We start from the raw sequence: 54,530 nt of genomic DNA, 5'->3' as shown, positions 1-54,530 counted from the left end.
CAGGCCAGTAACAGCAGGAACGGCAACGCGCCGAAGAAGTGGGCACGGTGCTCCGTCAGCAAAAAGTACGCGGCAACAGCACCGAACACGATCAGACCGATTCCGTATCTTGAACGCCAGAATGGCGGTGGGGTCATCTGACCGGGTTGTTGACCCTGACTGCTTTCGTGTTCCATCTGAATCTCCAGAGGTTGAACTGCCTACACTTGCCTCATTGATCGGCTTTCACGCTTGCACCCGAAAGTTGATCATCATCCCGGCATCCGCGTGTTCCAGGTTGTGGCAATGAAACACATAGGTCTGGTCGCCGGGAAAGTCGTGGGTAAAGTTGATCGCCACCCGCACCGTTTCGCCAGGCCAGACCAGCACGGTGTCCTTCCAGCCGAGGTCGCTCACCGTACGGCCTTTGCCGAAACGCGCCGTGGCCGCAAGTTGGGGCGGGCTGCCGATCCGTTCCAGTACCTGGAACGAAAAACCGTGGATGTGCATCGGGTGCGGTATGCCCAGCGTCGGGTTGCTGATGTTCCAGATTTCCACCGCGCCGCGTTTGACGTCGAACGCAATCTCATCCATTTTGAAGGTGCGTCCGTTGATCAGAAAACGCATTTGCCCCATCGACAGTTCGATCTTGCGCTGCGCGGCGCCCTCAGTGGGAATCGGCTTGACCTGGGACAGCGTGGTCGGCAGCTTGGCGACGACGCGTTCCCCGGCCGTGACCGACAGCTTCAACACGTTGAACTCATGGCCCAGCGGCAGCCGTGACGAGCTCATGCCGGCCATCATCCGTCCCATGCCCATGCCGCCCATGCCCGGCATGCCTCCAGCGGAACCTTCATTCTCCATGGCATCGAACGTCAGACTCTTGAGGAAGATGTCCTCACCGACCTGCGCCTGCCCGGCGTCGAGCAGCACATCGAGGCGCTCCCCCGGTGCGAGAAAGGCCTCGCTCACCGTTTCCGGCCGCTCGATCAGGCCACCGTCGGTGCCGATCACGGTGAAATCCAGCGGCGTGCTGCCCTTGACAAAGGCAAGCCGGTAGATACGCGCGTTCGAGCCGTTGAGCAGCCGCAGGCGGTAGGTGCGCGGCGTGACGGCCTGCACTGCATTGGGCGTCAGGTTGGCCAGCACGATGTCACCGAGCCAGCCCATCATGGCTTCATGCACACCCGGCTGGTACAAGAGCTTGCCCTGCGCGTCGAACTGCTTGTCCTGGATGACCAGGGGCAGGTCAGTGACGCCCAGCTGCAGATCAAATGCCTTGTTGACTCTGCGCTGGTCGTCGTCATCCACCAGGAAGAAGCTTGCCAGACCGTAATAGGCCTGCTTGGCGGTCAGGTTGTGCGCGTGCGTGTGATACCAGTATGTGCCGCCGCGATCCCGTACCGTGAAGTCATAGTCGTAACGGCCACCCGGCGCTATGACGCTGGCCGGATGACCGTCCATGGCGGCGGGCACATGCAGGCCGTGCCAGTGAATGATGGTCGATTCCGCCAGCCCGTTCTCCAAACTGGCCGTGAAGCGCGCGCCGCTCTCGATGCGCAGAATCGGATTCTGGTAGGCCTTGCCCGCCTGTTCGGTTTGGTACAGGAGGAACGGTGATTCGCGGCCGGGCAGGAGAGGAAAGCTGGCCGCAGTGGCGCGGATTTTCAGGGGCCCGGCGAGATCCAGCACGCCAAACGGCCCCTCGCCTACTGGAATGAACAGCTTTTGCTGAAAATTCTCAGCGGCCACCGGGTCGAACGGGTAGTGGCGAAACGGCCCGCCTGCCAGCGCGGTGGAGCGTCCCGATCCGTAATACATCCAGGCGGCGCCGCCGGCAGCGGCCACGGCCGCCACACCGGCAAATTGGAACAACTGTCGTCTTCGCATCATGCGCTTCCCGTTACCGTGCTGGCGCGGCAGGCATCCGCTCCATCATCATTTTCATCATGGTCTGCATCATCGCCATGCGTTTTTCCATCATCGCGTGGCGGGCGCTCATGTCACCCCCCATGCCGCCCATGCCGGGGCTGGCCATGCCCTCCATCATCTTCATGCCGTCCTGCATGGATTTCATGTGGTCGGCCATCAACTTACTGCGCTCTTCGGGGGTTTTGGCAGCCATCATTTTTTCCTGCATGGCCTGCATCGCTTTTGTCTGCGTGTCCATATGTGCCAGGTGGTCAGGCTGGGCCGCGCGTGGCGCGGCGGCCATGGCCATTGGCATCGACGGGGCGGTGTTGCAGGCAACCAGGGTAGTGGCAGCGGTCAGGGCAAGGGCGAGAGGGATAAATCGAAAAGTGGTCATGAAAGACTCCTGGTGGGTTGGTGAAAAAGAAAGAGGACGCATTCTGGCGGCGTCACGGCGCAGACGTCATGACACCCGTTGCCGACTGTGGCCCGGCACATTGGCCTGTAGGGGTGAAAAAAGAGAGGGCGGGGATCGGGAAAGTCCGCGCCAGGTTCAACGGGCGGCTAAAGCGCCAGCCGCGAATAACGCAGCCTGATAGGCCGCTCGGGGGCCAATGGCCGCACCCTGTCCAACTGACGAAACGCCGGAACCACAGGGGTTGCCGCCGTCCAGAGAACCGAAACCAGCGGCGCTGGGCCGGGGTCTGTATGCGCAGCCGTCAAATCCTGCTTCGGCAGGGACTGCGCAATATCCTCACACGCCTTCAGGCATGGGGCTCTGGAACTGTTTGGGTTTTCGTCGTGGCCGACGACGGCCCCGGCATGGCCAGCCGAGATCGCGGGCGTTGCCGCTGAGCCAGCGTGACTGGTCGCCGTCGGATGCCCATGGGTGCCGCGCGCTTCGAGCAGACAGGCATTGGCGACACCGGAAGCCAGTGCGAACACCCACACCAGCAACACCATGAAAGCGGTGTTGCGTTTGGCAAAGGTGCTGGAAAGAAGTTTCATGGGAACATGATTAAAGAGTGATTCATCCTATTCGGCGCCCCGAGGGGGTCTGTTGATCTTTGTCAAGTGGACGCGGTATGCAGAGCCCTTCGAGGCACATGGGTGCGAAAGCGCGCTTTCATGTTTCGATATTTTCGGGTTGCAGTACCAGACATCGTAGCGTCTGGTCCACCCACACCATGTGCCGGACGATGGCGGTCTCCCGAGCGGTCGCCGAGTCCACAGTAGCAATTTCATACTGCAATCACCGCAGCGCGAAATGGTTGGAGATTACCATTTTACGGGGTAGGCTACAACCTACATGTCCGTCTCGGGGGTAAATCAACCAGTACCCTGCACGGTAGAGCGATCAGCCTGTGCCGCAACAAGCCGACGCACGGCCTGCTTGCTGAATGGGCGGGCAAGGCACGCTTCCGTATGAGCAGAACACACAGCAGTCCCCACGCTTCGGCCGCAACAGCGCATGACACTGCCCGCACTCGTAAAACCATTGGCACGCCTCTGTCGGCATCTGTTCAGCCTTTTGGTGAGCGCAGGCCGGGCAGGTCAGGGTCGAGCCCAAAACCACCAAACTCATTTACCCGTGCCAATCACGCTGGAGGGATAACCCGCGTTGGCGGTGGCCTGAGTAAGCACGGTGGCGCTGGTTTTAGCATTGTCAAACACCACCCTCGCCTGACGTTTTTCGTAGCTGACCTCGGCCTTCTCAACGCCGGGTGTTTTACTCAGCGCCACCTTGACTGTGATGGGGCAGGCAGAACAGGTCATGCCGGGCACCGACAAAGTCACTGTTTGAGGTGTACCCCAAACCGGATTTACCGAAGCGGCCAGAAAAACGGATAGGGCCATCAGATGTTTCATGAACAACTCCTTTAATAGAACAAGGGCAAGACATACGGGAAAGCAAGCGCAAGCAGTACCAAAATCACTACCAGCCAAAAGCATGCTTTGTAGGTTGCACGCACCTGGGGCAAAGCGCACATCTCGCCCGCTGCGCACTGCTGCAAGGGGCGGTATATACGCCGTCCGGCAACATACAAAGCCACCCCTGCCACTGCGACAAACACCGGGCGGTAAGGTTCAAGCGCGGCGAGATTGCCGATCCAGGCTCCGCTGAAACCAAGCAACAGAAGCACCAGCGGCCCAAAGCAGCAGGCCGAAGCGAGAAAAGCCGCCATGCCACCTGCGATCAAGGCCGTGGGAGCCATTGGCTGCTGCGAAGGCGGCGAGTTGGTAGGCAAACTGGGTTTCATGAGCGTAAGATTACTTCCGTAGTCAAGTACGGAGTCAAGCCCATGAAACACAGTGTGCCCACCCTGACGATTGGCGCATTTGCCACCTCAGCCGGCGTCAATGTCGAAACCATCCGTTTCTACCAACGCAAGGGACTGCTCGACGAACCGGAGCGTCCGTATGGGAGTATCCGGCGCTACGGCGATGCCGAGGTCCAGCGTGTGAAATTCGTAAAATCTGCGCAGCGCCTGGGCTTCAGTCTGGACGAAATCGCCGAGCTTCTAAAACTCGAAGACGGCACCCAATGCCGGGAGGCGCAGGGACTGGCTGAGCGAAAGTTGCGGGACGTGCATCTAAAACTGGGCGACCTGCGCCGCATTGAGACGGCGCTGGACACATTGGTCAAAAGATGCCACGCCGCACGAGGAACTGTGTCCTGCCCGTTGATTTCCTCGCTTCAGGCGCGTTGACTGGTGGTGGCATTGGACGCCAGCAGCTATGCTGATGCCCACCACAACGCCGTCTATTCGGTGGTCGAGCAATCTTTGCGCCTGAACGTACACGGGCATGACCTTCGCTTCTTGCATGGCGCGCATGGAGAAAGCGTTCAATAAACTTCCCGGCGAGGTGTCACCTGAAGTCGACCTGGCAAGCAAACGGCAGGAGGCAATCGTCAGGAACTTTCCTCACGCGGACTGCTCAATAGGCTTAAACTCCAAGTCTGTTGCTTGGATACCTGCAGCTACCGCCCACCTCCCTCACCCCATGACCCAGAACCGCCGCCAACGCTTTGTCACCGTGGTTTTTGCACTGATGAGCCTGCTATTCATGCAACTGGCGATGGCCACCCATGTCTGTCCGGGCGCGATGGCTGCCGGGGCGGAGGCGCAGCAGCCCGACATGACGGCAAGTTCCGGCATGCCTTGCGCCGAGTCGATGACACTCACGATGGACGACGAGCAACCCAGTCTCTGCGCTGCCCATTGCAAGTCTGACCCGCAGACCTCCGATAAGTTCCAGTTGCCCGGCCTCACATCGTTGGCCGCGATGACCAGCGACTACCCGCTGGCCCGCGTGAGATCGCCGCCCGCAGGCGTTTGCCTACAGGCGCCACTGCTGGCACGCATCAGCACGCAATCGGTCGCGGTCCGCCACTGCTGCTTCCGCCTTTAAATTCTCCCGCTCCCTGTTTTCTGTCCGGGCACACATTGTGCCCGGACAGTGGTCATGTTGTCTGGAGGTTTCATGTTTGCCTGTTTCATGTTTTTCGGGCTCGCTCCATCAGGGACCTCATGGTCGGCAAACCGACGTGTTTGCAGCGCGCCCGCGCAGATTGAGCTCGACGAACGGCTGAGAGCCTGATCAACCGCCAGCCGATGCGGGTACGCTGAATCGGCGCAGACGCCGCGCCCCTGATCGGGCGATCCCTTCTTGGAGGGGTGTGAGGAGGGGCAACCCTCCGATGCGATGCTTCACACCAAATTCTTGCCTTAAAAAAGGAAATCATATGCAATCCGTTTTACGCATCTGCGCTGTCGCAATGACCTTGACGCTGGGTGCGCCGATTGTTGTGTGGGCTAGCCAACAAGTCGTGGGAGGCAGCGTGGAAAGCCTTCTCGACTATGCAAAGGAGAGTAATCCCGAATTCGCGAGCATGCGCCATGAAGCCGACGCTGCTGGCGAGCGGATCGGGCCAGCCGGTGCATTGCCCGATCCCAAGCTGCGCGTGGAATTGATGGACATCACCCGAGCGGGCGAACAAAGCCCGACCTTGTCGCCAAGTCGGGTAGGCAGCACCGTCTATACATTGATGCAAGACGTGCCCTGGTTCGGCAAGCGCGATCTCAAGCGCGACATCGCCGCGCTGGAGGCCGACGGTGCGAAAGGACGCGCGGCGGGAACCTGGGCGGAACTGTCGTCACGCATCAAATCCGGCTACGCGCAGTTTTACTACGTGCACCAGAACGAGCGCCTGACGAGGGAAGTCCTCGATCTCCTGTCGCGCCTGGAGAAGGTGGCGCAAGTCCGCTACGCCGGCGGTCTTGCTGTGCAATCGGATGCGATCCGCGCGCAGGTGGAGCAGACCAACCTCAGAAACGAACTGATTGCGCTGGAAAATGAAAAACGCATGACCCAGGCACGTTTGAACATGCTGCTGGCGCGGCCCGCCGATGCAGCGCTGGCGGCACCGGAACGCCTGCGCGCCTTGCCGGAGCCGGTCAATCTCGACCATGCGGCGCTGCAAGATCGGGTACGCGGACGCAATCCGCAGCTCTTCGCGGAAGATGCGCGCCTCAAGGCAGCCGAGAAAAACCGCGAGCTGACCTACAAGAACCGTTACCCCGATTTCACCTTTGGCATCGCCCCCGTCCAGTACAGAAGATCGGTCAGGGAATGGGGAGTGATGGTGGAAATCAACATCCCTTTGCAACAGTCGTCGCGTCGCGCGCAGGAACGCGAAGCGGAGGCCATGCTGTCGGCGGCCCGATCACGCAAGGACGCTACTGCCAACCAGGTGCTCGCAGAGTTGACGGAGAACCTGTCTGGTCTCGATGCCGCACGACGCACCGAAGCCGCCATCACCAACAGCCTGCTGCCGCAGACCGAACTGACGTTGAAGGCGGCGTTGGCGAGTTATGAAAACGGCAAGGTGGATTTCGCCACCTTGCTCGACGCCCAGCGGCAGATCCGCCTGGCAAAGCAGAACCAGATCAAGGCTCAGGCCGAAGCACAGACTCGGCTGGCAGCTATCGAAAGACTCTTGGGAGAAGAACTATGAGGCAAAGCACCAAGCTCACACTCGGCCTGATCGTTGTCGCCGTATTGGCGGCTGGCGGCGGCTATTGGGCGGGCAATCGCGGCACGGGCGGCAGCCATGATGCTGTGGCCAATGTCGGCGAGTCCGGCAACAGCGCGAAGCAAGAACGCAAGGTCCTCTATTACCGCAATCCGATGGGCCTGCCCGACCAGTCGCCGGTACCGAAGAAGGACCCGATGGGCATGGCTTACCTCCCGGTCTACGAGGGCGAAGCGGATGCCGATCCGGCGTCCGCCAACCAGATCAAAATCAGCACCGACAAAGTTCAAAAGCTCGGCGTCAGAACCGAAGCGGCGAGCATGAAAGCGATCAATAAAATCGTCCGCGCCGCCGGTCGCATCGAGCCGGATGAACGCCGCATTTACGTCATTTCGCCCAAGTTCGAAGGCTACGTGGAACGCCTGCACGTCAGCGCAACGGGTCAGGCAGTGGGCAAGGGGCAACCACTTTTTGAGGTTTACAGCCCGGAACTGGTGTCGGCGCAGCGCGAATACGCCATTGCGGCCCAGGGCGTGCAGTCGCTCCAAGGCGCTGAGGGCGAGGCCCAGTCCGGCATGAAACAGTTGGCTGATTCGGCCCTGATGCGGCTGAAAAATTGGGATATTTCGGAAGAGCAGGTCAAGGCGCTTGCAAAATCCGGCGAGGCCCGGCGCACCATGACTTTTCGCTCACCCGTGTCCGGCCTCGTGACGGAGAAAAAAGCCGTGCAGGGTATGCGCTTCATGCCCGGAGAAATTCTCTACCAGATCACCGACCTGTCTTCCGTGTGGGCATTGGCTGACGTGTTTGAACAGGACCTTAGCCTGGTCAAATCCGGCGCCAAGGCGAAGGTCAAGATCAACGCCTATCCTGAGAAGATTTTTGAAGGAACCATCGCCTACGTTTATCCGACCCTGAAGGCCGAAACGCGGACGGTTCAGGTGCGCGTCGAGCTGGCCAATCCCGGTCAATTGCTCAAGCCCGGCATGTTCGCCCAGGTCGAACTGGCCGCGCCAATCCGGAAAAACACCGTCACAGTGCCGCTGTCTGCGGTCATCGACAGCGGTGTCCGCCGCATTGTGCTGGTGCAGATCAAAGAGGGACGGTTCGAGCCGCGTGAAGTCAAACTTGGCGCGCGCAGCGATGACTATGTCGAGGTACTGGATGGCATCAGGGATGGCGAGCTGGTGGTGGTTGCCGCTAACTTCCTGATTGATGCTGAAAGCAACCTGAAAGCCGTGATCGGCAGCTTCGGTAGCGCGGCTCCCGTCGGCAGTGCCAGTCCCAAGGCCAGCGAGCCGGCGGCGGCTCACCCCGGCGGCGGGGCTGCGGCAGGTCATAAAGGCGAAGGCAAGGTCGATGGCGTGGACGCGAAGGCCGGGACGGTGAGCATTGCGCACGGGCCGATTGCCAGCCTCAAGTGGCCAGCCATGACGATGGGGTTCAAGGTCGCCAACAGCACGCTGCTCAAGGATGTGACGCCGGGTACGGCGGTCGCGTTTGAGTTTGTTGAGCGCCAGCCGGGCGAATGGGTGATTACCGGCATCCAACCAGCCGCAGCTGGCAAGGCCAGCGCCGGGGCGCCACCAGCCGCTCCTCCTTCCCGTCAATAACAGAAAAACGCGATGCTTAACAAGATCATCGACTGGTCGGGTCGGAACATTTTTCTGGTCCTGCTCGCTACGCTGTTCGTCACCCTCGGCGGCATCTATGCCGTCGTGAAAACGCCGATTGACGCCCTGCCCGACCTGTCGGACGTGCAGGTGATCGTGTACACCGAATACCCCGGCCAGGCGCCGCAGGTGGTCGAAGACCAGGTGACGTATCCGCTGACTACCGCCATGCTGTCGGTGCCCAAGTCGAAGGTGGTGCGCGGTTTCTCCTTTTTCGGCGCGTCCTTCGTCTACATTATTTTTGAGGACGGCACCGATATTTACTGGGCCCGCTCGCGGGTGCTGGAATACCTGAACTTTGCGTCGGGCCGCATGCCCAAAGGCGTATCGCCGCAAATCGGTCCGGATGCGACCGGCGTAGGCTGGGTCTACCAATACGTGGTGGTGGCCAAAGACAGGACGCTGGCCGAGCTGCGCACGCTACAGGACTGGTATTTGCGTTATCAGCTGACCAAGGCGCGCGGTGTGGCCGAAGTTGCCTCCATCGGCGGCTTTGTACAAACCTACCAGGTGACGGTTGACCCGGTCAAGCTGCGCGCGTTTGGCATCCCGCTGAACAAAGTTTCGCAGGTGATACGTGAGTCAAACCGCGATGTCGGCGGTCGGGTGATCGAAATGGCCGAGACCGAGTACATGGTGCGCGGCAAGGGCTACCTGCGCGGCAAGGGCGACATTGAAAACCTGGTCGTAAAAAGCGAAGGTGGCACGCCTGTGTTGGTGCGCGACATTGCGCGAGTGGAGCTAGCCCCGGACGAACGGCGCGGCATGACCGAGCTCAATGGCGAAGGTGAAGTGGTGTCGGGGATTGCCATGGCCCGCTATGGCGAAAATGCGCTCGAAGTCATTCACAACCTGAAGCTGAAAATCACCGAGATCAGCGCCGGTTTGCCGGAAGGCGTCAGCATTCAGGCGGTGTACGACCGCTCTGACCTGATCCACAGCGCCATCAAAACCCTGAAGGTCACGCTGCTCGAAGAAAGCCTGATTGTGGCGCTGGTCTGCTTCGTGTTTTTGCTGCACGCGCGCAGCGCGATGGTGGCTATTTTGATGCTGCCGGTGGCGATTTTGATGGCCTTCATCGCCATGCGCCTGTTGGGTATGAGCTCGAACCTGATGAGCCTGGGCGGCATTGCGATTGCCATCGGCGCGATGATCGATGCGGCGATCGTCATGATCGAAAATGCCCACAAACACCTGGAGCGCCTGAAAAAAGAGCATTCGAACCAAGAGCGGGTTGAAGCCATTTTGGACGCCTGCAAGGAAGTCGGCCCGCCCCTGTTCTTCTCGCTGTTAATCATCACCGTCTCGTTCTTGCCGGTGTTCACGCTGGAATCGCAGGAAGGGCGCCTGTTCGCGCCGCTGGCTTATACCAAAACCTTTGCCATGGCGAGCGCGGCGCTGCTGTCACTGACACTGGTGCCGGTGTTGATGATTTTGTTCATTCGCGGCAAGGTGATGGCCGAAGCGAAGAACCCGGTGAACCGTTTCCTGATGTGGGTCTACCGACCGATCATCGAGGGCGTGATGCGCTGGAAAAAGCTCACCATCGTTGCAGCAATGATTGCCTTGGCCGTCTCGTTTTATCCGGCATCAAAGCTTGGTAGCGAGTTCATGCCAACCCTCAATGAAGGCACCTTGCTCTTCATGCCGTCCAGCCTGCCGGGTATGTCCATCACCAAGGCGGCGGAACTGATGCAGACCCAGAACAAGATCATCAAGAGTTTCCCGGAAGTGGTGTCGGTCTGGGGCAAGGCAGGCCGCGCCAATACCGCGACCGACCCGGCCCCGACCGAGATGTTCGAGACCGTCATCAACCTGAAACCGGAATCCGAATGGCGGCCGGGCATGAGCACCGACAAGCTGATCGGTGAGATGGACAAGGCGCTGCAATTCCCGGGTGTGTCCAACGCCTGGACCATGCCAATCAAGGCGCGCATCGACATGCTGTCGACCGGTATCCGCACGCCGATCGGCATCAAAGTGTTCGGGAAAGACCTGCAGGAAATGGAGAAGCTTGCCAAGCAGATCGAGGCGGTTGTCAAAACGGTGCCGGGCACCACGTCGGCGTTTGCCGAGCGCATCACCGGTGGCTTTTACCTGAACATCGAACCGGACCGGGCCCAACTGGCCCGCTACGGCCTGGCGGTGGGCGAAGTGCAGGACGTGATTGGCACGGCACTGGGCGGCGAGATGGTCACGACGACCGTGGAGGGACGCGAGCGCTTTGGCGTGACGGTGCGCTATCCGCGCGAATTGCGCAGCGACCCGGAGCTGATTGCGCGCGAAGTGCTGGTGCCGACCATGGACGGCGCCATGATCCCGCTGGGCCAGTTGGCAAAAATCGAAGTGGCCAAAGGCGCACCCGGCATTCGCACCGAAAACGCCTTGCTTTCGGCCTACATCTATGTGGATATCCGCGACCGCGACATCGGCGGCTATGTGGCTGATGCGCGCAAAGCGGTCACTGAGCAGGTCAAGTTTCCGCCCGGCTACTACGCCACCTGGAGCGGTCAGTTCGAGTACATGGAGCGCGCCATCGAGAAGATGAAGGTGGTGGTGCCCATCACGCTGCTGATTATTTTTCTGCTGCTGTACCTGAACTTCCGGCGCCTGACCGAAACCCTGATCGTCATGCTGTCGGTGCCGTTTGCGCTGGTCGGGGGTGTCTGGCTGATGTGGCTTCTGGGCTACAACCTGTCGGTGGCGGTGGCCGTTGGCTTCATTGCGCTGGCCGGCGTGGCGGCATCGACCGGGGTGGTCATGCTGATTTACCTGGACCACGCCTGGGAAGCCGTCAAAGCCAAATGCCGCGCCTCCGGCGCCACGCCGAACGCCGCCGACCTGTACGCGGCGGTGATGGAAGGCGCGGTCGAGCGCGTGCGGCCGAAGATGATGACGGTGGTCGCGATCATGGCCGGCCTGCTGCCCATCATGTGGGGCACCGGCACCGGTTCCGAGGTCATGAGCCGGATTGCCGCGCCGATGGTGGGCGGCATGATTTCCTCGACCGTGCTGACGCTGGCGGTGATTCCGGCGCTGTATGCGCTCGTCAAGCAATGGCGCCTCAACAAGGGGTTGGAGGTGTGATCAAGTCGAGCCTCGTTCGTGATGGCTTTTTTGTATCGAGGCTTTCGATGAACAGAACTGTTCCGCCTCATGCAAGGTAGACGAACGTGCTAGGAGCCTGGGCGGCAGAAGGAACGTCGGCTGCAAAGCGGCCGCGACGGTCCATTTTTCACCGGCTTTTTGCCCCATAGCTACGGCTATGAGGCTGCAAACCCGGCAAAAATTGTCCTCGCCGGGGCCACTTTTCGCTTCGACGCCTTCTGCCGCCCAGACTTCTAGGAAGTGATGCAACGCATCGCGGCACCCATGGTGGGCGGCATGATCGCCGCACTGCTGCTGTCGATGTTTGTGATTCCTGCAGCCTACCTGCTGATACGCCAAAAATACCTGCGCTCAGGTCTGGGGGCGTAACTGTTTTGCTATTTATTCAGGAGCTGGTGGCGCCCGTCCCCATTGGGCTAGAGGCATTTTTTATGTAACTTTTCCGGTGACGCTGCCTCCTAGCCGCATGGTATGGTTTCGCCATGAGCAAAACTATACGCTACACCCTGCTGTCACTGCGCGATCTGTGGGCGTCTGCAGGGCCTTTCATCGTGCTGACCATCACGCTGCTGGTGCTGGCCTACTGGTGGCTGGACCCGAACCCGCCCAAACGCGTCACGTTGGCCACCGGCCCGGCGCAAAGCGCCTACGAGGAGTTTGGCAAACGCTACGCCAAAATCCTGGCCGGCGACGGCATCGAAGTCGTGCTGCTGCCCTCGCAAGGCTCGGCCCACAACCTGCAACTGTTGCGCGAAGGCAAGGCCGACCTCGGTTTTGTGCAGGGTGGCACCAGTGAACAGCGGCCCGAGGATGAGGAGAATCTCGAATCACTGGGCAGCCTGTTTGTCGAGCCGGTCTGGCTGTTCTACCGCGAAGATGCGGCAAAGAAACTCCCCGCCACTCCCGCGCTGCGCGCTAACCCTGATGAGGGCGCCGCCGCACCTGCCCGATTGAATTCATTGACGCAATTGGAAGGCTGGCGCGTCAACGCCGGAACGGCCGGAAGCGGCATTCCCAACCTGATGAACAAACTGCTGGCCAGCAACAAGGTCGATCCCCTCAGCCTGACGATTTCGGAGCTTGAGCAAACACCGGCCACCGTCGCCTTTCTCGAAGGCAGGCTCGATGCCATCGTGTTTGCCTCGGCACCTGAATCACTGATGGTGCAGATGCTGCTGCAGACACCTGGCATTGCGCTGATGGATTTTCCGCAAAGCGAAGCCTACTCACGCCGTTTTGCTTTTCTGAGCCCGGTGCTGCTGCCGCGCGGCGTGGTCGATCTGGCGGCCAACATTCCGGCGCGAGACGTGCGGCTGGTGGCCCCCACCACCGCGCTGCTCAGCCGGCAGGGCACCCACCCCGCCCTGCTGCAGTTGTTTGTGCAGGCCGGCAACCAGATCCATGGCGCCGCCGGTTGGTTCAAGCGCGCCCGCGAATATCCCAACCTGCTGAACAACGAACTGCCAATTTCGGCCGAAGCCGAACGCAGCATCAAGAACGACAAACCCTTTTTGCAGCGCTACCTGCCCTTCTGGGTCGCCAACCTGGTCGAACGCATGTGGCTGGTGATGGGCATCATCATCGCAATCATGCTGCCGTTGTCGCGCATCGTGCCGCCGCTGTATGAGTTTCGCGTGCGCTCGCGCATCTTCAGGTGGTACGGCCAACTGCGCGACATTGAAAACCGGGCGGAAGGAACACAGGACACTGGCCCTTTGCTCGACGAGTTGAATCAGTTGGAGAGCCGGGCTGAAAAAATCGCGGTGCCTCTGTCCTATACCGACGAACTTTATGCGCTGCGCAACAACATTCATCTGGTGCGGAAAAAGCTGCAGAGGCTGTAGCTAAAGCCCCAGTTCCTTCCAGCCAGCGTGGCCGAGCTGTTCCATGGTCTTGATATTTTCATCGAAGATCGCGTCGGCATCCGGAAACGCCTCAACCGCACGCTCCACACTGTCCTCGCGCAGCAAATGCAAAATGGCGAAAGGCGCGCGGTTGGTGTAATTGCCGATGTCGTCGGGCTCGGAGCCTTCGAATTGGAACTTCGGGTGAAAGCTGGCGAGCTGGATCACGCCTTCCAGCCCATGCTCATCGACCACACCTTCGGCGATTTCCAGAAAATCGTTGAAGTCCAGGAAGTCGTCAAACAGCGTCGGATGAATCAGCAGCGTGGTGTCGATCTCTTCGACCGGCGTGGCCACCAGCAGGTCGAGTTCCCTGTCCAGTTCTTCCAGCAAATCATCGGCATGGCGCGCCTGGCTCACCACCAAACGCACCTGGTTCTTGACATACACCGCTTTTGCAAACGGGCACAGGTTCAGGCCGATGACGGCTTTTTCGAGCCAGTGCCGAGTTCTGGCAAGTACAACTTCGTCGGTCATGTGTGGCATTTGAGTCTCTAAGAAATTTTTCACAAGGAGATCAAGGAGGTAATTCACAGAAAGGAAAAACAAGAATTTTTGTGTCTTCCTCATTGACCTCGTCAACCTCCCTGATCTCTTTGTAAATTCCCTTGTGACTGCGAAGGTTTAATGCAATGCCTTGAACCGCATGCGTTTGGGCTTGGCCCCCTCTTCACCCAGACGTTTTTTCTTGTCGGCTTCGTATTCCTGGTAGTTGCCGTTGAAGAAAGTCCACTGGCTGTCGCCTTCGGCCGCAAGAATATGCGTGGCAATCCGGTCCAGGAACCAGCGGTCATGGCTGATCACCATGATGGAGCCGGCAAACTCCAGCAAGGCGTCTTCCAGCGAGCGCAAGGTTTCCACGTCCAAGTCGTTGGACGGCTCGTCAAGCATCAACACATTGCCGCCGGCGATCAGGGTTTTGGCCAGATGCAGGCGTCCGCGCTCGCCGCCCGACAACATGCCCACCCGTTTTTGCTGGTCAGCACCGTTGAAGTTGAAACGGCCTGCATAGGCGCGGCTGGGCATGGTGAACTTGCCCACGGTCAACATGTCGAGCCCGCCAGAGATGTCTTCCCACACGGTTTTTTCGTTGGCCAGGTCATCGCGGTGCTGGTCCACAAACGCCATGCGCACCGTCTTGCCAATGACGACTTCACCGCTGTCGGGCTTCTCCTTGCCGGCGATCAGTTTGAACAGCGTTGATTTACCGGCGCCGTTGGGCCCAATGATGCCGACGATGGCGCCGGCCGGTACCTTGAAGCTCAGGTTGTCGATCAGCAGGCGGTCGCCAAAAGACTTGCTGACGCCCTTGAACTCGATGACCTCATTGCCCAGGCGCTCGGCCACGGGGATGAAAATCTCGTTGGTTTCGTTGCGCTGCTGGTATTCAAAGTCCGACAGTTCCTCAAAACGCGCCAGCCGCGACTTGCTTTTGGCCTGGCGTGCTTTCGGGTTCTGGCGTGACCATTCCAGCTCTTTCTTCAGCGCCTTGGCACGGGCTTCCTCACCCTTTTGCTCCTGCGCCAGGCGTTCGCCCTTTTGCTCCAGCCAGGTGCTGTAGTTGCCTTTCCACGGGATGCCGCGGCCGCGGTCCAGCTCCAGAATCCACTCGGCCGCGTTGTCCAGGAAGTAGCGGTCATGGGTGATGGCCACAACGGTGCCGGGGTAGCGCTGCAAAAACTGCTCCAGCCAGTCCACCGATTCGGCGTCAAGGTGGTTGGTCGGCTCGTCGAGCAGCAGCATGTCGGGCTTGGACAGCAGCAGGCTGCACAGCGCGACGCGGCGTTTTTCACCGCCCGACAAGACCCCGATCACGGCGTCCCAGGGCGGCAGGCGCAGCGCGTCGGCAGCAATCTCAAGCTGGTGTTCGGAGTCGGTGCCTGAGGTCGCGATGATGGCTTCCAGACGGGCCTGCTCGGCCGCCAGCGCGTCAAAGTCGGCATCGGGTTCACCATAGGCGGTGTACACGGCTTCGAGTTGCGCCTTGGCGGCAAACACCGCGCCCATGCCGGCCTCGACGCTTTCGCGCACCGTGTGCGTGGGGTCGAGCTTGGGCTCCTGCGGCAGGTAGCCGATGTTCAGGTTCGGCATCGGGGTGGCTTCACCCTCGATTTCCTTGTCCAGGCCGGCCATGATCTTGAGCAAGGTGGACTTGCCGGAGCCGTTGGTGCCCAGCACGCCGATCTTGGCGCCGGGGAAAAAGCTGAGCGACACGTCCTTCAGGATCTGGCGCTTGGGCGGCACGATTTTGCCGACCTTGTTCATGGTAAAGACGTACTGGGCCATCAGGATTCAACTTCTAAAAAGAGGGAAAACAAAAAAAGGAGGCGTAAGCGCAAGCCAGCCCGTGATTTTCGTGGATTTTTTGCGGCAATCCTTCGATTATCGTTCCGTGCGACAATACCCAGGTTGCTGGCTCCAGTTGCCTGCAACATTCGGGCACACCTCAGTGACAGTTTCGGCAACGATACGCGGTGTTTTTGGCCCAACCCCCTGACCCCATCTGCCTTTGACTGGCGGGATGCCCACAAGCTCCCACAGGCCGATCTTGAGCACTCCTGCAGTGCAAAAAAATGACTTTTGAAAATCTGAACTTGGCCCCGGCCATTCTTAAAGCCGTGCTTGAGCAAGGCTATGACACACCCACCCCCATCCAGGCCCAGGCCATTCCTGCCGTTCTGGCAGGTATTGATCTGCTGGGCGGCGCGCAGACCGGCACCGGCAAAACAGCAGCCTTTGTGCTGCCCATGCTGCAGCGCCTGTCGAGCGAGCCCTCCCTGAAAAACAAACGCGGCGTCAATGCCGTGCGCTGCCTGATCATGACCCCGACGCGCGAACTCGCCGCCCAGGTCGAGGAAAGCGTGCGCGTTTACGGCAAATACCTGGAGCTCAGCTCCATGGTCATGTTCGGCGGCGTCGGCATGGGCGCGCAAATCGAAAAACTGCGCCGCGGCGTCGATATTCTGGTGGCCACCCCGGGCCGCCTGCTGGACCACGCAGGCCAGGGCACGCTGGACCTGAGCCAGGTGCAAATCCTGGTGCTCGACGAAGCCGACCGCATGCTGGACATGGGCTTTATCCATGACATCAAGAAGGTGCTGGCGCTGGTGCCCAAGCAGAAGCAGTCACTGCTGTTCAGCGCGACTTTCAGCGACGAAATTCGCGAGCTGGCCAACGGCCTGCTGAAAAACCCGCAAAGCATCCAGGTGACACCGCGCAACACCACGGTACAGCGCATCACGCAGACGATTCACCCGGTCGGTCGCGGCAAGAAAAAAGCCCTGCTGACCCACATCATCAATGCGCACAACTGGAGCCAGGTGCTGGTGTTCACCCGCACCAAGTTTGGCGCCAACAATGTGGCCGAACACCTGACGAAAAACGGCATTCCGGCGATGGCCTTGCATGGCAACAAGAGCCAGACCGCCCGCACCCAGGCACTGGCCGACTTCAAGAGCGGCAGCATACGCGCGCTGGTGGCCACCGACATCGCCGCACGCGGCATCGACATCGACGAGCTGCCACACGTTGTCAACTATGAAATCCCCAACGTCAGCGAAGACTACGTCCACCGCATCGGCCGCACCGGCCGCGCCGGCAACAGCGGCGAGGCCGTGAGCCTGGTCTGCCTGGACGAAGAAGGCTTCATGCAGGACATCGAGCGCTTCACCAAACAGAATATTGAAGTGGTACTTGTGTCCGGCTTTGAAGCCGAGCCCGGCGAAAAAGCCGAGCCGCTGGCCATGGGCCGCCAGACCATCTGGGGCGGTATTGGCAAGCCGCCAAGCCGTGACGTGATGCAGGCCGCCGCCAAGGCCGCCCGCAGCGAGATGATGACGCGTATCCGCGAGACCAAGCCGCAAGGTGGCCGTGGCGCCGGCAATGCAGGTGCTGGCAACGGCGGCGGCAATGGCGGCGGCCGGGGCCGCAACGGTGGTGGCGGCAATGGTGGCCGCAGCCAGCCCCCGGGTGGGCACGGCGGCCAGCCGCGCCAGAATTCGGGTTATGCCCAAGGCCACCAGCAGGCGCGCAACCCCAGCGCCCAGCCCCCACGTCAGCACAACCAGGAGCGCGACGATGATGCCCAACCCGCCAGCCACGTCTCTTCCGGCTTCCCCTCTTCCGGCCAGCCCACTGGCGGCAACCGCGGCAACTACCGTGGCGGTGGACGCCCCGCAGGCGGCGGCGGGGGCGGCGGACGCTCGGGTGGCGCTGGTGGCCGGGGCAACGGGTCTGGTCGGTCGGGAAATTCTGGCTCGTTTACTGGCCGATAAAAGGTATTCGGCGGTCCACTGTGTGGGCCGTCGCCCACCTGGGATAACGCATCCCAAACTGGTGAACCACCTCGTGGAAGGCTTCGCCGCATTCCAAGCGCCCGCAGTGGACGAGGTGTTCATCGCGCTGGGCACCACCCTCAAGGTCGCGGGCAGCCAGCAGGCGTTCCGCGCTGTCGATTTCGATGCTGTGCTGGCCATGACCAAATCGGCCCGCGCCGCCGGGGCACGCAGGCTGGGCATTGTCAGCGCCATGGGTGCCGACGCCAAATCCAGCGTCTTTTACAACCGCATCAAAGGCGAGATGGAGGCTGCCGTGAGCCGGCTGGGCTATGACAGCATGGTACTCGCCCGCCCCTCACTGCTGAGCGGCGACCGCAGCGCCCTGGGGCAAGCCAGGCGCTCCGCCGAAAAATTTGCGGCGACAACCATGCGGCTGCTCAGGCCCCTGACGCCCGCCAACTACCGCGCCATTGAGGCCGCAGATGTGGCCGCTGCGCTGGTAAGCACCCTGCAGAACACCCCTTCGGGCCAGAAGGTGCTGCTTTCGGGCGAGATGCAGCCTCGCTGATACTTTCAAGCCTTTTTGGCCTTCAGCCCATAGTCAGTGGGCGTCAGCAGCTATAAATTCAATAGCAGTCACCCTTGCAAAAACAGCGTGACCAGCGGCTCCGGGCCGACCTGACGGCTCCAGTGGCCGTGCACCGCTGCGTCGAAGGTGGCGCCCGCCGGCAGCAGGTCAGCGGAATAAAAGTGCTCACCGGGACTGAACACCCGCGACACGCCACCCTGCAGGCCGATTTCCATCTTCCCGCCCAGAATGAACACCCATTGCGGTATCGGCGTGCAGTGGAACTGGCTGCGAAAACCCACCGGACTGTGGCGCAGCTGGTAACCAGTGGACGGAGCCAGCGGGGACAGCAAGGCCTGCGGCGAGCCTTCGCTCAGCGCGACAAGCTCCTCGCGGAATTTTGCAAGGCCATCGGTATCGGTGTAGAGGATGACTTTGGTGAAATCGGTCATAAAAGTCCAGGAAAGTGAAAACAAGTCAGGAAGCGCTGCCTGCGCTTGAATGTCGGCCGGCCAGCACGGCAGCAACGATGTCTTCGGGCCGCTCCGCCACATCAAAGCTTTGCACATTCTCCCCCGAGCCGGGCGCCTCCAGCGTGGCAAGTTGGCTGGCCAGCAGGGACAGCGGCATGTAGTGACCGGTCCGCGCTGCCATGCGCGCCGCCAGCAGCTTGTACTCACCGTGCAGGTAGACAAAATGCAGGCTGGGCGCGCCGCTGCGCAAAATGTCGCGATAAGAAAGCTTGAGCGCCGAACACGAGAGCACCAGGCCCTGCCCTGCGGCGTGCGCCTGCTGCAGGCGTTCGGCCAGCGCCTGCAACCAGCCCTCGCGGTCTTCATCGCTCAGGGCCACACCGGCGGCCATGCGCGCCACGTTGCATTCAGGGTGCAGCACGTCACCCTCCAGAAAGAGCAGCTTCAGTGCTTCAGCCAGTTGCGCGCCCACGGTGCTTTTGCCGCAGCCGCTGACACCCATGACCACAAAAATATCGGAATTCATCACCGCCTATTTTGCCCGCGTGAACACGCCCGAACCGCGCTCAGGCGGTCGCCTGCCGGAACTGCGTCCAGGCGGCGGCCGTGGGCGTTGTGCCGGCACCGGGCAACTCGGGCCGCCGGAAATAACCGTCCACCACCTCGGCCGGGTCGGTGAAGCAGTCCTTGATCCACGGGATGAATTCGAGCACCTCGCAAGCTGGGTGCGCATACGACAAGTGCACATGCACCTGGCTCATGTCGCCCGCGTGCGGCGCCACCGGCAGGCGAAAGGCGTGCGCGGTCTCGCACACGCGCAACACTTCAGTCAGGCCCGCCATGCGCGTCACATCGGGCTGCACCCAGTGGATGGCCTGCTGCGCGAAGAACTCGGAAAACGCATCCACCGTGTAGAGCTGTTCGCCCAGTGCAACCGGTATGGCGCTGGCGCGTGCCAATTGCGCATGGCCCTTCACGTCGTCGTACCACAGCGGCTCCTCGAACCAGAACACGTCCGCGTCCTGCGCCGCGCGGCAAAAACGCTGGCAGGTCGGCAAGTCCCACTTGCCATTGCCATCAATGGCCAGCGTGACATCCGCACCGATGGCCTGCCGCACCGCAGCCAGGCGCCGCAGGTCGCGATCCACCGTCGAGCCGACCTTGATCTTGATGCCGGTAAAGCCCTGGGCCACCGCGCGCTGCGCGCCTTCCACCAGCTTGTCGTCGGCAATGCTGAGCCAGCCGATGTCGGTGTTGTAGGCACGCACCTTGTCGCGTACCTGGCCGCCCAGCAGTTTCCACAAGGGTTGCTGCGCGGCTTTCGCTTTCAGGTCCCACAGCGCCAGATCAATCGCGGCATGCGACAGCGTGGTGATGCCGGCGCGGCCGACCCACTGCAGCGCCGGGTTGCGTGCCAGCTTTTTCCAGAGACGGTTGATGTCACCCGCGTCCTCACCCAACAGCATGGGCGCGTGGCAGGTCTCGATGCAGCGCGTGATCAACTGGTCGCTGGGCAGGTGCGCATGGGTGCCGGTGAAACCGAAACCGGTCAGCCCGTCATCGGTGTCGACCTGCGCGCCCACCACGCCCCAGTGGGTGATGCTGTGGGTGCTGTCGGCAATCTGCGAGCCGGTGACTGGCACGTGCAAAATGAAAGGACGGACGGATGTGATCTTCATGAGGTTTCCAGTGGATGGGCGGGGCTCAGTTGGGCAGGCAAACGCGCAGGGTGGCATCGGCGCGCTGATGCAAATCGGGCAGCAATTCCAGGCCGAGTCCGGGCTTGTCATTGAGGCTGAGCATGCCTTTCGTCACGGTCGGTAGCTCGGTGACCAGCTCCTTGTACCAGCCTGTGTAAAAGGCGCGCACGCTCTCCTGGATCAGCGCATTGGGGGCATGCAGCGAGAGGTGGCTGGAGGCAGCCCAGACCACCGGGCCGGTGCAGTCGTGCGGCGCCACCGGCAATTGCCAGGCATCGGCCATGGCCGCGATCTTGCGGGCCTCGGTCAGGCCGCCGCACCAGCTCAGGTCCAGCATGGCGACGCCGGCCACACCGGTCTGCAGGTAGTCCTTGAAGCCCCACTTGTAGCTCAGCGTCTCGCTGGCGCAAATCAGCGCGTCGCAGTCTTTCGAATACTGTTTGAGCAGGTCCAGCGAATCCATGCGGATCGCGTCTTCATGCCAGAAGGTGTTGAAGGGTTTGAGGGCGCGGGCGATTTTTTGCGCCATCGGCAGCCGCCACAGGCTGTGGAACTCGACCATGATGTCCATCTGCTCGCCCACCGCGCTGCGGATCTTGCGAAACGGTTCCAGCGCCAGTTCCAGATCACTGTTGCTGATGTACTGGCCGTCGCTTTTTTCTGCCGCGGGATCGAAGGGCCAGATCTTCATGGCCGTCACGCCTTCAGACAGCAGCGATTCAGCCAGTTCGTCGGCATGGTGCAGAAAACCCTCAAGGTCCTCGTAAGGTCCGGCGTTGGCCTTCCTCGAATCACCTATGCCCCAGTTGGCGGTGGCCTGGTTGACGGTGCTGCGCACGTACTGGTAACCGGCGCAGGTGTTGTAGATGCGTATGCTGTCGCGGCTCTTGCCGCCCAGCGCGGTGTACACCGGCATGTTGGCCGCCTTGCCAAAAATATCCCACAGCGCGATATCAATGGCGGAATTGCCGCGCGTCTCCACGCCGGAGCCGCGCCAGCCCAGGTAGCCAGTGATGTCTCGGTTGCGCGCCTCGATGGCCAGCGGGTCCTTGCCCAGCAGTTTGGGGCCGGCCCATTCGTGGATGTAGGCTTCTACCGCCTGCGCGCCCATGAAGGTCTCGCCGAGGCCGACCAGGCCTTCATCGGTATAAATGCGGACCCAGATGATGTTGGGAAACTCGCCCAGGCGCAGGGTTTCAACGTTGATGATTTTCAAGTGAAGGCTCCGAAAAAAAAGCCGCAAGAGTGAACCCTTGCGGCCTTGGACGATTCCAGGCGATGGCGCTCTGTTTAGCCGCTTAACCGCCGCGCGCCTTCTTCAGCGCGTCCATCACCAGCTTGACGGGCTCGGCACCAATCGTCGGCACGTTTTTGTCGTAGACCGGTTTGACCTTGTCGAACATGCGTTTCTGCTCGGCCACGCTGACTTCATTGACCTGCATGCCTTTGGCTTTCAGGCTGGTCAGTGATTTTTCGTTCAGGCTGCGGTTGGCTGCGCGCTGGACTTTCTGGCCTTCCATGGCGGCTTCGCGCAGCACGGCCTGCTCCTGCGGGTTCAGCTGGTCCCAGAGTTTTTTGCTGTACAGCACCAGAAACGGCGTATAGGCATGGCGCGTCACACTGAGGTACTTCTGCACTTCGTTGAACTTCGAGGTTTCGATGGTCACAAACGGGTTTTCCTGGCCGTCGATGGTCTTGGTTTCCAGCGCAGTGAAAACCTCGCCGAAAGCCATGGGCACCGCGTTGGTGCCCAGGGTCTTGAAGGTGTCGATGAAGATGTTGTTCTGCATGACGCGAACCTTGACGCCGTCAAAGTCTTCGGCCTTGGCGACCGGGCGCTTGCTGTTGGTCAGGTTGCGGAAACCGTTTTCCCAGTAGGCCAGGTTGACCAGGCCGGCTTCTTCCAGCTTTTTGTTGAAGTAGGCGCCGGCCGGTCCGTCAAGCACCGCGTCGGCCTCTTTCTCGTTGGCAAACAGGAAAGGCAGGTCGAAGGCGCCCAGCTCCTTGACGATGCCGACCAGCGGCGAGGATGAAGTGCACACCATCTCCTGGGTGCCGGCGCGCAGTGCCTGCGTGGCCTGCAAGTCGCCACCAGCGGCGCCGCCCCAGAAGGCATTGATCTTCATCTTGCCGCCGGTCTTGGCGGCCAACACTTCCTGCATTTTCTTGACACCGACGCCGACCGGGTGGTCTTCATTCACGCCATTGGTGAACTTGATGGTGCGGTCGGCAAATTGCGCGAAGCTCGAAGTTGCCACCAGCAATGCGGCGGCCGCCAGGGCGAGGGTTCTGCGTTTAAACATGGTTGTTTCCTTTTATATGAACGACAGGGGTTGGGGAAAAGTGGTTACCGCATCCACCACTTGAGCGGTTCGGTAACGATCTCGGGGAAAAGCACCAGCAGGAACAGCACGGCGAGTTGTGCCATCAGGAAAGGCAACACACCCTTGAAGGCGTCGTCCATACTGATCTTGGCAACGCCGCAGACCACGTTGAGCACGGTGCCCACTGGCGGCGTGATCAGGCCGATGGCGTTGTTCATGATGAACATGATGCCGAAATAGACGGGGTCGATACCGGCCTTGAGCACCACCGGCATCAGCACCGGCGTGAGGATCAGCACGGTCGGCGTGAAGTCCAGCGCGGTTCCGACAATCACAATCAGCACCATCATCACGAACATCAGCAGCATCTTGTTGTCCATGAACGGCGACATCAGGTTGGCCACTTCAGTAGGGATGTTGGCCACCGTGATGAGCCAGGCGCTGACCATGGCCGCCGCCACCAGAAACATCACCACCGCCGTCGTCTTGCCGGCGGCCAGGATCAGGCCATAGAGCTGCGACCATTTGAGTTCACGGTAGATAAACATGCCAACCACAAAGCTGTAGACTGCGGCCACCACCGCAGCCTCGGTTGGCGTGAAGATGCCGAACTTCATGCCTCCAATGATGACGATGGGCAGGGTCAGCGCAAAACCGCCTTCCGCCGTGATGCGCAGCCTGTCGGCCATGGCGATTTTTGGCGCCGGCAGCACATTTTCCTTCTTGGCCACCCACCACCAGGTCAGGCCGATGGCCAGCCCCATGAGCAAGCCCGGAACGATGCCGGCAAGAAACAACTTGGTGATGGACACATTGCCGGCCACGCCGAAAATGATCAGTCCAATAGACGGCGGAATCACCGGTGCAATGATGCCGCCCGAAGCCACCAGCCCAGCGGCGCGCCCGACGTTGTAGCCGGCGGCCCGCATCATCGGGATCAGCAGCGCCGCCAGTGCGGCGGTGTCGGCAATCGCCGAGCCGGACAGCGAAGCCATGATCACTGCAGCAATCACCGTGACGTAGCCCAGGCCGCCGCGGAAGTGCCCGACCCAGGCCATCGCGAGATTGACAATGCGGCGGCTGATGCCGCCGGCATTCATGAACTCGCCAGCCAGCAGAAAGAAGGGCACGGCCAGCAACGGGAAGTTGTCGGCGCCGTCAACAAAACGCTGGGCAAGGATCTGGCTGTCGAAAGTCACCAGGCCGCTGGTGGCTGCCAGAAAGGCCATCAGCGTGACGCCGCAGACTAGCAAGGCATAGGCGATCGGCATGCCAATCGCCATGGCGGCCAGCAGGCTCAAAATAAAAACGCTAACAGTCATGTGTTGACCTCGCGCCTGCACCGTACCGTGCATCCTGAGCTTGTCGAAGGATCATGCCTTGCTTCCCTGAATCTGTTTTTCCACGTCGGCCAGGCCTTCGGTCTCGATCACCTGCACCAACTCGTTTTCGCTGATACGCCCGGTGAGCAGACGGAACAAGACGTTGAGGTTGATGATGGCCATCACCACGCTGACGATGTAGCCGATGCCGTAAATCCAGATCATCGAGATGCCGACCACCGGCGAAACATTGGTGACCTGCAGCTCGTGCATCTTGAAGGTACCCATGAAAAACAGCACATTGCAAAACAGCATCAGCGCTTCGCTGAGGAACAGGCAGACCTTCTTGCCCAGAATCGGCAGGTGCTTGACCAGGGTGTCCACGCCCAGGTGCCCGCCTTCGTGCATGGCCAGCATCGCGCCGATGTAGGTGAGCCAGATGAAGAAATAACGCGACATCTCATCCGACACCGAGATGCCGGAATTGAAGGCGTAACGCAGCACCACATTGCCGAAGACCATGATCACCATGGCCACCATGCAGACCACCACCAGCAACTCCAACAACTTGAAGAACCAGTAAATCGATGTATCGACGGTTTTCTGCATGTAGGTGATTCCTCTTGCCCGTCGGCGCAGTCAGGCGGCCTTGAGCTGCCGTGCCGGGCTGCTCAGCACCGGAAGGCGGCGGCGCGAAGCCAGCACTTCCTCGATGTCTTCCTTGGCGCCATCGATCAGCACACGAATGGCGATCTCGGCCTCGTCGGGTTGGTGCGCGATCACCGCATCAAGCACTGCGCGGTGCAACGGCAGTGACTGCATCGGCCCGTCCTTGCGCCGCGTGGAGATTTCGAAACTGGTGCGCAGCAGCGCGCCCAGCACCTTGCTCATCTGCACCAGCATGCGGTTGCGGCTGGCGCGCAGCAGGCCCTGGTGAAAACGCAGGTCATGTGTCACATAGTCGCCGCCGTGCTCCACCGCGTGTTTCATGCCGGCGTAGGCAGCCTCGACTTCGGCGATGTCCTGGGCGGTGGCGCGATCGGCCGCCAGCCGCATCGCGGCGGGCTCGACCACACGGCGCAAGTCCTGCAAGTCGCGCAGAAACTCCGGCGTCAGCCCGGCCTTGGACTGCCAGATGATGACGTCGGGGTCAAACCAGTTCCAGTGATCCTCGGACAACACCCGCGTGCCGACCTTCGGGCCGGTGGTCATCAAACCCTTGGCAATCAAGGACTTGACCGCCTCGCGCACCACGGTGCGGCTGACGCCGAGCTCCTGGCACAACACCGGCTCGGGCGGGATCGATGCGCCCACGCCGTAACGCCCCGCGACGATGGCTTCGCCGAGATGGTCGACTGTGTTTCCGTGGACGTTCTTAATCATGGTTATTACTGAGATTCGCGGCGCAATGGTATGACGATAATATGTTTATCAATTAAGGATTTTCCCTATGCCCGACCCAAAGACGCCCAAGAAGAAGCCCTCAGAAAGTGGCCCCCACGCTGCGCTGCGCCCCGAGGGGGCAAAAGCCGCCTCGGGGCGGCCCGGCGGCGCTTTGCGCAGCCAGCAATGGTTTGGCAGGCAGGACCGCGATGGTTTTGCCTACCGCAGTTGGGTCAAGGGCAAGGGCGTGCCGCACGACCAATTCGACGGCCGGCCCGTCATTGGCATCTGCAATACCTTCAGCGAACTGACGCCCTGCAACTCGCACTTCCGCACCCTGGCCGAGCAGGTCAAGATCGGCGTGTACGAAGCTGGCGGCTTCCCGCTGGAGTTTCCGGTCATGTCGCTGGGCGAAACCCTGTTGCGCCCGACCGCCATGCTGTACCGCAACCTGGCCAGCATGGACGTGGAAGAAAGCATTCGCGGCAACCCGATTGATGGCGTGGTGCTGCTGATGGGCTGCGACAAGACCACACCTTCGCTGGTGATGGGCGCGGCCAGTGTGGACCTGCCCACGGTCGGCGTCAGCGGTGGCCCCATGCTCAGCGGCAAATGGCGCGGCCAGGAGCTGGGCTCCGGCACTGGCGTCTGGAGCATGAGCGAGCAGGTGCGCGCTGGCACACTCAAGCTCGCCGACTTTTTTGAAGCCGAAAGCTGCATGCACCGCAGCCACGGCCATTGCATGACCATGGGCACGGCCAGCACCATGGCCAGCATGGTCGAGGCATTGGGCATCGGCCTGCCGGGCAACGCCGCCTACCCGGCGGTTGATGGCAGGCGCAACGTGCTGGCGCGCATGGCCGGGCGCCGCGCGGTCGGGATGGTGCATGAGGACTTGACGCTCTCGAAGATCCTTACCCGCGAAGCCTTTGAAAACGCCATCAAGACCCTGGCGGCGATTGGTGGCTCCACCAACGCGGTGATCCATTTGATCGCGATGGCCGGGCGCATCGGCGTCAAGCTCACGGTAGACGACTTCGACCGGCTTGCCAGCGAGTTGCCCTGCCTGCTCAACCTGCAGCCCTCGGGCAAATTTCTGATGGAAGACTTCTGTTATGCCGGCGGTCTGCCGGTAGTCATGAAGGAAATCGCGCAGCACCTGCACCTTGGCGCCATCACCGCCAACGGCCAGACCCTAGGCGCCAACATCGCCGACGCGCAGAACTACAACACCGAAGTGATCCTGCCGCTGGCCACACCCTTCAAGGACAAGGCCGGCATCGCCGTGCTGCGCGGCAACCTGTCGCCGCGCGGCGCCGTCATCAAGCCCAGCGCCGCCACGCCGGCGCTGATGGTGCACACCGGGCGCGCTGTGGTGTTCGAAAACATCGAGGACTTCCACGCACGCATCGACGACGACAGCCTGGACATCGACGAAACCTGCGTGATGGTGCTGAAAAACTGCGGCCCCAAGGGTTACCCCGGCATGGCCGAGGTGGGCAACATGCCGCTGCCGCCCAAGGTGCTCAAAAAAGGCATCACCGACATGGTGCGCATCAGCGACGCGCGCATGAGCGGCACCGCCTACGGCACCGTGGTACTGCACACCGCGCCTGAAGCGGCGGCCGGTGGCCCGCTGGCGGTTGTGCAAAACGGCGACATGATCGAACTCAATGTGCCCGAGCGCCGCCTGCAGTTGCTGATCAGCGATGAGGAACTGGCGCGCCGCCTGAGCCTGTGGACGGCACCGCCGCCGCCGCTGTCCTCGGGTTACTGGAAACTCTACGTGGACCATGTGCTGCAGGCCGACCAGGGCGTGGACCTGGACTTTCTGGTCGGCAAGCGCGGCGCGTTTGTGCCCCGAGACAACCATTGAGCCTTGCCGCCCTAGCTGAAGCCGGCCAGCCAATGAAACAGCTACTCGCAGTCGATTGGGGCACCTCGTCCCTGCGCGGCGCGCTGCTGGACGGTCAGGGCCGGGTGCTCAAGGAGTGCTCGTTTGCGCGCGGCATCCTGAGCGTGGCGCCGGGCGATTTTGCTACTGTTTTTGAAGCATGTTTCGGCCACTGGATGAGGGCTGCCGGCACTTTTTGCCTGATTTCCGGAATGGCGGGCAGCCAGCAGGGTTGGCAAGAAGCGCCTTACTGTGCCTGCCCGGCGGGTTTTGACAAGGTCGCCTCGCAACTTGCGTGGGTCAAGGCCGGACGCATCGCCATCGTGCCCGGCCTGAGCTGCGAGCGTGAGGGCATCCCCGACGTGATGCGCGGCGAGGAAACCCAGGTGTTTGGCGCACTGCAACTGCTGGGTATCCAGGACGGCCTGCTGGTGCTGCCCGGCACCCACAGCAAGTGGGTCACGGTGCGAGGCGGCAAGATTGAGAACTTTTCCACCTTCATGACCGGTGAGTTTTACGCACTGTTGCGCCAGCATTCGCTGCTGGCGCGCAGCCTGCCCGACACCGACGGCGAGGTGGACTGGGTCGCCTTCGACGAGGGTGTGGCACTGGCGCTGCGCGGCACCGGCCTGCTGCAGACCGCCTTCAGCGTGCGCACCCTGTCGCTGTTCGGGCGCATGGCGGCAGCACGGCTGCCGAGTTATCTGTCTGGCCTGGTGATCGGCGAGGAAATCCGCGCTCAGCCCCTGCCCACCGGCGCGCAAGTCGTCGTCATCGGTGCGCAGGCGCTGACCGAGCGCTACGAACGCGCGCTGGCACAACGCGGGGCATCCGTGCAACGTGTCGGCGCCGACGCGAGCTGGCGCGGCCTGTGGGCGCTAGCCCAAACCATTCACACGGGCTGGGACACCTAAACCATGAACACGCCGCACGACAAATTTGCCGCCGCCCTGAAAGCCCTTCCTCTGGTTGGCATCCTGCGTGGCCTGCGGCCCGACGAAGCCTTGCCGGTAGCGCAGGCGCTGCTGGGGGTCGGCTGGACACTGATCGAGGTGCCGCTGAATTCGCCGCAGCCGCTGCAAAGCATAGAAGCCATGGCCGCAGCCTTTCCGGCTGCCCTGGTCGGCGCGGGCACGGTGCTGAGCGCCGGCCAGGTACGCGATGTGCATGCAGCCGGTGGTCAACTCGTGGTCTCGCCCAACTTCGATGCCACGGTGGTGCGCGAAGCGGTGCGCCTGGGCATGGTCTGCCTGCCCGGCGTGATGACGGCCACCGAGGCTTTTGCGGCGCTCCAGGCGGGCGCCAGCGGGCTCAAGCTGTTTCCCGCGGAGATGCTCACGCCAGCGGTGGTGAAGGCGCTGCGCGCAGTGCTGCCTGCGCAAACCCTGCTGCTGCCAGTGGGCAGCATCACGGTTGACAACATGGCAACCTACCGGGCGGCTGGCGCCAGCGGCTTCGGCATCGGTTCGGCCCTGTACACACCCGGCATGACGGCCGCCACTGTGGCTGAAAATGCCATGAAATTCATCGCTGTATGCGCGGGTAACATTCGGGCATGAACACAAACTCACAGACAAATTCTGCATCGGTTTGCTTCGACCTGAAGGGCCGGGTCTGCATCGTCACTGGCGGCGCGCAGGGCATAGGCGAGGCTTGCGCGAGGCGTTTCGCGCGTGAGGGCGCACAGGTTGTGATCGCCGACCTGGCCGACGCGCCCGGTGAAGCGCTGGCCCAAGAACTGGGCGCCCTGTACCTCCATTGCGATGTCGGCGACAAGGCCCAGGTCGATGCGGTGGTGGCCCGCACGGTGCAGGCTCACGGCCGCATCGATGTGCTGGTCAACAACGCGGGCATCTTCCGGGCGGCCGAATTTCTGGACGTGAGCGAAGCCGACTTCGACGCGGTACTGCGCGTCAACATCAAGGGCAGCTTCCTGATGGGCCAGGCCGTGGCGCGCGTGATGGCTCATACGGGCAGCGGCAACATCGTCAACATGAGTTCGGTCAACGGCGTGCTCGCCATCCCGACCATCGCCAGCTACAACGTCAGCAAGGGCGGCATCAACCAGCTGACCCGTGTGATGGCACTCGCGCTGGCTGACAAGGGCATCCGTGTCAACGCCGTGGCGCCCGGCACCATCGCCACCGAGCTGGCCGCCAAAGCGGTGCTGACCAGCGACGAGGCCAAGGCGAAAATCATGAGCCGCACGCCGATGAAACGCTTTGGCGAACCGTCAGAAATCGCCGACGTGGTGGCCTGGCTGGTCAGCGATGCGGCCAGTTATGTGACCGGCGAAATCGTCACGGTGGATGGCGGGCGCATGACGCTCAACTACACGGTGCCGGTTTGAGCTGACCGGCATTGCTATTTAACCGGCTGGCGCGCCAGCGGTCCGGACTGCGTCCTGATCTGCTCGACCCGTCGGTTAACCAGCGCGGCGGCCAGCATCCACTTGACGCGGGTGAGCCAGCCCCGCTGAAGTTCTTCGTGCGCGTCATCGCGGTAGAAATATTCGGGGTCGTGGGCCACGCCCCAGTCGCGCTGCGGCAGGCTGGCCGCGTCTGAAAGGTGATATTGCGCGTGGGCAGAATGTTGCCCATCCCAAAAATGGCTACCCCGCGCATGAATACCGTATCCCGCATGAATGTCCTGTTGAACGAGCAGTTCAACCGCATGCGTCTCCAGCAGAGAGTCCGTCACATAGGTGTCCGTCTGCAGCCAGTGCCCGTCCAAAAAAACCTCGCCGATCGCATGGGTGATGGTGCCCTGGGGCACATCAATGATGCCCTTCAAAAAAGCGCTGGACAGCGTCACGAAACGCAAGCGCGCGGGCACACCCACCGAACGCAGCATCGCAACAAACAAGGTGCCTTTGGTATGGCAGTCACCGCGCCCGGCTTTCAGCACCGCCGCCGCCGGCACATGGTCAAACCCGGCGACGCAGCCAAAAGGCAGCGCCTTCACATAGTCGTGGATCAACACGGCCTTTTGCGTTTCGGTGGTCGCCAGTTGTGTGATCCGCAGAGACTGGATCCGAAGCTTGGGATCATCGAGATCCAGCAAGCGGGTAGGCATCATCCAGTCCTGCGGATGGTCGTTCTGGGCGGGCAAGAGCATTGGCGGTGTCTTCAGTTTTTATTGCCGCTCATTATGCAGGCCGAATCGCTTTATGAAAGGATTTCAACACCGCACACCAAGCGCCATACTGCCTGTCAGGAATCACCGAGTGCATCACGCGGCCACACCACTTGCCGGACAATCAACACTCAAAAACCCGCATTCAGCACCAAGAAAGACAGCCACGATGAAACTTCTCCACACCATGCTGCGCGTTGGCAATCTGCAACGCTCTATCAACTTTTACACCCAGGTCTTGGGCATGACACTGCTGCGCACGTCAGAAAATCCGGAATACAAATACAGCCTGGCCTTTGTCGGCTACGAAGGCGGCAACCCCGGACAGGCCGAAATCGAGCTGACCTGGAACTGGGGCACCGACAGCTACGAGATGGGCACGGCTTATGGCCACATCGCGCTCGGCGTGCCCGACGCTTACGCGGCCTGCGACAAGATCAAGGCAGCTGGCGGCAATGTGACGCGCGAGGCGGGGCCGGTTAAAGGCGGGAAAACCGTGATTGCGTTTGTCACTGATCCGGACGGTTACAAGATTGAACTCATCGAGCGCAAGAGTGATATGGGCGGCGCGGGTCTGCGCTGAGCCTCTGCTGCAGGCATCACGCTGCGACGGTGGCCCGCTTGGGACAGTAGTTTGAACTCCCCAACCCCTCCCTCGCCCCGCTGGGCGATGGCGGGGAGCTTCATTTGGCCGCGTGCGCTGCGCTCGCGTGCACACATGACGGTCTGTTGGAATTCCCGTCCTTGAAGCGCTTCGCGCTTCAAGGACTCCGGATTGGGTGCGGTATTCGGGTATTGGTTTTCTCCCCCCCCCCACCCGTCGGGCTGGGCCGGGGAGCGCAGGTCAAAGCGGCTCGCGATTGTCTGAGCGAAGCGAGTTCGAGCGAGACCCCGCTTTTACCGAGCACCGCAGGTTGCCCTGAAGCGCAGCGCAGGGGACCCAGACCATCGGGTCGCCTTTTCACTTTCTTTTGGTGAAGCAAAAGGAAGTTACTTGCCGCCGGGCACCCCCCGGCCAGCAGGCACACCACTGCCGCGCGAAGAACACCCAAGAAACGCTATGAATTCAATAGCATCTTACGCCCACTGGTCAAGGGCTAGAGGCCAATTCGACGTACAAAGAGTGCTATCTCGGCAAGCCAGCCGCCTGCCGCGCCAGCTCTCTGACCCGATTCCAGTCGCCGCGCGCCAGCGCGTCAGCCGGCACCAGCCACGAGCCGCCCACACAGGCCACGTTTGGCAGCGCCAAAAACTCCGCCGCGTTGGCGGCGGTGATGCCGCCCGTGGGGCAAAACATCACGTCGCCAAAGGGCCCATTCCACGCCTTGAGCATGGCCAGCCCACCGGCCTGCAGGGCGGGGAAAAACTTCAGCTCGGTGAACCCGTCTTCCTGCGCCGCCATGATCTCGCTGCCGGTGGCCACACCGGGCAGCAGCGGCAAGTACGCATCGCGGCAGGCTGTGCCGACCGCGTGGGTGTAGCCCGGACTCACGATAAAACGCGCGCCAGCCATGGCGCAGGCCTGCACATCGGCGGCGCTGCGCGCGGTGCCGGCGCCGACTACCGCCTCGGGCACGTCACGCGCAATCGCCTCGATGCAGGCCAGCGCCTGTGGCGTGCGCAGGGTCACTTCGAGCATGCGTATGCCACCGGCCACCAGCGCACGCGCCAGCGGCACAGCATGCGCTACATCGGTCAGCACAATCACCGGAATAACCGCGGCATCCTGCATCACCTGCAAGGCTGTCAGCGGCCCGGCAGCGCCATCCATTTTCAAGTCCACGACAAAGCTCCTTCTTCTGCGGTCAGCGCGTTGCGCCGCATGCCCGCAAACAGTTCACGCCCCATGCCCAGGCCGTTGGCCGCGCGCAGCGCCTCGGGCATCACGGCAGGCTCGCGGGCAGCCCAGTCGGCGGCTGGCACCTTGACTTCGAATATGCCGCTGATCGAATCCAACAGGATCACATCGCCGTCGCACACTTTCGCCAGCGGACCGCCGACGGCGGCCTCGGGCGACACATGAATCGCCGCCGGCACCTTGCCCGAGGCGCCGCTCATACGCCCGTCGGTGACCAGCGCCACCTTGTAGCCCTTGCCCTGCAGCACCGCCAGCGGCGGTGTGAGTTTGTGCAGCTCGGGCATGCCGTTGGCCTGCGGCCCCTGCCAGCGCACCACACAGACCACATCGCAGTCCAGCTCCCCCGCGTTGAAGGCCAGATGCAGGGCCTCCTGCGAATCAAACACCCGCGCAGGCGCTTCGATGACGTGACGGTCATCGGGCACGGCAGACACCTTGATCACGCTGCGCCCCAGGTTGCCCTGCAACAGCTTGAGGCCGCCGCTGGCGCTGAAAGGCCGGCTGGCAGGCCGCACGATGGTGTCGTCTTTCGACGCACCCGCATCAATCCAGGCCAGCTTGCCATTGACCATTTCCGGCTCGCGCGTGTACTCGCGGATGCCGCCTTCGCGCACCGTCAGCACATCCTCATGCATGAAGCCGGCGTCTAACAGCTCGCGGATCACAAAGCCGGTGCCGCCCGCCGCCTGAAACTGGTTCACATCGGCGCTGCCGTTGGGATACACATGCGTGAGCAGGGGCACAACATCCGACAGGTCGGAAAAATCGTTCCAGTCGATCAAGATGCCGGCCGAACGTGCGACAGCCACCCAGTGGATCAGGTGGTTGGTCGAGCCGCCGGTGGCCAGCAGCGCGACCATCGCGTTGACGATGGCGCGCTCATCAACAATACGCCCGATAGGTGCAAATCGCTTTGACGACTTGACGATGCCCAGCACGGTGCGCGCCGCCTCGCGCGTCAGCTCATCGCGCAGGGCCCCGCCGGGGTTCACAAAGGCCGTGCCCGGTACATGCAGGCCCATGGCTTCCAGCAGCATCTGGTTGCTGTTGGCCGTGCCGTAAAACGTGCAGGTGCCGGGGCTGTGATAACTCTTGAGCTCGGCGTCCAGCAGCTCGTCACGCCCCACCAGCCCCTGCGCCGCGAGCTCGCGCACGCGGGCTTTTTCCTTATTGGGCAGGCCCGAGGGCATGGGCCCGGCCGGCACAAACACCGTCGGCAGGTGGCCAAAATGCAGCGCGCCTATCAACAGGCCCGGCACAATCTTGTCGCACACACCCAGCATCAGCGCGGCGTCAAACATGTCATGACTCAGGGACACGGCCGTGGCCATGGCGATCACGTCGCGGCTGAACAGACTCAGCTCCATGCCGGCGGTGCCCTGCGTCACGCCGTCGCACATGGCGGGCACGCCGCCAGCCACCTGGGCGGTGGCGCCCTGCAGCCGCGCCTCCCGCTTGATCAGGTCCGGGTAGGGCTGCAGTGGCGTGTGCGCCGACAACATGTCGTTGTAGGCGGTGACGATGCCAATGTTGGGTGCGCGCTGCGTGACCACCTTGAAGCGGTCGTCCAGCGGCATGCCAGCTACCGCGTGCGCAATGTTGCCGCAGCCCATGCGGTCCACGCTGATGGCGCGGGTGGCGGCGCCGTCCAGCCGCTGCAGGTAATCGCTGCGGCGGGCATGGCTGCGCTCGCGTATTTTTTCGGTGACCTGGGCGACGATGGGATGGAGGGTCATGGGGCGGTGTACCTGGTGTGCGTTGTAACTTTATTACTTCTTCCATCCTACTTGCTTGGCAAGTCCCTGCAAAGCCACGGGTACGAAACGGTTACCGCGAGCCGCCCTTCAGCTATTGCAGAGAAATCTCGACCCGGCGCGCTTCGGCGTCGCTGCCCGTGCCTGCCGTTTGCACAGGCTTCTCAAGGCGGATCTGGTGATCGGCTACACCCGCCGCCATCAATGCTTCGCGCACAGCCAGCGCGCGCTGCCTGGCCAGCTCGGCATTGCGCACTGCGTTTCCTCTGGTGTCGTGAAACCCGGAGATGACGATTTTTTTGCCGCCGCGCACGCCCTTGATCACATCGACCAGGGCTTCAGCCGCACCGGCTGCGAGTTCGGCCTCACCAGAGGCGAAGTAAAACTTCACAACACCATACTCCACCGTGATGCTGGCGGCGTCGGATACGGCTTGGGCCGAAAGCGCCGCCGAAGCCGGCACGACAACAGGAATGGCACCAGCGGACACAGGTACAACAACAGCAGCCGGTGCAGGCGCTGCGGCCGAAGGCGGCAGGTCCGGCCGCGAAGCCCCGACACGGCTGATGGCCAGGCCCAGCACCACGGCGACCACCAGCGCGATGAGGCCGAACACCAGGCCCAGCACCCAGCCCTGCTGCTCATCGTCCGATTGTGAAAACATGCAGGAAATCTCCGGAAAAAGGTTGGCCACCGGCACCTGCGGTGAGCTGGAAGGATGCGCAAATCCCAGGGTCATTGTAAAGTGTGCGTGTGGACACTCTCCTGCCTGACGGCCTGCAAACCCTTCGCGATCCCGCCCCCATGCTGGAGCGTTTTCTGCACCAGTGGGGCGGCAAGGAGGACCTCTGGATTTTCGGCTATGCCTCCCTGATCTGGCGGCCTGATTTCGACTTTACCGAGCAGCGGCGCGCCAGGGTACACGGCTGGCACCGCGCGCTCAAAATGTGGAGCCGCATCAACCGCGGCACGCCCGAGTGCCCCGGCCTGGTGTTTGCGCTGCTCTCTGGCGGCAGTTGCCACGGCGTGGTCTACCGCGTGCCGCGCCACCGGGTGCCAGAGGTAGTTGCTAAACTTTGGCTGCGCGAGATGGTGACCGGGGTGTATGACCCGCGCTCGCTGCGCTGCACGACCGACAAAGGACCGGTGCAGGCACTGGCTTTCACGCTGTCGCGGCGCAGCCCCAACTTCACTGGCGAGCTCAGCGAGGCGCGTTACCGGCAAATATTTTCCGACGCCTGCGGCCGTTACGGGACCACCCATGACTACGCGCACCAGACGCTGGAGAGCCTGCGCGATCACGGTATCTCCGACGCCACCCTGGCGCGCCTGCTCAAATTGTCAAAAACGCAAACAGTGATTGCCAGCGATCATCCAGAAGCCTAAAGTTGATACATCACATCCAATCAACCCGTCCGGAGACAAGCATGAAAAATCACCTGATCCTGATCGCTACCGCCACCCTGCTGAGCGCCTGCGCCAGCGCACCCAGCGGACCGCGCGCGGGTGCCCAGCTTCAAGCCACCACCGGCAACAGCACCAGCGGCAACGCCAGTTTTGTACAGGCCGGTGGCAAGGTGCTGGTCAGCGGCGAGGTGCGCGGCCTCAAGCCCAATGCGGAGCACGGCTTTCATGTGCATGAAAAAGGCGACTGCTCCAGCGGCGACGGCATGAGCACCGGCGGCCATTTCAACCCGGCCGGCGCACCGCACGGCAACCATGGCACGGGCATACACCACGCCGGTGATTTGCCCAGTTTGAAAGCCGACGCCAACGGCGTAGCCCGCTTCAGCTTTGAGTCGTCCACCATCACCGTGGGCAGCGGTGCCAACAACATTGTGGGCAAGGGCCTGATTGTTCACCGCGACCCCGACGACTATAAAACCCAGCCGACTGGCAATGCCGGCCCGCGCCTGGCGTGTGCGGTGATAAGTTAGCCCCCACGGTCGCTCACTGCGTGTAGCTCCCTGCCCCCCGAGGGGGCCGCTGCGCCTGCGGCCCGGCAAAGCCGGTTCCGCGGCCCCTGCTTGAATAGAACCAATCAGCGCGCGGCCAGCAGCCTCTCGGCGTGCGCCAGATCATCCAGCGTATCGATATCCGTCACCACACCGGCATCGTCCAGCGCCAGAGTTGCTACTGAATTGATAGCTGCCCACGCACGAACGACGAGGGCTGCCCCCTGATTTCCCTTCAAATCCAGCAAAGCGTCACGGCAATCGGCGGAAAACCCGACCGGGTGGCCGCGCACGCCCCGGTACGACGGAATCACCACCGCGTGTTGCGCCAGCGCCTGAGCCACAGCCCGCAAGGTGTCGCTGCGCACCAGCGGCAGATCGCCCGGCAAAATCAGCCAGCCCGCCGCATCAAGCGTGGCCCGCACCCCCTCGGCAATCGAGTCACCCATGCCGGGACGCGAAGCATCGGCCCGCACCACATGGTGTGGCAGCCCGCTGGCCTGCACCGCATCGAGCACATGCTGCAGCACCGGCTTGCCCGCGAGCAAAGCTTCGAGCTTGTGCGTGTTGCCACCACTGGCGATAAAACGTTCACCGCGCCCGGCGGCCAGCACGATGACGGTGGGCAATGCCGAAGGCGAGGAAGATACAGGAGATGGGGACAGGGGCATGGTGGACTACCTATACTTCCAGTATGTCAGAGCCCACCCAAAACATCGCCGACCTGCGCAAGAGTTACGAACGTGCCGAACTGAATGAAGAAGCGTCAAACGCCGACCCCATGAAGCAGTTCGATCAATGGCTGAACGAAGCCATCAGCGGCCAAGTGCCCGAGCCCAACGCGATGACGCTGGCCACCGTGGCTGACAACGGACGCCCCTCCACCCGCCTGGTGCTGATCAAAGCTTATGACGAGCGCGGTATTGTCTGGTACACCAACTACGACAGCCGCAAGGGCCGCGAACTGGCCAGCAACGCCTTTGCCGCCTTGCAGTTTCACTGGGTCGAGCTTGAGCGCGTGGTGCGTATCGAAGGCGTGGTTGAAAAAGTATCAGCTGAGGAAAGCGATGCGTATTTCCACAGCCGGCCACTGGACTCGCGCATCGGTGCCTGGGCCAGCCCGCAAAGCGAGGTGATCTCAGGCCGCAGTGTGCTGGTGACCAATGCCGCCAAATATGGCGTCAAGTTTATGCTACAGCCGCCGCGCCCGCCGCACTGGGGTGGCTACCGCCTGGTGCCTGACGCATGGCAGTTCTGGCAGGGCCGCAGAAGCCGGCTCCATGACCGGCTGCGTTACACGCCGCAGGACGGGGGCGGTTGGCTGCGTGAACGGCTGGCGCCCTGATCGCCTTCCATCACGCGCCAAGGTCGAGCCGTGTGATGGCCTGCGCGGCCTGCGCGGCCACCGCATCCAACTGCCCAGGCGGAACCAGCTCGGGCGCAATCTCCGCCAGCGGCACCAGCACAAAAGCGCGCTGCCACATGCGCGGATGCGGCACCGTCAGTCGTGATGAATCAATGCGGCTCTTGCCATATAACAGCAGATCGAGGTCCAGCGTGCGTGGCGCGTCTTGGTACGGCCGCTCGCGTCCGGCGGCTTGCTCCAGCGCCTGCAGTTGCGCCAGCAACTCCAGGGCGGGCAAGGCGGTGTCTAGCGCAACCACGGCGTTGATGTAATCGAGCCCTGCATCCGGTCCCGCGGGGTCAATCGGACCGCTGACAATGGGCGCGGTGCGGTACAGGCTGGAGCTTTGTGCCAAGCGGGTCTGCGGTAGTTTGTCCAGCGCGTGTATGGCTTGGTGCACCGATGCCTGTGCATCGCCCAGGTTGGCGCCTATGGCGACATAAACCCTGACCGGCAGCGCGGCATCACTCCGGGGACCACCGGCTGGCATGTCGCGGTCTCAGTAGTCGCCTGGTGTGTCAGACGGTGGGCTGGCCGACACGGCGCCGCCTTCGCGGTTGCCTGGCTTGCGGCGGCGCCTGCGCTTTTTGGCGGGCGCTGCATCGCCGAATTCGCCCGGCTCGCTGCTCTGGCCGGGTTGGACAGCGGGCAGGCGGTCGCCCTCTGCGGCGGGCTGGCCGGTGCCAGGGCTTGCCGCGCGGGGCGTGTCGGGCTCGCTCCGTTTGACGCGGGTACGCGGCGACTGCGACTTTTGCGATTGCGCCAGCCGCATCTGCTCGATCATCTCGTGGCGCTCGTCGTCGTAAGCGGTGCTGAACTTTTCCCACCACTCGGACAGCTCCAGATCAATCTCGCCGGTCTGTGCGCGCAGCCGCAAAAAGTCAAAACCGGCGCGAAAGCGCGGCTGGTCCAGCAGCGAGTAAGGCGAGCTGCCGGTGCGCTTTTCAAAACGCGGCTGCATGGTCCAGATCTCGCGCATGTCGGTGCCCAGCTTGCCGCGCCCCGAGACATCACCGATCTTGGCGTTGAAGGCGTCGTCAATCGCGTCCTGCAACGCGGGCATGATGTGTTCACCGCGCTGCAGACGTTGCTCCCACCCGGTGCGTACATCGGCCCACAACACGCAAGACAGCAAAAAACTGGGCGCGACCGGTTTGCCTTCGCCCACGCGGCGATCGGTGTCGAGCAGGGCCAGCTGCAAAAACGGCTCTTCGGCGGTATCAACCACCACATCCAGCAGCGGGTAGATGCCGGTGTTGAGCCCCAGAAACTTGAGCTGTTCGATGCTGGCCAGCGCGTGGCCGGTTTGCAGCAGCTTGAGCATTTCGTCAAACAGGCGCGACTGCGGCACATCGGCCAGCAGGGTTTTCATTTTGCGCAGGGGTTCTACCGTTTTGTCTTCAAACTTGAAACCCAGCGCGCTGAGCTTGGCGGCAAACCGCACGGCGCGGATGATGCGCACCGGGTCTTCGCGGTAGCGCGTGGCCGGGTCGCCGATCATGCGGATGATTTTTTTCTTGGCGTCGCGGATGCCGTGGTGGTAGTCCACAACAATCTGCGTTTCCGGGTCGTAATACATGGCGTTGATGGTGAAGTCGCGGCGGGCGGCGTCTTCTTCCATCGGCCCCCACACGTTGTCGCGCAGCACGCGGCCAGAGGCATCAACGGCGTGTTTCATGCCGGCCAACTCGCTTTTGCTGGTGCGCTCATTACCACCCACCTGCTCGGCCAGGCTGCTGTCGAGGTGCGCGCGGAAGGTAGAGACCTCGATCACTTCATGCTCGCGGCCACGGCCATAGACCACATGCACGATGCGGAAACGCCGGCCGATGATGAAGGCGCGGCGAAACAGGCCCTTGACCTGCTCGGGCGTGGCGTCGGTGGCCACGTCAAAGTCTTTCGGACGCAAACCAACCAGCAGGTCGCGCACCGCGCCGCCCACAATGTAAGCCTCGTAGCCGCCATGCTTGAGGGTATGCACCACGTCCATCGCGCGTTCGTCCACCAGCTTGGGATCAATCGCATGGTCCTGGGGGCCGACATCGCGGCGCTCGCCGAAAACTGATTTTTTGGACCGGGTGGCGCTGGCGGGCTTGCCGAACAGCTTGTCGATAAATTTTTTGATCATTGAATCAGGAGATTTTTCCGGGCCGGCCGCGCTTGCAGGGCAAGGGCCGCAGTCCCCGGCAGTTAGAACAGCTCAAGTATGCGCCATCCGCGCGTCACGGCGATGGCGCGCAGGCGCTCGTCGGGGTTGGTGGCCACCGGATGTGTGACTTTTTCGAGCAGGGCCAGATCGTTGAGGGAATCGGTATAAAACGTGGTTTCGACCGTGTCCCAGTCCCCTCCACGGTCAGCCAGCCACTGCTGGACCCGGGTCACCTTGCCCTCTCGGAAAGACGGCGTGCCGCGGATGGCGCCGGTCGGTTGGCCGCCGGCGTCACGCTCCAGCTCGACCGCAATCAATTCCGTCACGCCGAAGGCCGCCGCGATAGGCCGCGTCACGAACTCGTTGGTGGCGGTGACGATCACGACCTCGTCGCCCGCCGCCTGGTGCTGGCGAACCAGAGCCTGGGCCGAATTCTTGATGCCTTTTTTCACGATTTCCCGCATGAAACGGGCGTGGGCAGCTATCGAATTTGCAGCGCCCTGCTCGCGGATCGCCTGCGTGGCAAACCTGACGTAGTCATGGATATCGAGCGTCCCGGCCTGGTACTGGGCAAAAAATTCAGCGTTGCGGCGTTTGAACTCATGACCGTCGCACCAGCCCAGCGCGATGGTGAATTCGCCCCATTCGTAATCGGAATCGAAGGGGATCAGCGTGTGGTCGAGGTCAAACAATGCCAGTTTCAAAGTCAAAGGTTCTCCAGCATGGACTTGATCAAGGGAATGGTAATGGCGCGTTGGGTCTGCAGCGCATACCCGTCGAGCTGGTCCAGCAGTTGCATCAGGTTGCCGAGGTCGCGCGAAAAGCGGCTCAGGATGAAATCCATCGCCTCATCACTCAAAAACACGCCGCGCGCATCCGCCTCCTGGCGCAGCACGGCACGGCGTTCCGGCTCTGTCAGGGCCTGTAGCGCAAACACATGGCCCCAGCCCAGGCGCGTGCGCAGGTCTTCGCGCAAAGACAGGTCTGCGGGCGGCGCGGCACCAGCCGCCAGCACCCAGCGCGGATGGCCGTCGGGGGCATTGAGCGCATTGACGAACCAGTTGAAAGCGGCCTGCTGCTGCACCGCCGTGTACAGATGGCAGTCGTCAAGGATGACGGCGGCCCAGCTTTCGTTGAATTCAGGCGGTTCCAGCACCGTCGCATCCAGCCAGCCGATGGCCGCACCCTGCTCGCGCATCGCCTCGCTGACGGCCTTGAGCAAATGGGTCTTGCCGCTGCCGGGCTCGCCCCAAAGGTAGGTCGGCACCGGGGAACGCAAGCTGTTGCCAGCCCACAGTTCCAGGTGTTTGAGCGCCGCCTCGTTCGGGCCGGCAAAAAAATTGACCAGCGAAGGCGGCGAGGCCAGACCGATGTCCAGCGCAATCTGTTTCATGGACGACCTGCCCTTCCCGCCAGCGCCAGAACCGGGCAACAAGCGGCCGCAAGTTGGGAGGGGGGAGTAAATTGCATACAGCCGTCTGGGGTGAACCCTTAGAATCTTGGCTTTCATTCTATCGGGCTTGGTGCCCGTCCGAAGCCGTTACCCACCAAGCTGCAATGACCACCTCCTCTTCCTCCCCCCTGAACTACAAAGACGCCGGCGTTGACATTGACGCTGGTGACGCCCTGGTTGAACGCATCAAGCCGCTGGCCAAAAAAACCATGCGCGAAGGGGTGCTGGCGGGGATAGGCGGCTTCGGCGCGCTGTTTGAGGTGCCCAAGCGTTACAAGGAGCCGGTGCTGGTCAGCGGCACCGACGGCGTCGGCACCAAGCTGCGCCTGGCCTTTGAATGGAAGATGCACGACACCGTGGGCATCGACCTGGTCGCCATGAGCGTCAATGACGTGCTGGTGCAGGGTGCCGAGCCGCTGTTTTTCCTCGACTACTTTGCCTGCGGCAAGCTGGACGTGGACACCGCCGCCGCCGTGGTCGGCGGCATCGCCAAAGGCTGTGAACTCAGTGGCTGCGCGTTGATAGGCGGCGAAACTGCCGAAATGCCCGGCATGTATCCCGAGGGCGAATACGATTTGGCCGGTTTTGCTGTCGGCGCCGTCGAAAAGTCGAAAATCCTGACGGGCCGAGACGTGACGCCCGGTGACGTGGTGCTGGGCCTGGCCAGCAGTGGTGTTCACTCCAACGGTTTCAGCCTGGTCCGCAAATGTATCGAGCGCGCCGGCAGCGACCTGCCCGCCACGCTCGATGGCAAGCCCTTCCGCGAAGCCCTGATGGAGCCGACCCGCTTGTACGTCAAAAACGTGCTGGCGGCCTTGGCGGTCCACCCGATCAAGGCGCTCGCTCACATCACCGGCGGCGGCCTGCTCGAAAACATCCCGCGCGTGCTGCCCGAAGGCACGGCCGCCCACCTGAAAAAAGGCAGTTGGCCACAAACCGAGTTGTTTGCCTGGCTGCAGGCCACTGCCGCCATCTCCGATTTCGAGATGAACCGCACCTTCAACAATGGCATTGGCATGGTGGTGGTGGTAGCTGCTGCCCACGCCGCGGCAACTGCGGCCACGCTGCGCGATTCTGGCGAGCAGGTGTATGAAATTGGCGTGATTGCGGCCAAAGGCGACGGCGCCGCTGTGACTGTCAATTAGGCTTGGTTAGCAAGGCCGTGAAGCGCGAAAAAATCGCGCCATTTCAGCATCACCCGATCTGCAAGCCAATCCACATCGATATCGCGAGTGCCGCTGAACAGTACCCGTTTGTCGCCCTCTCCTATCGCGAGCACGCCAATTGGGGCTCCACCAATTTCGCCACTCCACGTCCACGTCGTTGGATTGGGACGCTTGGTTAACGTGTGATGTTTAGCCTTGTCACATAAATCCATGCTGTCTTTGATGTCCTGGTCGGAAGCAAAGTTGTCGAGAATGCGTTGAGTCACCGCATCCGTGTTCCTGAGATAGTCCTTCAAATGGTTAGCCGTTACGAAAAAGTTATACAAATTTTCGTCTGAAAAGTCGGATTTGAAGCGCCCATATTCGTTCTCAAGCTTGTTAAGCATGTCCCCAGCGGTCCTGATTCCAAAAAATCCCATCTGACTTTTCCAGCCTAAATCAAGCCAGCGCCCGCCGTGCGATATACCCCGACCGCGACTCCCCTGCGTCCTTCGCCGCCTGGTCAATCCTGCGCAGCACACGGGATGGCAAGGTGATGTTGATGCGCTCGGCCTTGTCGGACAGCGAGGCAAGGTCCACCGTCACCAGGCCCCAGGTCCAGCCCTTGAAATCGCGGTTGCGCTGATGATCGGCCAGGGCACCGGGCTGAGGTATGGCCATGCCGTCATCAATCGCTACCTCCAGCCACAACTCAATCGCCTCTTTGGCGTTGTCCATGGCCTCATCCAGCGTATCGCCCGCTGAAAAGCAGCCAGGCAGATCGGGCACGACGACACCATAGGCCTGGGTGCCGGTGCCCGTTTCAACAGCGATGGGGTAGTGCATAAAATGTCCTCTCGTCAGCGTCAAACGCTCAAATCAGTTTGCTTCAACAGTTTGTGCAACAAGCCGGTGCCCAGGTCTTTGCGCGGGTGCGGTACCGTCACATGGCCGGGGCGTTGCGGGTGAACATATACATGGTGTGAGCCCTTGACGCCACGCAGCACCCACCCGGCTTTGAGCATGCGTTTAATGAGGTCTGCGCTCGTCATGGTGTGTATTATCCACACTTTTAATTCAATCTGGCAGGTTTGGCGTCGGATCTCGTGCGCCTCAGCCTCAAGGCGGGTGTTGCTGGCCGTCGTGCCCACTGGGCGCCTGCGCCCCTACTGGCCTGCGGTTTTTGCTACAAAAATACTAGCTGCCCGTACAGGTAGCCATTGGGCATACTGGACTTTTGGTCCTATTTGTATCAAACTGTTCAATTCATTCCGAATGGAGCAGTCATGCCGGTCATCGCAGTCGTCAACCGCAAAGGAGGCAGTGGCAAAAGCACGCTCGCCGCCCATATCGCGGCCTGGTGCGCGCGCAACGGCAGTTCGGTCATGCTGGGCGATGTGGATCGCCAGCAATCGGCCCGCGCCTGGCTGAAACGGCGCGATGCTGCCCTGCCACCCATCGCGCCGTGGGCGGTGGACCAGAAAAACATGTTGCGCGTGCCGACCGGCATCACCCATGTGGTGCTCGACACCCCCGGCGGCATGCACGGCTTCGAGTTGGCGCGGGTGGTGATGTTTGCTGACGCCATCGTGATGCCGGTTTGCAACTCGATGTTTGACCGCGAGTCGGCCCAGGCCTGCCATGCGGAGCTGATGAGCATGCCGCGCGTGGCCAGCGGGCGCTGCCGACTGGCAGTGGTCGGCATGCGCATCGATGCGCGCACCAACGCCGCGCAGACGCTGGACGAGTGGTCGGAGTCGCTGGGCGTGCCGTTTCTGGGAGTGCTGCGCGAAACCCAGCTCTATGTGCGCAGCCTGGAACGCGGGCTGACAATTTTTGACCTGCAGCCCCAGCAGGCCGCCACTGACCTGGCGCAATGGGCGCCGATATTGCAGTGGCTCAGGCCCCAGCTTTACCCGCCCCAAGCTGCCAATGACGGCAGCACGGTGTTGGTTCCGCCGACACGCACGCTGGCGCCGAAATCCGCCGTTTTGCCAAAAACCGTTTCCGAAGAGGTGGTCTCCAGGCACCGGGGCGCGCTGCCCAACAGCCTGATGCCAGCCCAGGAGTCCATGGTGCCGGGCGGGCGCCTGTCCACGCTGAGCGCAGGCCGCACGCCAGCTACACCCGCGAAACCGGTCGTCAAACCCACGCTGGCACGCACCACGCGGACCACCGATGGCCCGCAGATTCCCCAGTTTTTGAAGCGGGGATAGAGCCCCACGTTCGCTCGCTGCGAATCAGCTTTTCTGGCGCCGCAAGCGGGCCAGGCGATCCGCCACCCCGTCCAGGTCCAGCGCATCTTCGGCGTGATTCAGGTAGGTTTCCAGGTCCGGCACGGCACGGCCGGCCTCGCCTTGTTCAGCCAGCGCCATGCCGCGGTCACGGTACTCGGACCATGCCTGCGGCAACAACACGATCAGTCGGTCCTGCACCGCGATCAGCCGCACCCAGTCTTGCTGGGTTTTATGAATTTCCTTGAGGTTGCGCAGCATGCGCCCGATGATGTCTCGCGCCGGCACCGACTGCAAATACAGGCCGACAGGCACCTCAAATTCATCGACCAAGCCGCTGCGCTGCCGGAAAGGCTCAAGCCGCTCGGACAGCTCCTCGCGGCTCAGCGAGTGGCCGCTGAAGGGGTCGATCACCACCTGGCCCTTGGGCAGGTTGACCTTGACCATGAAGTGACCAGGAAAAGCCACACCACGTGCGTTGAGACCCACGCCGGCTGCCAGCTCCAGCCACAGCACCGCCAGCGAGATCGGAATGCCGCGGCGGGTCCGGAGCACGGCATTCAGGTAGCTGTTGTCCGGGTCGTAGTAGTCATTGATGTTGCCACCGAAGTTCAGATCGCGAAAGAAGAACTGATTCAGCGCCCGCAGGCGCTGCAGCGGGGAGGCGTCGGCCGCCAGGCGGCGCTTCAGGCGGGCCAGCAACTGGTCCACATCGCCCAGCACCTGCTGCACGTCGAGGTCGGGGTACTCGTCCTGGGCCAGGCTGATGGCCGCTTCCAGCAACGGAAAATGCTCGTCGCTCTGAACCAGGCTGGCAAAGTATTGCAGCGGCGACGGTACGTCGAGATTGAGGGACATGGCGCTACTTTCTCACAAACCGGCGGGCGAGGCGAGTGCCAGGTGTTTACCAGCCGTTACCGGCACTTCAGCGGCGCATGAGCTTGCGAATTTTCAGGCCAGCAGCCCAGAGCGCTCCGAAATAGATAGCAGCCGAGGCAAACAGGACAAGGGCCAGAAGCCCGATTCTCTTAAAGGATTCGGCCCGCAGCCCGGTCCAGCTGACGGCCTGCGCCGACCACAGCAAAAACACCGCCAGCAGGGCACTGGCTGCGAGCACCTGCAGCGCAAACACCCCCCAGCCGGGTGCCGGGCGGTAACTGCCGCGCTTGCGCAGACCCAGCAGCAGCCACACGGCATTGATCAGTGCGCCTATGCCGATCGCCAGCGCCAGCCCGGCGTGCTGGAAAAACGGCACCAGCGCCAGGTTCAGCAGTTGTGTAATCACCAGCACCACCACCGCAATCTTCACGGGGGTGCGGATGTCCTGGCTGGCGTAAAAGCCCGGCGCCAGCACCTTGATGGCCACCAACCCGACCAGGCCGGCGCCGTATCCCATGAGCGCCGTGGTGGTCTGCTGCACATCCCGGTCGGTGAACGCCCCATAGTGATACAGCGTGGCGACCAGCGGCTGGGCAAAGGTCAGCAGCGCCACCGCACTGGGCACCGCCAGCAGCACCACGATGCGCAGGCCCCAGTCCAGCATGGCGGAATACTTATCGGCGTCGTCGGCTGCCTTGGCCGCAGCCAGTTGCGGCATCAGCACCACGCCGATCGCCACACCCAGCATGGCGGTCGGGAACTCCATCAGGCGGTCCGCGTAGGTCAGCCAGCTGACGCTGCCCGGCACCATGTGCGAGGCAATCTGGGTATTGATCAGCAGCGAGACCTGCGCGACGCTCACGCCCAGCAGGGCCGGCACCATCAGGCGCGCGATGTTGCGGGTGCCCGAATCGGCCCAGGCCAGGCGGATGGTCGTCAGGCTCAGGCCGATCCTGGGCAGCAACCCCATTTTCAACAGTGCCGGGATCTGAATCGACAGTTGCAGCAGGCCGCCCAGCATCACACCCGCGCCCATGGCGTAAATCGGCTCGATGCCCTGCGCCTTGAACCAGGGCGCGCCCAGCCATGCGGCGCCTATCATCGACAGGTTCAGCAACACCGGTGTGGCGGCCGGCACGGCGAAGCGCTTCCAGGTGTTCAGGATGCCGGCCGACAGGGCCACCAGCGACATGAAGCCGATGTAGGGGAACATCCAGCGCGTCATGAAAACGGCAGCCTCAAAGCCGCGCGGGTCCTGCTTGAGGCCGCTGGCCATCATCCAGACCAGGACTGGCGCCGCCGCCACGCCGATCACACAGGTCAACAGCAGCGCCCAGGTCAGCAGGGTCGCGACACGGTCGATCAGCAGTTTGGTGGCGGCTTCACCGTCTTTGGCATGGCTGGCCGCCAGCACCGGCACAAAGGCCTGGCTGAACGCCCCTTCGGCAAACAACCGGCGAAACAGGTTGGGGATGCGGAAAGCGACGTTGAAGGCGTCGGTCATGGCACTGGCGCCAAAGGTCGAGGCCATCAGCAGTTCGCGCACCAAGCCGGTGATCCGGGACACCAGGGTCAACAGGGAAACGGTGGAGGCGGCTTTGAAAAGTGACACAGCGGGAGTTTAAGGCCCATACAGTAGTGCCCCCACGGTCGTTCACTTCGTGTAACTCCCTGCCCCCCCCGAGGGGGCCGCTGCGCCTGCGGCCCGGCGGAGCCGGTTCTGCGGCCCCGGCTGGTTTAAGAACCCCGCCGATCCATGAACCGGTATTTTTCAAGCAGGGGCCGCGCCCCCTTGGGGGGCAGCGACCACACGCAGTGGGGAGCGTGGGGGTATAATGGAAGGCTTTGCTAAGCATCATCCGCCGAACTCCTCCCCGGATTAAAGGAATTAATTATGGCTACCGCCAAACCCAAGAAAAAGAACCCCCGCCTGGCCTCAGGCCGCAAACGCGTCCGCCAGGACACCAAACTCAACGCCGCCAACACCTCGCTGCGCTCGAAGTACCGCACCGCCGTGAAAAACGTCGAAAAAGCTGTCATCGCCGGCGACAAGACCAAAGCCACCGAGCTCTTCGCCAAGGCGCAGAGCATTGTGGACACGATTGCCGACAAGGGCATCTTCCACAAGAACAAGGCCGCTCGCGACAAGAGCCGCCTGTCAACCAAGGTGAAGGTCCTCGCCCTCGCCGCCCCCAAAGCGGCCTGATCACTCAGGTCCATCGCCCGGACTGATCTGATCAGTCCGCCGTTTCGCAGGGTGCGCTGCCAGCAAAGCAAAAAAGCCGTCGCAAGACGGCTTTTTTGTTTCCCGCTTCAGTCCGGACGCAGCGGCGCATCGTGCCTGCGCAGTAGCTTTATGGCTTGTCCGGAAGCAAACAGGCTTCGGCCATTTGCAGATCGTTGTCTTTCGCGAAGTTGATTGCAAAGTCCCAAGCCATGGGCTCGACCTCGCGCAGCTCGCTGTTGACCACCACGCATTTGACGCCGTTGATCACGGTAGGCACACACCACGGTGAATAAGTCAGGTGGCTGCCAGGTTGTGGCCCGCCGGGTCGGAACTGGCTCATCACCCCGCACAGCCGGTCGGCCCAGTCGCTGGGGCGAAAGGTCTTGCCGTCGCGGGTGACGCCCTGGATAAAGACTTCTTTGGCGGAGTTGGAGACCATCGGGTTGAAGGTGTGTCGCCTGCCAAAGACGGGGATATCGCCTAATGCTGCAGTGCACAATGATTCTATCTTATATAAGACTTGAGACCGATTTTCAAAGCACCGGTCGGCGCATCGCTGTGATGCAGCATCGTCACAAAAGGCTGCAAGGCCTGCGCCTAAAATCACTTCAGACCTGCCGCATCACCCGCAGCCTCCTGTTTTTGCCACGCTCCCGGAGTTTTTCCCATGACCACTGCCCTGCCCGCCCACATCGAAGCCGCCTCCCCGCATGTGATGAACACCTACGGACGCCTGCCGATAGCGCTGTCGCATGGCCAGGGCTGCCGTGTCTGGGATGTCAATGGCAAGGCGTACCTGGACGGCCTGGGCGGCATTGCTGTCAACACCCTGGGCCACAACCACCCGCGTCTGGTGCCCGCGCTGCAAGACCAGATCGCAAAAATCATCCACAGCTCCAACTACTACCATGTGCCCGGCCAGGAAATACTGGCGGCCAAACTGGTCGAGCTATCAGGCCTGGAAAACGTGTTTTTCTGCTCAACCGGCCTGGAAGCCAACGAAGCGGCACTGAAGCTGGCCCGCAAGTTTGGTCACGACAAGGGCATCAACCGCCCTGAGATTGTGGTGTATGAAAAAGCCTTCCACGGCCGCAGCATTGCCACCCTGAGCGCCACCGGCAACCCAAAAGTTCAGGCCGGTTTTGGCCCGCTGGTCGAGGGTTTTATCCGCGTGCCGCTGAACGACGTGAAGGCGCTCGAGCAGGCCACCGCCGACAACCCGAACGTGGTTGCGGTGTTTTTTGAAGCGATTCAGGGCGAAGGCGGCATCAACCCGATGAGCGCCGACTACCTGCGGCAGGTGCGCGCGCTGTGCGACCAGAACGACTGGCTGCTGATGATCGACGAGGTGCAGTGCGGCATGGGCCGTACCGGCAAATGGTTCGCCCACCAGTGGGCCGGCATCAAGCCCGACGTGATGCCGCTGGCCAAAGGCCTGGGCTCAGGCGTGCCGATTGGCGCGGTGGTGGCGGGCCCGAAAGCCGCCCATATTTTTGGCCCGGGCAACCACGGGACCACCTTTGGCGGCAATCCGCTGGCCATGCGGGCTGGTATCGAGACGATACGCATCATGGAAGAAGACGGCCTGCTGGCCCATGCGGCCCAGGTGGGCGCCAACCTGAAAGCCGGGCTGACGCGCGAGCTGGCGGCTGAGCTCAAGTCTGGCGGCGTGCGCGAGATCCGCGGCCTGGGGCTGATGCTGGGCATCGACCTGGCCAAACCTTGCGGGGAAATTCTCAAACGTGCTGCCGACAACGGCCTGCTGCTCAGCGTGACCGCCGACACCGTGATCCGCCTGGTGCCGCCGCTGATCCTGACCGAGGCGGAAGCCGACGAAATCGTCGCCATCCTGTGCCCGCTGATCAAGCAGTTGCTCGGAGAAAAGCCGTGAGCGCCGCAGCGGGCCAGGAAATCCGCCATTACCTGCAATTCAGCGACTTCAACGCCGCCGAATACGCCTATATTTTTGAGCGCGCGGCGCTGATCAAAAAAAAATTCAAGGCCTACGACAAACACCAGCCGCTGGTGGACCGCACCCTGGCCATGATTTTCGAGAAAGCCTCCACCCGCACCCGCGTCAGTTTTGAGGCTGGCATGTATCAGCTAGGCGGCAGCGTGGTGCACCTGACCACCGGCGACAGCCAGCTCGGCCGTGCCGAGCCGGTGGCCGACAGCGCCCGGGTCATCAGCCGCATGGTCGATCTGGTGATGATCCGCACCTACGAGCAAACCAAGATTGACCAGTTTGCCGAGCATTCGCGCGTGCCGGTGATCAACGGCCTGACCAACGAGTTTCACCCCTGCCAAATCCTGGCCGACATCTTCACCTACATCGAACACCGCGGTTCTATCAAAGGCAAGACGGTGGCCTGGGTCGGCGACGGCAACAACATGGCCAACACCTGGCTGCAGGCCAGCGAAATCCTCGGCTTCAAGGTGCACCTGAGCACGCCCAGCGGCTACGAAGTTGACCAGTCGGTGGCAGGCATCCGCTCTGCCGACAGCTACCAGGTCTTCAAGGACCCGATGCAGGCCTGCGCCGGCGCCGATCTGGTCACCACCGATGTCTGGACCAGCATGGGTTACGAGGCCGAAAACGAAGCGCGCAAAAAGGCCTTTGCCGAATGGTGTGTGGACAGCGAGATGATGAAGGCCGCCAAACCTGATGCACTGTTCATGCACTGCCTGCCGGCGCACCGGGGCGAGGAAGTTGAGGCCGATGTGATTGACGGGCCGCAGTCGGTGGTCTGGGACGAGGCTGAAAACAGACTACACGTGCAAAAGGCGCTGATGGAGTTTTTGCTGCTGGGCCAGTTGCCCTGACCTTTTAGCCACGCCCGACAAACGGCATTTTTGTGGCCATGATGGTCATGAATTGTACATTGGTGGCCAGCGGCAGGGCTGCCATGTGAACCACCGCGTCGGCCACATGGTTGACGTCCATCAGCGGCTCAATCGCCACCTCGCCGTTAGCCTGCGGCACGCCTTTGGCCATGCGTGCAGCCATCTCGGTCTGCGCGTTGCCAATGTCAATTTGCCCGCAGGCAATGTTGAAGTGGCGGCAATCGAGTGAGATCGATTTGGTCAGACCGGTGATCGCATGTTTGGTTGCCGTGTAGGGCGCCGAGTGGGGGCGCGGCGCATGGGCTGAAATTGAGCCGTTGTTGATGATGCGCCCACCCTGGGGGGACTGGGCCTTCATCAGCCGGATTGCCTGCTGCGCACACAAAAAAGAGCCGGTCAGGTTGATGTTGACCACGTTTTTCCATTGCTCGAACGTCAACTCTTCCATGGGCACCGGTGGCGCACCGACACCGGCGTTGTTGAACAGCAGGTCCAGCCGGCCAAAGGTCTGCGACACCTTGTCAAAAGCCGCGCGCACCGCCTCTGGCTGGCTGACGTCGCAAGGAACGGCCAGCGCAGCGTCGCTGCCAGACTCGGCTGCCACCTGGTTCAAAGGCTCAACACGGCGCCCCACCAAAGCCACGCGGTAGCCCTCACGTATCAAGGCCAGCGCCACCGCCTTGCCAATGCCGGTGCCCGCGCCGGTCACCAATGCCACTTTGCCCCTGTCGCCTGAATTCATGTTTTACCTCGAATGGTTGTTGAAGAGTCGTGTACACGCGTGTATCGGCACGCAGCCTGAGAATGTACCGCCGAGCGGGTAGTGGCGCCGCAGCGATGTATTTCGGCGTCTGTTGGAAATAACCGACACCACAGTTTTTTGGTGGTGATAACTTCAAAACCATGACAACTTTGCAGCGCCGGATCTGGGACATTTCGCCCGCCGTGGACGAACACGCCGCCGTGTTTCCGGGCGACGCGGCGTACTCACAGAAGCTGCACTTTGCGCTGTCGCCTGACTGCCCGGTCAACGTCAACACCCTCACCCTGTCGCCACACACCGGTGCGCATGCCGATGCGCCCATGCACTATGCCAACGGCGCGCCAGCGATTGGGGCGGTGGATTTGCTACCTTACCTCGGGCCCTGCCGCGTGATCCACTGCCTGGACTGCGGGCCGCTGGTCGAGCCGCAGCACATTGCCCATGCCTTGCAGGACATGCCACCGCGTGTGCTGCTGCGTACGTCTGTGGTCGCCAGCCAGGATTGGGCATCATTTACGGCCTTGGCCCCTGCCACGCTTGCGTTGTTAGCTACTAAAAACATAGCATTGATCGGCATCGACACGCCCAGCGTGGACCCGTCCACCAGCCCCGATCTGCCAAGTCACCACATGCTGCTCAAACACGATTTGCGCGTGTTGGAAAACCTGGTGCTCGACGACGTGCCCGCCGGCGACTACGAGCTGATTGCGCTGCCGCTGAAACTGATGCAGGCCGATGCTTCGCCTGTGCGAGCAATTCTTCGTGAATTGCGCGAGCTGGCCCCTCACCCCCGCCCTCTCCCCACAGGGGCGAGGGAGTAAAAACCGAAAACACCATGACCACCCAACAAGATTGCCGCGCACTCGATGCACAAGACCCCCTGCGCGAACTACGCCACCAGTTCACTCTGCCTCAAGGGGTGATTTACCTGGATGGCAACTCCCTGGGCGTGTTGCCCAAAACCGCAGCTGCGCGCGTGGCCGAGGTCATTACACAAGAATGGGGCCAGGACCTGATCCGCTCCTGGAACAGCGCCGGATGGTTTGACCTGCCGCAGCGCCTGGGCGACAAGATCGCCGCGCTCGTTGGTGCAGGCCCCGGCGAGGTGGTGGTCACCGACAGCACCTCGATCAACCTCTACAAGGTGCTCAGCGCAGCCATCAGCATGGCCGCAGAGGAGGCGCCGGGCAAAAAAGTCATCGTCAGTGAACGCAGCAACTTTCCGACTGACCTCTACATTGCCGAAGGCCTGTGCCGCGAGCGTGGCTATAACCTGCGGCTGGTTGAGCCCGAAGGCATCCTGGACGCGCTGGACAAAGCCGCCGCCGTGCTGATGCTGACCCATGTCAACTACCGCACGGGTGCGATGCATGACATGGCAGCGTTGACGGCCGCTGCACATGCGGCTGGTTGTCTGACGGTGTGGGACCTGGCGCACAGCGCTGGCGCGGTGCCGGTTGATCTGCACGCTGCCCAAGCAGACTTTGCCGTTGGCTGCGGCTACAAATACCTCAATGGCGGGCCGGGCGCGCCGGCTTTTGTCTGGGTGAAGCCCCAACATGCTGACCGCTTCCGCCAACCGCTCTCGGGATGGTGGGGCCACGCGGCGCCGTTTGCATTCACGCCCAACTACCGGCCTGCGGCAGGCATCACGCGTTATTTGTGCGGCACGCAGCCGATCTTGAGCCTGGCCGCACTCGAATGCGGGCTTGATGTTTTTGGTGCTGCCGAAGCCGTGGGCGGCATGGACGCGCTACGCAGCAAGTCGCTGGCGCTGACCGACCTGTTCATCACGCTGGTTGAAGAACGTTGTGCCGGCCATGGCCTGGGCCTGGTCACGCCACGCGACCATGCGCAACGCGGCTCACAGGTCTGCCTGAGCAGGAGCCAAGGCCCCCACGCTCCGCCGCTTCGCGGGTCGCTGCCCCCCGAGGGGGCCGTCACCGTCTTGGGGCGGCCCGGCGACGGTGACTCAGGCGCCTACGCCATCGTGCAGGCGCTGATTGCGCGCGGCGTGCTCGGCGACTTCCGCGCCGGGTCCGGTGACGGCCGGCAGCCGGACATCCTGCGCTTCGGCTTTACACCGCTGTACATCGGCTTTGAAGACGTCTGGCATGCGGTGGAGCACTTGTTGCAGGTGCTGGAAACCGCCGAGTGGCAAAAGCCTGAATTCAACCAGAAACACGCGGTGACATGACATGAGCATCCCCGAGAAAATCGTCGCCGACGAAAAAGCGCAACTCGACTTCAGCCGCGACATGAGTTACGGCGACTACCTGCAGCTCGACGCCATACTGGGTGCGCAAAAGCCGCTGTCGCCCGCACACGACGAGCTGCTGTTCATCGTGCAACACCAGACCAGCGAGTTGTGGATGAAACTGATGCTGCATGAGCTGCGCGCGGCCATTGCCAATGTGGCAAGCGACGAACTCGGTGACGCCTTCAAGAAGCTCGCGCGCGTGAGCCGCATCATGGAGCAGCTGGTGCACGCCTGGGACGTGCTGGCCACCATGACGCCGCCTGAGTACAGTGCGATCCGTCCCTACCTGGCCAACTCCAGCGGCTTTCAGAGCGCGCAATACCGCTGCCTCGAGTTTGCCCTGGGCAACAAAAACGCCGCCATGCTCAAGCCACACGCACACCGGCCCGATCTGCTGGCGCAGGTGCAAACCGCGTTTGAAGCACCCTCGCTGTACGACGAGGCGCTGCGCCTGCTGGCCAGACGCGGCCTGCCCGTGCCGGCCAGCCACACGCAGCGTGACTGGACCCAGGGCTATGTTGAAAGCGATGCGGTCGAGCAGGCCTGGCTGGTGGTCTACCGCGACCCCAAGCAGTACTTTGACCTGTACCAGCTCGGCGAAGAGCTCACCGACCTCGAAGACGCCTTCCGCCTCTGGCGCTTCCGGCATGTCACCACGGTAGAGCGCGTGATCGGCTTCAAACGCGGCACCGGCGGCACCAGTGGTGTGAGTTACCTGCGCAAGATGCTGGATGTGGTGTTGTTTCCGGAGATCTGGAAATTGCGGACGGATTTGTAGTCTTACTGTGTCATAAGTTTAGTCTCGGACTTATCCAATGGCAATGCGGGCAATGACCCAGGGCGCTTGCGAGTGCGACGCTCAGCAGCAGGCGCAGCGTTGTGATCGAGCTTGGCACGTGACGCTGCGCGCGCTGG

Annotated in this window: 58 protein-coding genes (1 of these 58 running past the window's edge); 25 read left to right on the top strand and 33 right to left on the bottom strand. The window is 62.1% G+C overall.

The features are described 5' to 3' along the window. From Q8O29_RS11460 to merT, 7 genes are all read right to left on the bottom strand, one after another. Positions 1-176, bottom strand: partial view of a DUF2933 domain-containing protein gene (locus Q8O29_RS11460; protein WP_371134218.1) — the 5' portion only. Its footprint begins 127 nt before the window's first position; only the first 176 of its 303 coding nucleotides appear in the window; it begins with the start codon at positions 174-176; the stop codon falls past the left edge of the window. 49 nt (positions 177-225) lie between these two features. Further along, on the bottom strand, positions 226-1,872 hold the full coding sequence (locus Q8O29_RS11455) for a multicopper oxidase family protein (protein WP_305562871.1): 1,647 nt from the start codon (positions 1,870-1,872) through the stop codon (positions 226-228). Positions 1,873-1,882: 10 nt separating this feature from the next. After that, positions 1,883-2,287, bottom strand: a complete 405-nt coding sequence (locus tag Q8O29_RS11450; protein ID WP_305562869.1) for a hypothetical protein — start codon at positions 2,285-2,287, stop codon at positions 1,883-1,885. A gap of 167 nt (positions 2,288-2,454) precedes the next feature. Continuing rightward, the gene (locus tag Q8O29_RS11445; RefSeq protein ID WP_305562867.1) at positions 2,455-2,898 is read right to left on the bottom strand and encodes a hypothetical protein; all 444 of its coding nucleotides are present in this window, start codon (positions 2,896-2,898) and stop codon (positions 2,455-2,457) included. Between the two features lie 349 nt (positions 2,899-3,247). After that, complete coding sequence (locus Q8O29_RS11440) at positions 3,248-3,475, bottom strand: GDCCVxC domain-containing (seleno)protein (protein ID WP_305562865.1); 228 nt, start codon at positions 3,473-3,475, stop codon at positions 3,248-3,250. Next, positions 3,472-3,759, bottom strand: a complete 288-nt coding sequence (merP, locus tag Q8O29_RS11435; RefSeq protein WP_305562863.1) for a mercury resistance system periplasmic binding protein MerP — start codon at positions 3,757-3,759, stop codon at positions 3,472-3,474. Before merP ends, Q8O29_RS11440 begins: the two co-directional genes overlap by 4 nt. Positions 3,760-3,770: 11 nt before the next feature. Continuing rightward, on the bottom strand, positions 3,771-4,106 hold the full coding sequence (gene merT / locus Q8O29_RS11430; protein ID WP_305562988.1) for a mercuric ion transporter MerT: 336 nt from the start codon (positions 4,104-4,106) through the stop codon (positions 3,771-3,773). 87 nt (positions 4,107-4,193) lie between these two features. Between merT and merR the strand changes: the two genes are divergently transcribed. The 7 genes from merR (at position 4,194) to Q8O29_RS11395 (ending at position 13,553) form a co-directional block, all read left to right on the top strand. Next, positions 4,194-4,601 (top strand): Hg(II)-responsive transcriptional regulator, encoded by a 408-nt coding sequence (gene merR / locus Q8O29_RS11425; protein ID WP_305562861.1) that lies wholly within the window; start codon positions 4,194-4,196, stop codon positions 4,599-4,601. A 295-nt stretch (positions 4,602-4,896) separates the two neighbouring features. After that, positions 4,897-5,304 carry a hypothetical protein gene (locus tag Q8O29_RS11420; RefSeq protein WP_305562859.1) on the top strand — a complete coding sequence of 136 codons (408 nt, stop codon included), beginning with the start codon at positions 4,897-4,899 and terminating at the stop codon, positions 5,302-5,304. Positions 5,305-5,638: 334 nt separating this feature from the next. Then, positions 5,639-6,910 carry a TolC family protein gene (locus Q8O29_RS11415; protein WP_305562857.1) on the top strand — a complete coding sequence of 424 codons (1,272 nt, stop codon included), beginning with the start codon at positions 5,639-5,641 and terminating at the stop codon, positions 6,908-6,910. Then, a complete protein-coding gene (locus Q8O29_RS11410) occupies positions 6,907-8,541 on the top strand; it encodes an efflux RND transporter periplasmic adaptor subunit (protein ID WP_305562855.1) in 1,635 nt (544 codons plus the stop codon). The genes Q8O29_RS11415 and Q8O29_RS11410 overlap by 4 nt, the downstream gene beginning before the upstream one ends. Before the next feature lie 12 nt (positions 8,542-8,553). After that, the gene (locus Q8O29_RS11405) at positions 8,554-11,688 is read left to right on the top strand and encodes an efflux RND transporter permease subunit (RefSeq protein WP_305562853.1); all 3,135 of its coding nucleotides are present in this window, start codon (positions 8,554-8,556) and stop codon (positions 11,686-11,688) included. 264 nt (positions 11,689-11,952) lie between these two features. Continuing rightward, the gene (locus Q8O29_RS11400) at positions 11,953-12,078 is read left to right on the top strand and encodes a hypothetical protein (protein ID WP_305562851.1); all 126 of its coding nucleotides are present in this window, start codon (positions 11,953-11,955) and stop codon (positions 12,076-12,078) included. A gap of 113 nt (positions 12,079-12,191) precedes the next feature. Further along, complete coding sequence (locus tag Q8O29_RS11395; protein WP_305562849.1) at positions 12,192-13,553, top strand: TAXI family TRAP transporter solute-binding subunit; 1,362 nt, start codon at positions 12,192-12,194, stop codon at positions 13,551-13,553. Here Q8O29_RS11395 and Q8O29_RS11390 read toward each other — a convergent pair whose 3' ends face one another. Both Q8O29_RS11390 and ettA read right to left on the bottom strand, forming a co-directional pair. Then, on the bottom strand, positions 13,554-14,090 hold the full coding sequence (locus tag Q8O29_RS11390; RefSeq protein ID WP_305562847.1) for a DUF1415 domain-containing protein: 537 nt from the start codon (positions 14,088-14,090) through the stop codon (positions 13,554-13,556). It lies immediately after the preceding gene. A gap of 147 nt (positions 14,091-14,237) precedes the next feature. Further along, the gene (gene ettA, locus Q8O29_RS11385) at positions 14,238-15,899 is read right to left on the bottom strand and encodes an energy-dependent translational throttle protein EttA (RefSeq protein WP_305562845.1); all 1,662 of its coding nucleotides are present in this window, start codon (positions 15,897-15,899) and stop codon (positions 14,238-14,240) included. A 287-nt stretch (positions 15,900-16,186) separates the two neighbouring features. Between ettA and Q8O29_RS11380 the strand changes: the two genes are divergently transcribed. Next, entirely contained in the window at positions 16,187-17,887 is a 1,701-nt protein-coding gene (locus tag Q8O29_RS11380; protein WP_305562843.1) for a DEAD/DEAH box helicase, read from the top strand. Between the two features lie 61 nt (positions 17,888-17,948). Further along, entirely contained in the window at positions 17,949-18,458 is a 510-nt protein-coding gene (locus tag Q8O29_RS11375; RefSeq protein WP_305562841.1) for an epimerase, read from the top strand. A gap of 68 nt (positions 18,459-18,526) precedes the next feature. Here the strand turns inward: Q8O29_RS11375 and Q8O29_RS11370 are convergent, their stop codons facing one another. The 8 genes from Q8O29_RS11370 to Q8O29_RS11335 all read right to left on the bottom strand — a co-directional run bounded on the left by Q8O29_RS11370 (position 18,527) and on the right by Q8O29_RS11335 (position 25,660). After that, positions 18,527-18,910, bottom strand: a complete 384-nt coding sequence (locus tag Q8O29_RS11370) for a hypothetical protein (protein ID WP_305562839.1) — start codon at positions 18,908-18,910, stop codon at positions 18,527-18,529. Between the two features lie 25 nt (positions 18,911-18,935). Continuing rightward, positions 18,936-19,457, bottom strand: coding sequence for a gluconokinase (locus tag Q8O29_RS11365; protein WP_305562837.1), 522 nt, complete (start codon positions 19,455-19,457; stop codon positions 18,936-18,938). Positions 19,458-19,497: 40 nt separating this feature from the next. Next, complete coding sequence (locus tag Q8O29_RS11360) at positions 19,498-20,610, bottom strand: mandelate racemase/muconate lactonizing enzyme family protein (RefSeq protein ID WP_305562835.1); 1,113 nt, start codon at positions 20,608-20,610, stop codon at positions 19,498-19,500. Between the two features lie 25 nt (positions 20,611-20,635). Further along, a complete protein-coding gene (locus tag Q8O29_RS11355; protein ID WP_305562833.1) occupies positions 20,636-21,847 on the bottom strand; it encodes a mandelate racemase/muconate lactonizing enzyme family protein in 1,212 nt (403 codons plus the stop codon). Positions 21,848-21,929: 82 nt separating this feature from the next. Beyond that, entirely contained in the window at positions 21,930-22,934 is a 1,005-nt protein-coding gene (locus Q8O29_RS11350) for a TRAP transporter substrate-binding protein (RefSeq protein WP_305562831.1), read from the bottom strand. A gap of 44 nt (positions 22,935-22,978) precedes the next feature. Further along, positions 22,979-24,277, bottom strand: coding sequence for a TRAP transporter large permease subunit (locus Q8O29_RS11345; RefSeq protein WP_305562829.1), 1,299 nt, complete (start codon positions 24,275-24,277; stop codon positions 22,979-22,981). A 51-nt stretch (positions 24,278-24,328) separates the two neighbouring features. Next, a complete protein-coding gene (locus Q8O29_RS11340) occupies positions 24,329-24,886 on the bottom strand; it encodes a TRAP transporter small permease (RefSeq protein ID WP_305562827.1) in 558 nt (185 codons plus the stop codon). Positions 24,887-24,916: 30 nt separating this feature from the next. Further along, on the bottom strand, positions 24,917-25,660 hold the full coding sequence (locus Q8O29_RS11335) for a FadR/GntR family transcriptional regulator (RefSeq protein ID WP_305562825.1): 744 nt from the start codon (positions 25,658-25,660) through the stop codon (positions 24,917-24,919). 67 nt (positions 25,661-25,727) lie between these two features. On the opposite strand from Q8O29_RS11335, the gene Q8O29_RS11330 reads away from it, so the two are divergent. The 4 genes from Q8O29_RS11330 to Q8O29_RS11315 are packed head-to-tail and all read left to right on the top strand — an operon-like array spanning position 25,728 to position 29,904. After that, entirely contained in the window at positions 25,728-27,536 is a 1,809-nt protein-coding gene (locus Q8O29_RS11330; RefSeq protein ID WP_305562823.1) for an IlvD/Edd family dehydratase, read from the top strand. A 32-nt stretch (positions 27,537-27,568) separates the two neighbouring features. Further along, the gene (locus Q8O29_RS11325; protein ID WP_305562821.1) at positions 27,569-28,468 is read left to right on the top strand and encodes a 2-dehydro-3-deoxygalactonokinase; all 900 of its coding nucleotides are present in this window, start codon (positions 27,569-27,571) and stop codon (positions 28,466-28,468) included. Between the two features lie 3 nt (positions 28,469-28,471). Then, the gene (locus tag Q8O29_RS11320) at positions 28,472-29,113 is read left to right on the top strand and encodes a 2-dehydro-3-deoxy-6-phosphogalactonate aldolase (RefSeq protein ID WP_305562819.1); all 642 of its coding nucleotides are present in this window, start codon (positions 28,472-28,474) and stop codon (positions 29,111-29,113) included. Further along, complete coding sequence (locus tag Q8O29_RS11315) at positions 29,110-29,904, top strand: SDR family NAD(P)-dependent oxidoreductase (RefSeq protein ID WP_305562817.1); 795 nt, start codon at positions 29,110-29,112, stop codon at positions 29,902-29,904. Before Q8O29_RS11320 ends, Q8O29_RS11315 begins: the two co-directional genes overlap by 4 nt. A gap of 14 nt (positions 29,905-29,918) precedes the next feature. Here Q8O29_RS11315 and Q8O29_RS11310 read toward each other — a convergent pair whose 3' ends face one another. Further along, the gene (locus Q8O29_RS11310; protein ID WP_305562815.1) at positions 29,919-30,671 is read right to left on the bottom strand and encodes a transglutaminase family protein; all 753 of its coding nucleotides are present in this window, start codon (positions 30,669-30,671) and stop codon (positions 29,919-29,921) included. Between the two features lie 187 nt (positions 30,672-30,858). Here Q8O29_RS11310 and gloA point away from each other — a divergent pair, with 187 nt between their 5' ends. Beyond that, entirely contained in the window at positions 30,859-31,272 is a 414-nt protein-coding gene (gloA, locus tag Q8O29_RS11305) for a lactoylglutathione lyase (RefSeq protein ID WP_305562813.1), read from the top strand. 543 nt (positions 31,273-31,815) lie between these two features. On the opposite strand, the gene eda is transcribed toward gloA, so the two are convergent. From eda to Q8O29_RS11290, 3 genes are all read right to left on the bottom strand, one after another. Then, a complete protein-coding gene (eda, locus tag Q8O29_RS11300; protein ID WP_305562986.1) occupies positions 31,816-32,460 on the bottom strand; it encodes a bifunctional 4-hydroxy-2-oxoglutarate aldolase/2-dehydro-3-deoxy-phosphogluconate aldolase in 645 nt (214 codons plus the stop codon). 2 nt (positions 32,461-32,462) lie between these two features. Further along, positions 32,463-34,283, bottom strand: coding sequence for a phosphogluconate dehydratase (edd, locus tag Q8O29_RS11295; RefSeq protein ID WP_305562811.1), 1,821 nt, complete (start codon positions 34,281-34,283; stop codon positions 32,463-32,465). A gap of 112 nt (positions 34,284-34,395) precedes the next feature. Further along, the gene (locus Q8O29_RS11290) at positions 34,396-34,965 is read right to left on the bottom strand and encodes an OmpA family protein (RefSeq protein WP_305562984.1); all 570 of its coding nucleotides are present in this window, start codon (positions 34,963-34,965) and stop codon (positions 34,396-34,398) included. Positions 34,966-35,054: 89 nt separating this feature from the next. On the opposite strand from Q8O29_RS11290, the gene Q8O29_RS11285 reads away from it, so the two are divergent. Both Q8O29_RS11285 and Q8O29_RS11280 read left to right on the top strand, forming a co-directional pair. Further along, the gene (locus Q8O29_RS11285) at positions 35,055-35,687 is read left to right on the top strand and encodes a gamma-glutamylcyclotransferase (protein WP_371134217.1); all 633 of its coding nucleotides are present in this window, start codon (positions 35,055-35,057) and stop codon (positions 35,685-35,687) included. Positions 35,688-35,728: 41 nt separating this feature from the next. Then, positions 35,729-36,238, top strand: a complete 510-nt coding sequence (locus Q8O29_RS11280) for a superoxide dismutase family protein (RefSeq protein WP_305562809.1) — start codon at positions 35,729-35,731, stop codon at positions 36,236-36,238. A gap of 104 nt (positions 36,239-36,342) precedes the next feature. Here Q8O29_RS11280 and Q8O29_RS11275 read toward each other — a convergent pair whose 3' ends face one another. Further along, on the bottom strand, positions 36,343-36,927 hold the full coding sequence (locus Q8O29_RS11275) for a nucleotidyltransferase family protein (RefSeq protein WP_305562807.1): 585 nt from the start codon (positions 36,925-36,927) through the stop codon (positions 36,343-36,345). A 23-nt stretch (positions 36,928-36,950) separates the two neighbouring features. On the opposite strand from Q8O29_RS11275, the gene pdxH reads away from it, so the two are divergent. Further along, positions 36,951-37,601 (top strand): pyridoxamine 5'-phosphate oxidase, encoded by a 651-nt coding sequence (pdxH, locus tag Q8O29_RS11270; protein ID WP_305562805.1) that lies wholly within the window; start codon positions 36,951-36,953, stop codon positions 37,599-37,601. 10 nt (positions 37,602-37,611) lie between these two features. Here pdxH and folK read toward each other — a convergent pair whose 3' ends face one another. The 4 genes from folK to hda all read right to left on the bottom strand — a co-directional run bounded on the left by folK (position 37,612) and on the right by hda (position 41,203). Further along, positions 37,612-38,151 (bottom strand): 2-amino-4-hydroxy-6-hydroxymethyldihydropteridine diphosphokinase, encoded by a 540-nt coding sequence (gene folK / locus Q8O29_RS11265; protein WP_305562803.1) that lies wholly within the window; start codon positions 38,149-38,151, stop codon positions 37,612-37,614. A 9-nt stretch (positions 38,152-38,160) separates the two neighbouring features. Continuing rightward, entirely contained in the window at positions 38,161-39,789 is a 1,629-nt protein-coding gene (gene pcnB / locus Q8O29_RS11260; protein ID WP_305562801.1) for a polynucleotide adenylyltransferase PcnB, read from the bottom strand. 62 nt (positions 39,790-39,851) lie between these two features. Next, a complete protein-coding gene (locus tag Q8O29_RS11255) occupies positions 39,852-40,514 on the bottom strand; it encodes an HAD family phosphatase (protein ID WP_305562980.1) in 663 nt (220 codons plus the stop codon). A gap of 2 nt (positions 40,515-40,516) precedes the next feature. Continuing rightward, positions 40,517-41,203 (bottom strand): DnaA regulatory inactivator Hda, encoded by a 687-nt coding sequence (gene hda / locus Q8O29_RS11250; protein ID WP_305562799.1) that lies wholly within the window; start codon positions 41,201-41,203, stop codon positions 40,517-40,519. Positions 41,204-41,367: 164 nt separating this feature from the next. Between hda and purM the strand changes: the two genes are divergently transcribed. Continuing rightward, entirely contained in the window at positions 41,368-42,408 is a 1,041-nt protein-coding gene (gene purM, locus Q8O29_RS11245; protein ID WP_305562797.1) for a phosphoribosylformylglycinamidine cyclo-ligase, read from the top strand. Here purM and Q8O29_RS11240 read toward each other — a convergent pair. The 3 genes from Q8O29_RS11240 to Q8O29_RS11230 are packed head-to-tail and all read right to left on the bottom strand — an operon-like array spanning position 42,405 to position 43,460. Further along, the gene (locus Q8O29_RS11240; protein ID WP_305562795.1) at positions 42,405-42,815 is read right to left on the bottom strand and encodes a hypothetical protein; all 411 of its coding nucleotides are present in this window, start codon (positions 42,813-42,815) and stop codon (positions 42,405-42,407) included. The two genes, purM and Q8O29_RS11240, sit on opposite strands and share 4 nt — an antisense overlap. A gap of 52 nt (positions 42,816-42,867) precedes the next feature. After that, positions 42,868-43,254 carry a type II toxin-antitoxin system HicB family antitoxin gene (locus tag Q8O29_RS11235; RefSeq protein ID WP_305562793.1) on the bottom strand — a complete coding sequence of 129 codons (387 nt, stop codon included), beginning with the start codon at positions 43,252-43,254 and terminating at the stop codon, positions 42,868-42,870. Between the two features lie 20 nt (positions 43,255-43,274). After that, positions 43,275-43,460, bottom strand: a complete 186-nt coding sequence (locus Q8O29_RS11230) for a type II toxin-antitoxin system HicA family toxin (RefSeq protein WP_305562791.1) — start codon at positions 43,458-43,460, stop codon at positions 43,275-43,277. 234 nt (positions 43,461-43,694) lie between these two features. Between Q8O29_RS11230 and Q8O29_RS11225 the strand changes: the two genes are divergently transcribed. Then, positions 43,695-44,624 (top strand): ParA family protein, encoded by a 930-nt coding sequence (locus Q8O29_RS11225; protein WP_305562789.1) that lies wholly within the window; start codon positions 43,695-43,697, stop codon positions 44,622-44,624. Positions 44,625-44,648: 24 nt separating this feature from the next. On the opposite strand, the gene Q8O29_RS11220 is transcribed toward Q8O29_RS11225, so the two are convergent. Further along, positions 44,649-45,500: a SirB1 family protein gene (locus tag Q8O29_RS11220; protein WP_305562787.1), complete on the bottom strand. Its 852-nt coding sequence runs from the start codon at positions 45,498-45,500 to the stop codon at positions 44,649-44,651. Positions 45,501-45,567: 67 nt separating this feature from the next. Then, entirely contained in the window at positions 45,568-47,133 is a 1,566-nt protein-coding gene (gene murJ, locus Q8O29_RS11215; protein WP_305562785.1) for a murein biosynthesis integral membrane protein MurJ, read from the bottom strand. A gap of 282 nt (positions 47,134-47,415) precedes the next feature. Here murJ and rpsT point away from each other — a divergent pair, with 282 nt between their 5' ends. Next, a complete protein-coding gene (gene rpsT / locus Q8O29_RS11210) occupies positions 47,416-47,727 on the top strand; it encodes a 30S ribosomal protein S20 (RefSeq protein WP_305562783.1) in 312 nt (103 codons plus the stop codon). A gap of 148 nt (positions 47,728-47,875) precedes the next feature. Here the strand turns inward: rpsT and Q8O29_RS11205 are convergent, their stop codons facing one another. Beyond that, the gene (locus tag Q8O29_RS11205; RefSeq protein WP_305562782.1) at positions 47,876-48,187 is read right to left on the bottom strand and encodes a DUF3579 domain-containing protein; all 312 of its coding nucleotides are present in this window, start codon (positions 48,185-48,187) and stop codon (positions 47,876-47,878) included. Between the two features lie 228 nt (positions 48,188-48,415). Between Q8O29_RS11205 and Q8O29_RS11200 the strand changes: the two genes are divergently transcribed. Then, positions 48,416-49,639, top strand: coding sequence for an aspartate aminotransferase family protein (locus Q8O29_RS11200; RefSeq protein WP_305562780.1), 1,224 nt, complete (start codon positions 48,416-48,418; stop codon positions 49,637-49,639). After that, entirely contained in the window at positions 49,636-50,571 is a 936-nt protein-coding gene (argF, locus tag Q8O29_RS11195) for an ornithine carbamoyltransferase (protein WP_305562778.1), read from the top strand. The genes Q8O29_RS11200 and argF overlap by 4 nt, the downstream gene beginning before the upstream one ends. A 4-nt stretch (positions 50,572-50,575) precedes the next feature. On the opposite strand, the gene Q8O29_RS11190 is transcribed toward argF, so the two are convergent. Beyond that, on the bottom strand, positions 50,576-51,334 hold the full coding sequence (locus tag Q8O29_RS11190; protein ID WP_305562776.1) for an SDR family oxidoreductase: 759 nt from the start codon (positions 51,332-51,334) through the stop codon (positions 50,576-50,578). Between the two features lie 161 nt (positions 51,335-51,495). On the opposite strand from Q8O29_RS11190, the gene kynB reads away from it, so the two are divergent. Genes kynB through kynA form a run of 3 tightly spaced genes read left to right on the top strand, consistent with a single transcriptional unit; the run spans position 51,496 to position 54,393 of the window. Beyond that, complete coding sequence (kynB, locus tag Q8O29_RS11185; protein ID WP_305562774.1) at positions 51,496-52,176, top strand: arylformamidase; 681 nt, start codon at positions 51,496-51,498, stop codon at positions 52,174-52,176. A 14-nt stretch (positions 52,177-52,190) separates the two neighbouring features. Continuing rightward, positions 52,191-53,552: a kynureninase gene (gene kynU, locus Q8O29_RS11180; protein WP_305562772.1), complete on the top strand. Its 1,362-nt coding sequence runs from the start codon at positions 52,191-52,193 to the stop codon at positions 53,550-53,552. A 1-nt stretch (position 53,553) separates the two neighbouring features. Continuing rightward, on the top strand, positions 53,554-54,393 hold the full coding sequence (gene kynA, locus Q8O29_RS11175; RefSeq protein WP_305562770.1) for a tryptophan 2,3-dioxygenase: 840 nt from the start codon (positions 53,554-53,556) through the stop codon (positions 54,391-54,393). Positions 54,394-54,530 lie beyond the last annotated feature (137 nt).

It is taken from the genome of Polaromonas sp. (assembly GCF_030689685.1).
GTDB lineage: Bacteria > Pseudomonadota > Gammaproteobacteria > Burkholderiales > Burkholderiaceae_C > Polaromonas.
The sequence above is the reverse complement of the archived record's forward strand: the minus strand, read 5'-3'. Positions and strand labels throughout refer to the sequence as shown.

What these genes read in the sequence shown, in the direction of transcription:
- Q8O29_RS11455 (WP_305562871.1), bottom strand. Translation starts at nt 1,872, where the DNA reads ATGATGCGAAGACGACAGTTGTTCCAATTTGCCGGTGTGGCGGCCGTG.
- Q8O29_RS11450 (WP_305562869.1), bottom strand. Translation starts at nt 2,287, where the DNA reads ATGACCACTTTTCGATTTATCCCTCTCGCCCTTGCCCTGACCGCTGCC.
- Q8O29_RS11445 (WP_305562867.1), bottom strand. Translation starts at nt 2,898, where the DNA reads ATGAAACTTCTTTCCAGCACCTTTGCCAAACGCAACACCGCTTTCATG.
- Q8O29_RS11440 (WP_305562865.1), bottom strand. Translation starts at nt 3,475, where the DNA reads ATGAGTTTGGTGGTTTTGGGCTCGACCCTGACCTGCCCGGCCTGCGCT.
- merP (WP_305562863.1), bottom strand. Translation starts at nt 3,759, where the DNA reads ATGAAACATCTGATGGCCCTATCCGTTTTTCTGGCCGCTTCGGTAAAT.
- merT (WP_305562988.1), bottom strand. Translation starts at nt 4,106, where the DNA reads ATGGCTCCCACGGCCTTGATCGCAGGTGGCATGGCGGCTTTTCTCGCT.
- merR (WP_305562861.1), top strand. Translation starts at nt 4,194, where the DNA reads ATGAAACACAGTGTGCCCACCCTGACGATTGGCGCATTTGCCACCTCA.
- Q8O29_RS11420 (WP_305562859.1), top strand. Translation starts at nt 4,897, where the DNA reads ATGACCCAGAACCGCCGCCAACGCTTTGTCACCGTGGTTTTTGCACTG.
- Q8O29_RS11415 (WP_305562857.1), top strand. Translation starts at nt 5,639, where the DNA reads ATGCAATCCGTTTTACGCATCTGCGCTGTCGCAATGACCTTGACGCTG.
- Q8O29_RS11410 (WP_305562855.1), top strand. Translation starts at nt 6,907, where the DNA reads ATGAGGCAAAGCACCAAGCTCACACTCGGCCTGATCGTTGTCGCCGTA.
- Q8O29_RS11405 (WP_305562853.1), top strand. Translation starts at nt 8,554, where the DNA reads ATGCTTAACAAGATCATCGACTGGTCGGGTCGGAACATTTTTCTGGTC.
- Q8O29_RS11400 (WP_305562851.1), top strand. Translation starts at nt 11,953, where the DNA reads ATGCAACGCATCGCGGCACCCATGGTGGGCGGCATGATCGCCGCACTG.
- Q8O29_RS11395 (WP_305562849.1), top strand. Translation starts at nt 12,192, where the DNA reads ATGAGCAAAACTATACGCTACACCCTGCTGTCACTGCGCGATCTGTGG.
- Q8O29_RS11390 (WP_305562847.1), bottom strand. Translation starts at nt 14,090, where the DNA reads ATGACCGACGAAGTTGTACTTGCCAGAACTCGGCACTGGCTCGAAAAA.
- ettA (WP_305562845.1), bottom strand. Translation starts at nt 15,899, where the DNA reads ATGGCCCAGTACGTCTTTACCATGAACAAGGTCGGCAAAATCGTGCCG.
- Q8O29_RS11380 (WP_305562843.1), top strand. Translation starts at nt 16,187, where the DNA reads ATGACTTTTGAAAATCTGAACTTGGCCCCGGCCATTCTTAAAGCCGTG.
- Q8O29_RS11370 (WP_305562839.1), bottom strand. Translation starts at nt 18,910, where the DNA reads ATGACCGATTTCACCAAAGTCATCCTCTACACCGATACCGATGGCCTT.
- Q8O29_RS11365 (WP_305562837.1), bottom strand. Translation starts at nt 19,457, where the DNA reads ATGAATTCCGATATTTTTGTGGTCATGGGTGTCAGCGGCTGCGGCAAA.
- Q8O29_RS11360 (WP_305562835.1), bottom strand. Translation starts at nt 20,610, where the DNA reads ATGAAGATCACATCCGTCCGTCCTTTCATTTTGCACGTGCCAGTCACC.
- Q8O29_RS11350 (WP_305562831.1), bottom strand. Translation starts at nt 22,934, where the DNA reads ATGTTTAAACGCAGAACCCTCGCCCTGGCGGCCGCCGCATTGCTGGTG.
- Q8O29_RS11345 (WP_305562829.1), bottom strand. Translation starts at nt 24,277, where the DNA reads ATGACTGTTAGCGTTTTTATTTTGAGCCTGCTGGCCGCCATGGCGATT.
- Q8O29_RS11340 (WP_305562827.1), bottom strand. Translation starts at nt 24,886, where the DNA reads ATGCAGAAAACCGTCGATACATCGATTTACTGGTTCTTCAAGTTGTTG.
- Q8O29_RS11335 (WP_305562825.1), bottom strand. Translation starts at nt 25,660, where the DNA reads ATGATTAAGAACGTCCACGGAAACACAGTCGACCATCTCGGCGAAGCC.
- Q8O29_RS11330 (WP_305562823.1), top strand. Translation starts at nt 25,728, where the DNA reads ATGCCCGACCCAAAGACGCCCAAGAAGAAGCCCTCAGAAAGTGGCCCC.
- Q8O29_RS11325 (WP_305562821.1), top strand. Translation starts at nt 27,569, where the DNA reads ATGAAACAGCTACTCGCAGTCGATTGGGGCACCTCGTCCCTGCGCGGC.
- Q8O29_RS11320 (WP_305562819.1), top strand. Translation starts at nt 28,472, where the DNA reads ATGAACACGCCGCACGACAAATTTGCCGCCGCCCTGAAAGCCCTTCCT.
- Q8O29_RS11315 (WP_305562817.1), top strand. Translation starts at nt 29,110, where the DNA reads ATGAACACAAACTCACAGACAAATTCTGCATCGGTTTGCTTCGACCTG.
- Q8O29_RS11310 (WP_305562815.1), bottom strand. Translation starts at nt 30,671, where the DNA reads ATGCTCTTGCCCGCCCAGAACGACCATCCGCAGGACTGGATGATGCCT.
- gloA (WP_305562813.1), top strand. Translation starts at nt 30,859, where the DNA reads ATGAAACTTCTCCACACCATGCTGCGCGTTGGCAATCTGCAACGCTCT.
- eda (WP_305562986.1), bottom strand. Translation starts at nt 32,460, where the DNA reads ATGGATGGCGCTGCCGGGCCGCTGACAGCCTTGCAGGTGATGCAGGAT.
- edd (WP_305562811.1), bottom strand. Translation starts at nt 34,283, where the DNA reads ATGACCCTCCATCCCATCGTCGCCCAGGTCACCGAAAAAATACGCGAG.
- Q8O29_RS11290 (WP_305562984.1), bottom strand. Translation starts at nt 34,965, where the DNA reads ATGTTTTCACAATCGGACGATGAGCAGCAGGGCTGGGTGCTGGGCCTG.
- Q8O29_RS11280 (WP_305562809.1), top strand. Translation starts at nt 35,729, where the DNA reads ATGAAAAATCACCTGATCCTGATCGCTACCGCCACCCTGCTGAGCGCC.
- Q8O29_RS11275 (WP_305562807.1), bottom strand. Translation starts at nt 36,927, where the DNA reads ATGCCCCTGTCCCCATCTCCTGTATCTTCCTCGCCTTCGGCATTGCCC.
- pdxH (WP_305562805.1), top strand. Translation starts at nt 36,951, where the DNA reads ATGTCAGAGCCCACCCAAAACATCGCCGACCTGCGCAAGAGTTACGAA.
- folK (WP_305562803.1), bottom strand. Translation starts at nt 38,151, where the DNA reads ATGCCAGCCGGTGGTCCCCGGAGTGATGCCGCGCTGCCGGTCAGGGTT.
- pcnB (WP_305562801.1), bottom strand. Translation starts at nt 39,789, where the DNA reads ATGATCAAAAAATTTATCGACAAGCTGTTCGGCAAGCCCGCCAGCGCC.
- hda (WP_305562799.1), bottom strand. Translation starts at nt 41,203, where the DNA reads ATGAAACAGATTGCGCTGGACATCGGTCTGGCCTCGCCGCCTTCGCTG.
- purM (WP_305562797.1), top strand. Translation starts at nt 41,368, where the DNA reads ATGACCACCTCCTCTTCCTCCCCCCTGAACTACAAAGACGCCGGCGTT.
- Q8O29_RS11240 (WP_305562795.1), bottom strand. Translation starts at nt 42,815, where the DNA reads ATGCTTAACAAGCTTGAGAACGAATATGGGCGCTTCAAATCCGACTTT.
- Q8O29_RS11235 (WP_305562793.1), bottom strand. Translation starts at nt 43,254, where the DNA reads ATGCACTACCCCATCGCTGTTGAAACGGGCACCGGCACCCAGGCCTAT.
- Q8O29_RS11230 (WP_305562791.1), bottom strand. Translation starts at nt 43,460, where the DNA reads ATGACGAGCGCAGACCTCATTAAACGCATGCTCAAAGCCGGGTGGGTG.
- Q8O29_RS11225 (WP_305562789.1), top strand. Translation starts at nt 43,695, where the DNA reads ATGCCGGTCATCGCAGTCGTCAACCGCAAAGGAGGCAGTGGCAAAAGC.
- Q8O29_RS11220 (WP_305562787.1), bottom strand. Translation starts at nt 45,500, where the DNA reads ATGTCCCTCAATCTCGACGTACCGTCGCCGCTGCAATACTTTGCCAGC.
- rpsT (WP_305562783.1), top strand. Translation starts at nt 47,416, where the DNA reads ATGGCTACCGCCAAACCCAAGAAAAAGAACCCCCGCCTGGCCTCAGGC.
- Q8O29_RS11205 (WP_305562782.1), bottom strand. Translation starts at nt 48,187, where the DNA reads ATGGTCTCCAACTCCGCCAAAGAAGTCTTTATCCAGGGCGTCACCCGC.
- Q8O29_RS11200 (WP_305562780.1), top strand. Translation starts at nt 48,416, where the DNA reads ATGACCACTGCCCTGCCCGCCCACATCGAAGCCGCCTCCCCGCATGTG.
- Q8O29_RS11190 (WP_305562776.1), bottom strand. Translation starts at nt 51,334, where the DNA reads ATGAATTCAGGCGACAGGGGCAAAGTGGCATTGGTGACCGGCGCGGGC.
- kynB (WP_305562774.1), top strand. Translation starts at nt 51,496, where the DNA reads ATGACAACTTTGCAGCGCCGGATCTGGGACATTTCGCCCGCCGTGGAC.
- kynU (WP_305562772.1), top strand. Translation starts at nt 52,191, where the DNA reads ATGACCACCCAACAAGATTGCCGCGCACTCGATGCACAAGACCCCCTG.
- kynA (WP_305562770.1), top strand. Translation starts at nt 53,554, where the DNA reads ATGAGCATCCCCGAGAAAATCGTCGCCGACGAAAAAGCGCAACTCGAC.